Below are 57,671 nucleotides of genomic sequence, written 5' to 3'. Positions count from 1 at the left end.
CTACCCGGGTAATCGCGCGGCGACGCTGCGCGACACGAGTGCGCGCGATGGATCGAGCGCTGACGGAGAGTCAGACCAACGGGAGATTCAGGTGCAAACCAGGCATAGCCGTCGACGGCGTTGACACCGGGTTGGGTAGCTGGTGGGCTTGCCCGCATTGTGGTCCAGGCCTGGCGAGGAGGCCCCTGTGCAAGCCCGTGTGTCCGTGGTGGCCGGGCGGCGGCTGCGTCAGCAGTTGGAGCAGAGTCCGGCGTTGCGCGAGGTACTGCACCATCCGGCGGCGCTGGCCGCGCGGCGGGCGACGGCGCGGACCTGCCGTCAGCTGGTGCCGCGGACGGCGGACCGGCTGATCGCCGACCTCAAGGGGACGGAACCGCTGTTGGCCTCGGTACGGGCGGAGCGCGCGGCCGGACGGCCGGGGCGGCGGACCATGCAGATCGCGGCCGGGGTCGCGACCGCGGCCGTGGTCGGCGGGCTGCTGGCCGGGCCGATGCCCTCGGCGGCGTACGCGGCGACCCCCGGGACGGACGTGGTGAGCACCGCGCCCCAGACGCCGCTGGGCAGCGTGACGAACCCCCAGGTGTTCCCGCACCCGCAGGAGCAGACCGTGGCGGGCCGGGCCGTCACCGTGCCCGCCGCCGTGACGCTGGTCCCCGCGCCCAAGGTGGACCGGGGCGCGGTGGACGCCGTCCGCGAGGTGCTCACCATCGCCGGGGCCACCGCCCTGACCCCGCAGGCCGACGGCGGCACCCCCGCCGCCGGCTCCCTGGTGGTGTACATCGGCGGGCCCGCCGAGGGCGCCGAGGGCGAGGTCGACCGGACGCTGCGCCAGCTGGCCGTCGCGGCCGGCGGCAAGGACGGCTCCGCGCCGTCCACCGCCGGCATGCCGCCCGGCGGCTACGTGCTGTCCGTCGGCCAGCTGCCCGCCCAGGGCGGCGGAACGTACGGCGCGGTGGTGCTCGCGGGCACCGACGCGGCCGGCACCTTCTACGCCGCGCAGAGCCTGCGCCAGCTGCTCGCCGCCGTACCCGCCGGCCAGGGCCAGGGGCCCGGCGCGGCCGGACTCGGCCTGCCCGGCATCACCCTGCGGGACTGGTCCAGCGGCGCGGCGGTGCGCGGCACCGCCGAGGCCTTCTACGGCACCCCGTGGACCGCCCAGCAGCGACTGGACCAGGTGGACTTCCTGGGCCGCTCCAAGCAGAACTTCTACCTCTACGCCCCCGGCGACGACCCGTTCCGGCTCAGCCGCTGGCGCGACGCCTACCCCGCCAACCAGCAGTCCGAGCTGCGCGAACTCGGCGACCGGGCCCGGCAGAACCACGTCACCCTCGGCTACGCGATCGACCCCGGGCAGTCCCTCTGCTTCAGTTCGGGCAAGGACGTCGACGCGCTGGTCGCCAAGCTGGACGGGCTGCGCAAGCTCGGCTTCACCGCGTTCCAGCTCCAGTTCCTGGACGTCAGCTACGACGAGTGGCACTGCGACGACGACCGGGACGAGTACGGCACCGGCCCGGCCGCCGCCGCCAAGGCGCAGGCCGCGCTGGTCAAGAAGGTCCAGGACCGGCTGATCGCCAAGAACCCGGGGCTGGCGCCGCTGTCGATCGTCCCGACCGAGTACCACAAGCAGGGCTCCACCCCGTACCGCAAGGCGCTGGCCGACGCGCTGCCCGGCGGCGTGCAGGTCGCCTGGAGCGGCGGCGGGGCGATCCCGGAGAAGATCACCGGCGCCCAGGCCTCGGACACCGGCAGCCTGTACGGGCACCCGCTGGTCACCATGGACAACTACCCGGTCAACGACGCCAGCCCGGACCGGCTCTTCCTCGGCGCCTACACCGGCCGCGAGCCGGAGGTGGCGACCCGCTCGGCGGTGCTGCTGACCGGCGCCATGCAGCAGCCGGTGGCCTCCCGGATAGCCCTCGCCACCGCCGGCGACTTCGCCTGGAACCCGGCCGGCTACAAGCCCGAGGACTCCTGGCAGGCCGCCGTACGCTCGCTCGCCGGGCCGACCGGCGCCGGCGCCACCCCCGCCGGATCGGCGCTGTCCGCCGTCAAGGCGCTGGCCGGCAACAGCACCTCCTCCCCGCTGGCCAAGCAGGAGTCCGGCTACCTCCAGCCGCTGCTCGACCAGTTCTGGGCCAACGCCGAGCCCACCTCCGGCGCCACCCCGGACCTCGCCAAGCTGATCGCGGCGGCGGGCCCGCTGCGGGACGCCTTCACCGCCATGGCCGGCGCCCAGCAGACCCTGGCCGGCACCGACGCCACCGCCCAGCTCGCCACCGAGGCCGGCCCCTGGCTCGGCCCGCTGCGCGACTACGGGCTGGCCGGGCAGGCCGCCCTCGACATGCTGCTGGCCCAGCACGGCGGCGACGGCGCGGCGGCCTGGAAGGCCCGGGTCCAGCTCAACCGGCTGCGCGCCCAGCTCGCCCAGGCCCCGGCGACCATCGGCGCGGGCGTGCTCGCGCCCTTCCTGGACCGGGCCGTACGCGCCGCCGACAACTGGTCCGGCGTGGTCAGCGGCGGGGTCGCTCCGACCACCAGCATGGGCACCGCGCAGGACCACCTGCCCGCGCTGATGACCGACGGCCAGGCCGGCACCTTCTACTGGAGCTCCGCTCCCCCGCAGCCCGGCGACTCCGTCGGCGTCGACCTCGGCGCCGGGCGGCCGATCAGCGGCGTCACCGTACTGATGGGCGGCTGGGGCAACGGCCCCGACGCGCAGACCGCCGTGGACGACTACATCCGCGACGGCGTGCTGGAGTACAGCACCGGCGCGGGCGGCTGGCAGCAGCTCGCCGTGGTGAAGAACCAGAAGACGGTCAGCGCCCAGTTGCCGCCCGGCACCGTGGTGCGCGCGGTGCGGCTGCGGGCCACCGCCGCCCAGAAGACCGCCGTCGCGGTGCGCGAGTTCACCGTCACCGCCCCGGACGAGTCCCCGGCCAGCGTCAGCGGCGGCCCCGCCGCGCTGCCCGGCTCCTCGGCCGCCGCCGTGCTGGACGGCAACCCGGACACCGCGTACCGCGCGGCCAAGCCTCCGACCGCGCAGGACGAACCGCTCACCGTCGAGCTCGGCGCCGCCCGCCCGCTGGACCGGCTGACCGTCCTCACCGACCCCAACGTGCACGCCACCGCCACCGTCGCGGTGCGGCGTGCCGACGGCAGCTGGACGGACATCGGCGTCATCCAGCCCGGCTACAACGAGCTGCCGGCCGGCGGGCAGCTCGCCGACGCGTTCCGGATCACCTGGAAGCCCGGCGGCGACCCGCCGGTGGTCAACCAGGTCATCCCCTGGTACGCGGACGCCCCGGCCGCCCGGCTGAGCCTCGCCGACCCGGCCCTGGACGTGGTCACCGGCGCCGCCGCGCCCGCGAAGACCCAGGCCACCGTGGAGGCCGGCCGCCCCGAGGGCACCACCGGCGACCTGCGGGTCGAGGTGCCGGCCGCCGCCAAGGGCCTCGCCGTCACCCCGGCCGGCCCGGTCACCGTGCCGCGCGGCGGCCGGGTGGGCGTGCCGCTGCTGGTCACCGCCGTACCGGGCACGCCGTCCGGGACGTACCAGGTGCCGGTGTCCTACGTGGCCGGCGGCACCACCGTGAAGCAGGTGCTGCAGGTCCACGTGGTGCCGCCGACCGGCGGGCCGGACCTGGCGCTCGGCGCCCAGGCGACCTCCTCGGGCGACGAGACGCCGAACTTCCCGGCCTCGGCGGTCACCGACGGCGACCCGAAGACCCGCTGGTCCTCGCCGTCCAAGGACGACGCCTGGGTGCAGCTGGCGCTGCCGCAGGCCGTCCACCTGGGCGCGGCGGTGCTGCACTGGCAGTCCGCGTACGCCTCGTCGTACAAGATCCAGGTCTCCTCGGACGGCAGCAGCTGGACGGACGCCGCGACGGTGGACAACGGCAAGGGCGGGGACGAGACGGTGCGCTTCGACGCCTCGAACGTCCGGTACGTCCGGATGCAGGGGGTGGCGCGGGCCACCAAGTTCGGCTACTCGCTGTACGGGATCGAGCTGTACGCCGTCACGGCGCCGGCCGCGCCGCCGCAGCAGCCGGGTACGACGGGCCAGCCGGGCACGCCGGTGGCGCCGGCCGCTCCGGGCGCGCCGGGCGGGCCCGCCGCTCCGCCGGCGACGAAGCCGTAGGGCGGGCCGGGGTCCGAGTCGGGCCCCGAGTCGGGTTCCGAGTCGGGCGCCGAGTCGGGCGCCGAAGGAAAAAGCGGCGGGCCGCCGGGCTCCCCTTACTGGGGGGCGCGGCGGCCCATGAGGCGCGTACCGACGGTGTGACGGGCCGGCCCTGTGTCGCTTCGGTCAGGCGGAGAGCGGTTCGGGCTGCTCGCCGCGGCGGACGGGGGTGGGATGGGCGACGTGCGCCCGGCCGATCGGGACGGAGTGGGTCGACTCCGTATGGTCGTGGTGCTCGTACTCGCCCCACTGCGGGGCACGCAGTTGGTCACCGCCGCCGTACGGCTCCAGGTAGGGCCGCCAGCGCGGGTCCTTGATCCCGGTGCCGATGATCCGCCAGGCGAGGCCGCTGGGCGGTGCGGGCGGGCGTTTCATCCGCCAGCCGAGTTCGGTCAGGTGGCGGTCGGCCTTGGTGTGGTTGCAGCGGCGGCAGGCCGCCACCACGTTGTCCCACCGGTGCTGGCCGCCCCGGCTGCGCGGGATGACGTGGTCGACGCTGGTTGCGGCGGCCCCGCAGTAGACGCAGCGGCCGTGGTCCCGGGCGAACAGCGCCCGGCGGGTGAGCGGGACGGGCCCGCAGAAAGGGACCCGCACGAAACGGGTCAGACGGACGACGGACGGCGCCGGAAGGGCGCTGGTGGCGCTGTGCAGAGTGACTCCCGAGTCCTCCAGGCTGACCGCCTTGTGGTTGAGGACCAGGATGAGTGCGCGGCGCATCGATACGACGCCGAGTGGCTCGTAGGACGCGTTGAGGACCAGGACATGCGGCACGGATGCCTCCTTGGACGCCTGCGGCGCGTGGCTCGCGCCGGGACGAGCGGTTGGATCGCGCAACTCGTACGCGATCTCCCCCAGTGTCGCCTTACGCCTTCGTACGGCGCCACCACTCCTGTGTAACGGACCTGACGTGAACTCCGGGTGTGGCCTCCGTCATACCCGGTCGTAGCCGGTATGCCCTGGGGAAGGTCCGGTTGCACCCGGGTACCGCCGGGGCGGCGCGCGGCGGGCCGCCGGGGGGTGCGGCTCGGCCGGTCGGAGCAGCGCCGGGGCCCGTTCGGCGGGCGGTTCGCGGCCCTTCGGGGGAGGTGGGGCCGGTGGTGCGGGGTGGTGCCGGGGTGGTGCCGGGGTGGTGCCGGAGTGCTGTTCGGGGGGAGCGCACCGGGGCGTTGACGGGGCGTCCGGGTGCTGGCGCACGCCCGTCGGCATGTCCGGGCTGGTGTTCGGTGCCGGATAGGCTAGCGCGCACGGTCCGCGGGCCGCTCGCGCGGCGCGGGACCGGTCACACCCCCTGCAAGGAAGGTCCCGCACGTGTTCCGCTCCGGCGCCACCGGTCCGACCGACGCGTCCTCGACGCTCTCCACCCCGACGCCGGCCCCCTCCGCCACCACGCCGCAACTGCCGGACCTGCGCATCCCCACCAGCGCGCAGGAGGTCACCGACACCACCAAGCAGGCGGCCAGCTGGTTCGACACCCACTGGCAGAGCTGGCTGGCGGCCGGTCTCCAGATCGTCCTCATCATCGTGCTGGCGCTGGTGCTGCGGGCCGTGGTGAACAAGCTGGTCACCCAGCTGATAGCGCGCATGGCGCGCAGTCACGACCACCACCGGGAGGAGAGCCTGCTCGGCGGGCTGCTGGCCAACCACGGGGTGGTCAACCCGGAGCGGCGCCAGCAGCGGTCCGAGGCGATCGGCTCGGTGCTGCGCAGCCTGTCCTCCTTCACCATCCTGGGCACCGCCGCGCTGATGGTGCTCTCCGCGCTCGGGATGAACCTGGCGCCGCTGCTGGCGAGCGCCGGTGTGGCCGGTGTGGCGATCGGTTTCGGCGCCCGCAACCTGGTCACGGACTTCCTCTCCGGGGTCTTCATGATCATGGAGGACCAGTACGGCGTCGGCGACGAGATCGACACCGGGGTGGCCACCGGCACCGTGCTGGAGGTCGGCCTGCGGGTGACCAAGCTGCGCGGGGCCAACGGCGAGATCTGGTACATCCGCAACGGCGAGGTCAAGCGGATCGCCAACATGAGCCAGGGCTGGGCGACCGCCTCGGTGGACGTGCAGGTCGGGTACAAGGAGGACCTCCAGCGGGTCGAGGACCTCATCCAGGAGACCGCCGAGGGGCTGTCCAAGGAGGCGCCGTACGACGAGCTGGTCTGGGCGCCGGTGTCCATCCTCGGCGTCGAGTCGGTGGCCGCCGACTCGGTGGTGGTGCGGATCGAGGCCCGGACGGCCCCCGGCAAGGCGCCGCTGATCTCCCGGGCGCTGCGCCAGCGACTCAAGACGGCCTTCGACCTGGCCGGGATCAAGGTCAAGGAGGAGGCCGCGGCGGTCGCGACCGGCGTCTCCATCACCGCCGCGGAACCCTCCCCGCCGTCCGCCCTCTCCGACCCCACCTCCCCCCGCTACCGCGCTGCCGAGCCCATCCCCCAGCCCAAGCCCCCGACGGACGACCTGACGAAGCCGTGACGTCCCGCCCGCTCGCGGCGGGCGAAGGGCCCGCCGCTGGGGGTCTCGGGCGGCGGGGATCGGGGCGTCGAGCTGCTCGGCGACCGGCTCCGGCCCGGGGTGGGCCCGGGCCCCGCGTCCGCGGCGGGGTAGGCCGTCCAGCGGGCTACCAGGCGGCGAGGTTCCAGCCGCCGAGGCCGTTGTCGGGGGCGACGGTCTTCTCCTTGGTGTTCACGACCTTCACGACGTCGCCGATCAGCGAGCTGTTGTAGAACGATCCGGCGACGGAGGTGTCGCTGCCGCCCTCCACGTCCTTGAGCGAGACGCAGCCGTGGCTGGTGTTGGCCTTGCCGAACAGGTCGCGCTTGTACCAGTAGTTGCCGTGGACGTAGGTGCCGGACCTGGTCAGCCGCATCGCGTGCGGGGCAGCCGGAATGTCGTACTCGTTGCCCAGGCCGACGGTCTGGGAGTTCATGTGGGTGACCCTCTCCTTGGACATGATGACCATGACGCCGCCCCAGGAGGGGTACTCGTCGCTGCCGAGGGTGGCGGGCACGGTGGTGGACTTGCCGTCCCGCACGATCGTCATCTGGTGCGAGGCGGCGTCCGCGGTCGATATCTGGGAGCGGCCGATGGTGAAGGGCTCGTCCTTGTCGACGTCGCCCCACACGCCGGGGGCGACTTCGACGTTCTTCAGCCGGTAGTGGATGGTGACCTTGGTGTTCGGCTTCCAGTAGTCGGCCGGGCGGAAGTCGATCCGGTCGTCGCCGAACCAGTGGCCCTTCACCTCGGTGCCGTTGTCCGTCTCGAAGGTGATGGCCTTGGCGACGGCGTCCTTGTTCACGACCTTGGCGCTGAAGTCCACCTTGACGATCATGCCCACGCCGTAGGTCTGACCGTCGGCGATGTTGTCGTTGGTCGACACCTGCTTGCCGGGCAAGCCGGTGGTGAAGGCGCTGGTGGCCGCGGCGACCAGACCGTCGGCGTCCGTCGCCTGGGCGTTCACCGTGTACGCCGTGCCGGGGGCGAGTGCGGCGGCGGGCTTCCAACCGGTGCCGTCCTGGGCGATCGAGCCCTGGACGGGCTTGCCGTTCTTGTCCGTCACGTCGACGGCGGTGAGCTTGCCGTGGGAGACGGACACCCGGAGCGCGGTCGACGCGACCCCTTGGGCCCCGTCCTTCGGCTCCACGTCCAGCACCGCGGTCGACGTCCTCGGCGTCGCCACGGCGGGCGCCCCGCCGGAGGCGGCTCCGGAGGCGGCTGCGGAGGCGGCTGCGGAGGGAGCGCCGGAGGCGGCGGTGCCGGCCGGCGCGGCGTCACCGCCGCCCTCGCCCTTGCCGTCGCCGCAGGCCGCGGTCAGCAGCAGGACCCCGCCCATCGCCAGTGCCACCGCGCCGCGGTGGAGACGGTCGCTGGTGCGTATCGCGGCCCGGGCCGCCCGAACAGTGCTCACAGTTGCTCCCTCTCGGTGTTTCGCCGTCAGCTTGTGCGCCGGTTCGTCCCGGCCGCAACGGTGGGCCGACGATCAGGGACGCGGGGACGCCGCTACCCGGTTTGAGCTGCGAAGACGTAATCTTCCTGGGACGCGTTCGCGGGGCTCGGGGAGGGCGCGGCCGGCTCCGCAGGAGCCCTCGGGGGGAACCGTGGGACGGTCTGCGGCGTACTTGTCTGCCGGGGCTCGTGTCGGCCCGCATCCGGGGGCCCGGCGTCCTGGTGGTCCGGCGGCCGGCGACGGCCGGAGCCGGGGGCGCCGCCGAGGGGGTTCACGAGCCGGGGAGGAACAGTGCCAGAGGGGACCGGGGATTTGCGGGAGGCGGACGAGGTTGCGCGGCTGCTCCAGGAGCTGAAGAGCCGGTCGGGGCTCAGTTACGGCGCGCTGGCAAAACAGCTGCACGTGAGCACGTCGGCCCTGCACCGCTACTGCAACGGTGACGTGATGCCGGTGGAGTTCGCCCCGCTGGAGCGCCTCGCGCGGCTGTGCCGGGCGACTCCGGAGGAGCGCACCGAGCTCTACCGGCTGTGGGGCATCGCCCACGCGGCGCGGGCGAACCGGCAGGCTCCCGCGCCCGCACCGGCGGAGGAGGCTTCGACGGCGGCCCCGGTGGCGCGGACGGTGCCGGACACCCCTGAGGCGCCCGCACCGGCGGAGGAACCGGCCGTGGAAGGCGCCACCGGGACCGGCGCGGCCGCCCCGGAGCGTGCCCCCGCCGTACCGCCGCAGCGGCGTTTGCGCCGGGGCGCACTCGCCGCCGTGACGGCCGCAGCGGTGCTCGCCGCCGTCGGGGCCGTCGCCACCGGCCTGGAGACCCGCGCGGACGGCCCGTCCGCCTCCGTGCCCGCCCGGGCCGTTGGCGCCGGTCCGTCCGCCGAAGCCCCGATGCCGGCCCCTTTCGCCGGGCCCGTCGGTGCCGCGGACCAGGGCGCGAGCGCCCCGGTCACCGTCGCGGTCCACCCCTCGCACGGGGGCGCCGAGTGCGACAGGTACGTGGTCGATCGTCCGCCGTCGGACGTCCCCCGCCCGCCCGCGCCGGTGGACGTCCCGGCCTGGATCTCCCTGGTCGGCGCGGTCCCCGGCAACTACCAGTCGGTCGAGCTCACCGTGCAGGGCACCGGCAGCGAGACCGTGGTGCTGACCGCCCTCAACGTCCGCATCGCCCGGATCGCGGCCCCGCTCGCCTGGAACGCCTACTCCATGGGCGAGGGCTGCGGGGGCGGAGTCGGCGTCAACTCCTTCGACCTCGACCTGGACGCGGCCCTCCCCCGTCCGGTCCTGTTCAACGGCGTCGGCCTGCCGCTCAAGGTGAGCGAGCGGGATCCGGAGGTCATCGAGGTGAGCGCCAGGACCGTCTCCCACGACGTCAGCTGGTACCTGGAACTGGAGTGGACCAGCGGCAACCGCAAGGGCACGCTGACCATCGGCCCCGGCGCGGGCACGCCCTTCCGCACCAGCGCGCTCAAGGGCCGGCCGCTCTACAGCTACCCGATCGACGGGAAGGCCTGGGCACCCAGCCCCTTCCAGCAGTGACGGCCGAGCGGGGCCCGGAGCCGGGGCCCCGCCGTCCGCCCGCTCTCCCGGAGCCGGGCCGTTGTCGGCCGGGCCGCCCACGAATGGCGGTGCGTGCAGGTCTGCCCGGAAGGGGCGGGCGACGTCGGTGGAGCCCCCATGAGCAGAGCCCTGTTTTTTTTGCGGCTGTTCGGTGCGACCCGGGCCGGTAACGAGTCGGCATCCTCCGGCGGCGCGGGCATTGACACTGTGCTGACGGGGACCGTACGGTCCTGTGCCAAGCGACTGGAAAGTTTCCTAACAGTTCACGTCGACCGGTGGGAAGGGGAGGATCCCGGCATGACCAAGAGCACCGCCAAGGCTCCTCTCGCCGGTACGCCGAGCCTGTTGCGCGCCATCAACGACCGGGCCGCCCTCGAACTGCTGCTGGAGAAGGGGCCGTTGTCCCGGACCCAGATCGGGGCGTTGACCGGGCTGTCGAAGCCGACCGCGTCCCAGTTGCTGGCCCGGCTGGAGGCAGCCGGGCTGGTGCTGCCGGTCGGGACCACCGAGGGTGGGCCGGGGCCCAACGCGCAGCTGTACCAGGTGAATCCGTCGGCCGGGTACGTGGCCGGGCTGGACGTCACCAACAGCGGGATCCGGGTCGCCGTCGCCGACATCACCGGCAGCACGCTGGCCGAGCACACCGTGGCCACCCGGGGCGTCCCGGCCGCCGGGACGGTGTCGCACGTGGCCGCGGCCGTCGGCGAGGCGGTGCGCGCCGCCGGGCTGCCGGCGGGGAGCCTGCGCAACGTCGCGATCGGGGTCGGCGGCGCGCCGGACCCGGTCACCGGGAAGCTGCGGTACGCCTCCCACCTGCCCGGGTGGCACTCGCCCCGGCTGGTCGAGGAGCTGACCGCCGCGGTCGGCGCACCGGTGTCGATCGAGAACGACGTGAACCTGGCCGCGGTCGCCGAGCAGGCCTCCGGTGCGGCGGCCGGCTTCGAGGACTTCGTCCTGCTCTGGGCCGAGGCGGGGGTCGGCGCCGCGGTCGTGATCGCCGGGCGGCTGCACCGGGGCTTCACCGGCGGCGCCGGGGAGGTCGGCTACATGCCGGTGCCCGGCTCACCCGTCCAGTGGGACGCCCGCCGCCGCAAGTTCGGCGGCTTCCAGGCCCAGGTCGGCGCACCCGCCGTCCGGGCTCTGGCGCGGGAGCACGGGCTCGGCGCGCCCACCGCGGAGGAGTCGATCGCCAAGGCCCTGGAGACCCCGGGCGCCGGTGACGCCTTCCTCACCGAACTGGCCGGGCGGCTCGCCGTCGGGCTGTCCGTGATCGTCGCCGTGGTCGACCCCCAGCTGGTGGTCCTCTCCGGCGCGGTGCCGAGCGCGGGCGGCGAACAGCTGCGCGCGCTCGTCGAGGACGAACTGGCCCGGATCTGCCTCGCCAGACCGGAGATCCGCAGCAGTGCCCTGCCCGGTTCGCCCGTCCTGATCGGCGCCCTGCAACGCGCCCTCACGGACGCCCGCGAGGCGGTCTTCTCCACCCACTGACGCCACCCACCGACGCCACGCACCGACGCTCCAGCTCCAACTCCAGCTCCAGCTCCAGCTCCAGCTCCCACCGACGCTCCCCCTGCACCCACCTCTCCCCCAACCCCTACGCGGGCCCCGTGGCAATGACGCCTGCCCGCGCACCCCCAGGAGGACCTCGAAGTGCACGCCACCACCTCCCGCAGAGGCCGCCGCACGATCGCCGCCGTCGCCGGCAGCGCCGTCCTGGCCCTGCTCGCCTCCGCCTGCACCGGTTCCAGTGAGTCGGGCGGCACCGACGACTCCGCCAGCGGCAAGGACGTCACCATCACCTTCTGGCACGGCTGGAGCCAGGACAACGAGGTGAAGGCGATCAACGACACCATCGCCGCCTTCGAGAAGGCCCACCCCAACATCCACGTCAAGGCGGTCGGCAACGTCGCGGACGACAAGGTCAACCAGGCCCTGCGGGCCGGCGGCGACGGCGCGCCGGACGTGGTGTCCTCCTTCACCACCAACAACGTCGGCATGTTCTGCTCCACCAAGGCGTTCATCGACCTCAAGCCCCAGCTGGAGAAGAGCGGCATCGACCCGGCCAAGACCTTCCCGGCCGCGATGCTCAACTACACCCGGTTCCAGGGCAACCAGTGCTCGCTGCCGCTGCTCGGCGACGCCTACGGCCTCTACTACAACAAGAAGGCCTTCGCCGCGGCCGGCATCACCGCCCCGCCCAAGACCTTCAGCGAGTTCGCCGCGGACGCCAAGACGCTGACGATCGCCGACGGCGACTCTTACAAGCAGCTCGGCTTCATGCCGCTGTACCACGGCTACGAGTCCACCACCGAGCACTTCCTCGGCCAGTACGGCGCCACCTACTTCGGCGCCGACGGCAAGTCGAACCTCGCCGCCGACCCGAAGGTCGCAGCGATGCTCGACTGGCAGAAGGGCATGGTCGACCAGCTCGGCGGCTACGCCAAGCTGGAGAAGTACCGTGCCACCTTCGGCGAGGAGTTCAGCGCCAAGAACCCCTTCCACACCGGCCAGGTCGCGATGGCCATCGACGGTGAGTGGCGCACCGCCTCGCTCGCCGAGAACAAGCCCGACTTCGACTGGGCCACCGCGCCGTTCCCGGTGCCGGACGACCAGGCCGCCAGCTACGGCCGCGGCTACCAGACCGGCACCATCGTCGGCATCGCGAGCACCAGCAAGAAGCAGACCGCGGCCTGGGAGTTCGTCAAGTTCCTGACCACCGACACCGACGCGGTCGTGAACTTCGCCAACGCGATCCACAACGTGCCCAGCACCTTCGCCGCGCTCGACTCGCCGAAGCTGGTCGGCGACCCCAACTTCAAGACCTTCCTGGACGTCGCCAAGAACCCGAACTCGGGCACCACCCCGGCCAGCGTCAACGGCGGCGGCTACATCGTCTCGCTGCAGAACCTCGGCTACGACTACGAGTCCGGCAAGCAGACCGACCTCAAGGCCGGCCTCGCCGCCACCGCCAAGCAGATCGACACCGACATCGCCCAGGCGAAGTAGCGGGAACGGTCCACGGAGCTCCCCATGTCACTCGCGTTCGGCACCCGCAAGGGCGCCGGGACGACCGATCCGGCGGCGCCCTCCACGCAGCACCTGCTGCGCCGGAAGCGCCGCCGGGAGGCGGCCCGCACCCTCGCCTTCCTCTCCCCCTGGCTGATCGGCTTCAGCCTCTTCTTCGTCTACCCGCTGGTCTCCACCGCCTACTTCTCCTTCACCAAGTACAACGGCATCGGCGCGGCGACCTTCAACGGCCTCAAGAACTGGGACTACGTCCTCAACCAGCTGCCGACCTTCTGGCAGGGCCTGCGCAACACCCTGTGGCTGGTGCTGGTCATGGTGACCCTGCGGGTCGCCTTCGGCCTCGGCATCGGGCTGCTGATCACCAAGGTCAAGAACGGGGCGGGCTTCTTCCGCACCGTCTTCTACCTGCCGTACCTGGCCCCACCGGTGGCCGCCACGGTGGCCTTCGCCTTCCTGCTCAACCCCGGCACCGGCCCGCTCAACCACCTGCTCGGCGAGCTCGGCCTGCCGCAGCCCGGCTGGTTCTCCGACCCGGACTGGTCCAAGCCCGCGCTCACCCTGCTCGCCATGTGGGGCATCGGCGACCTGATGGTCATCTTCATGGCCTCGCTGCTGGACGTCCCCAAGGAGCAGTACGAGGCGGCCGAACTGGACGGCGCCGGACCGTTCCAGAAGTTCCGGTACGTCACGCTGCCGAACATCTCCCCGATCATCATGTTCGCGGTGGTCACCGGGGTCATCCAGACCATGCAGTACTACACCCAGGCGATCGTGGCCGGGAAGGTCGCCAGCGGCATCGCCGGCAACTCCGGCCAGCAGTTCGAGCCCGGCTACCCGCAGGGCTCCACCTGGACCCTGCCGCAGATGGTCTACAACCTCGGCTTCCAGCACTTCAACTACGGCGCGGCCTGCGTCGTCGCCCTGGTGCTGTTCGCCATCTCGATGGCCGTCACCTCGATCCTGCTCCGCCGCAAGTCCGGCTTCATGGCGAGCGACGACTAGACGGCTGGACGACCGGTGGACCAGTGACGACCAGCGGACCCATGAGGAACCGACCATGACACTCAGCTCCACGCTCACCGAGGCCCGCTCCGGTGCCTCCCGCACCGGCACCGCCGCCGCCCGGGCCGCCCGGCGCCGCGCCCTGCTCAACTGGGTGGCCGTGCACTCGCTGGCGATCGCCGCCGCGCTGTTCTTCCTGCTGCCCTTCGTCTTCGTCTTCCTCACCTCGGTGATGAACGACCAGCAGGCGCTCACCACCGACTACTGGCCCACCTCCTGGAACTGGGGCAACTACGCCCAGGTCTGGGACACCCCGGGCTTCCTCACCTGGTGGCGCAACACCCTGGTGTACGCCGGCCTCGGCACCCTGCTGACCGTCGTCTCCAGCCTGCCGGTCGCCTACGCGCTCGCCAAGTTCCGCTTCCGCGGCCGGAACCTGGCGCTGATGGCGGTCATCGCGATGATGATGCTGCCGCCGCAGGTCACCGTCATCCCGATGTACCTGTTCTGGACCAAGCAGATGGGCCTCGGCGGCTCGCTCTGGCCGCTGATCATCCCGATGGCCTTCGGTGACGCGTTCTCGATCTTCCTGCTGCGCCAGTTCCTGCTGACCATCCCCAAGGAGTACATCGAGGCCGCCCGGATCGACGGCTGCGGCGACCTGCGCACCCTGCTGCGGGTCGTCCTGCCGATGGCCAAGCCGGCCATCGCCGCCGTCGCCCTGTTCCAGTTCTTCTACTGCTGGAACGACTACTTCGGCCCGCAGATCTACGCCAGCGACAACCACGATTCCTGGACGCTCAGTTACGGCCTGGAGTCGTTCAAGGCCGCCCACCACACCAACTGGAACCTCACCATGGCCGCCACCCTGCTGGTGATGGCACCGGTGATCGTCCTCTTCTTCTTCGCCCAGAAGGCCTTCATCGAAGGCGTGACACTGACAGGGGTCAAGGGCTGATGTCCTCCGTTACCAGTCTCAAGCTGGCCATCGTCGGCGGCGGGTCGACGTACACCCCGGAGCTGATCGACGGCTTCGCCCGGCTGCGCGACACCCTTCCGATCGGCGAACTGGTGCTGATCGACCCGGCCGCCGAGCGGCTGGAGCTGATCGGCGGCCTGGCCCGCCGGATCTTCGCCAAGCAGGGGCACTCCGCGGCCGTCACCGTGACCACCGACCTGGCCGCGGGCGTCGCCGACGCCGACGCCGTCCTGCTCCAGCTGCGGGTCGGCGGCCAGGCCGCCCGCAACCGGGACGAGACCTGGCCGCTGGAGTGCGGCTGCGTCGGCCAGGAGACCACCGGCGCGGGCGGGCTCGCCAAGGCGCTGCGCACCGTCCCGGTCGTCCTCGACATCGCCGAGCAGGTCCGCCGCACCAACCCGGACGCCTGGATCGTCGACTTCACCAACCCGGTCGGCATCGTCACCCGGGCCCTGCAGAACGCCGGCCACAAGGCCGTCGGGCTGTGCAACGTCGCCATCGGCTTCCAGCGCAAGTTCGCCGCCCACCTGGGAGTGGACCCGGAGCTGGTCCGACTGGACCACGTCGGGCTCAACCACCTCACCTGGGAGCGCGGGGTCACCCTGCTGGACGGGCCCGGCGCCGCCGGCGGCCGCGAGGTGCTCCCCGAACTGCTGCGGGACTTCGGCAAGGAGATCGCCGAGGACCTCCACCTGCCGCAGGCCTTCGTGCAGCGGCTCGGCGTGGTGCCCTCCTACTACCTGCGGTACTTCTACCAGCACGACGCGGTGGTCGAGGAGCTCAGGGCGCAGGGCTCGCGGGCGGCGCAGGTCGCCGAGATCGAACGGCAGCTGCTGGAGCTGTACGCCGACCCCACCCTGGACACCAAGCCGGAACTGCTCGGCAAGCGCGGCGGGGCCTTCTACTCGGAGGCCGCCGTCCAGCTGATCTCCGCGCTGCTCGGCACCGGCGGCGGGACGTCCGTCCAGGTCGTCAACACCCGCAACGACGGGGTGCTGCCGTTCCTGCCGGACGACGCCGTCATCGAGGTGCCCGCCGAGGTGGACGCCCGCGGCGTACGGCCGCTGCCGCAGCGGCCCGTCGAGCCGCTGTTCGCCGGCCTCGTCGCCGCCGTCACCTCGTACGAGCACCTCGCGCTCGACGCCGCCCTGCGCGGCGGGCGCGACCGGGTCTTCGACGCCCTGCTCGCCCACCCGCTGGTCGGCCAGATCGACCTCGCCGACCGGCTCACGGATCGGCTGCTCGCCCACAACCGCGAGCACCTCCCCTGGGCCTGAGCGCCCTCGCCGGGCCCTCTGGGGAGGGCCCGGCGGTGAGGAGAACGATCACCCCCGGCCGGGGCTTGCGGCCGGGCCACGTACGAGCCGCGGGGACCTGATGACCCACCAGCCCGAACCACTCCTTGCCGGCGTCCTCGCCATCGACGCCGGTAACTCCAAGACCGACGTCGCCCTGATCGGCGCCGACGGCACCGTCCGCGGCACCGCCCGCGGCGGCGGCTTCGCCCCGCAGAAGATCGGCGGCGCCGCGGCCGTGGCCGGCCTCGCCCCGCTGGTCGAGGAGGCCGCCGCGGCGGCCGGATTCCCGTCCTTCGGCGGCGTGCTGACCAGCCACGTCAGCGCCTGCCTGGCCAACGCCGACCTGCCGGTGGAGGAGGAGGCGCTGCGCACCGCCCTCGAATCGCACCCGTGGGGCCTCAGCAACACCGTCGTCAACGACACCTTCGGCCTGCTCCGGGCCGGCACCGAGGGGCCGCGCGGGGTCGCGGTGGTCTGCGGCGCCGGGATCAACTGCGTCGGCCTGCTGCCGGACGGACGCACCGCCCGCTTCCCGGCGCTCGGCGAACTCACCGGCGACTGGGGCGGCGGCTCCGGGCTGGCCATCAGCAGCATGTGGCACGCGGTCCGCGCGGAGGACGGGCGTGGCGGGCCCACCGGGCTGGCCCCGGCGATCGCCGAACACTTCGGCCTGCCCAGCGCCGGGGCCGTCGCCGAGGCCGTCCACCTCGGGCACCTGCCGGGCGCCCGGCTGCACGAGATCGTCCGGGTGCTGTTCGCGGTCGCGGGCGACGGGGACGCCGTCGCCCTGGAACTGATCGACCGGCAGGCCGACGAGATCGTCCGGCTGGCCGTCGTCGCCCTCCGCCGACTGGACCTGCTGGACTCCCCCGCCCCGGTGGTGCTCGGCGGCGGGGTGCTCGCCTCCCGGCAGCCGCTGCTGCTCGACAACCTCACCCGGCGGCTGTCCCGGGCCGCGCCGCTGGCCGAGCCGCGGGTGGTCGTCGCGCCGCCGGTGCTGGGCGCGGCGCTGCTCGGGCTCGACCACCTGGGCGTGGGCCCGGCGGCGCAGGCCCGGGTGCGCGGGGCGTACGAGGCGCAGCGGGCGGTGGCGGTCTGACGTCCTGCCTGCCTGGGACGTCCTGCTGAGACGTCCCCTGGAGACCTCCCGTCCCCGCCGGATCCGCACGTCCGGCGGGGGCGGGAACCGTGCGGCGCACGCCGCTCGTGTACCCGGGTACCGACCACCACCGACCCCCGGGGAGACTTGTGCCATGGCCGTGCCCCGCATCCTCCTCGCCGCCGCCGCCCTGACCGGAGCCGCCCTCGCCGGACTCACCGGCTGCACCCCCGCGGACTCCCGCCCGACGGTGGCCGCCGCCTCCTCGGCCGCGGCCCTCGCCGACGAGGGCCTGGACGACCCGCTGCTGGACGACGGTGACGACTTCGCCGACGACGGCGGCTACCCCGCCGCCGGCACCATCGCCGCCCCCGCCCCGGAGTGCACGGCTCCCGTACCGGCCCCCGGCCACCAGGTCCTGATCGTGGTCGCCGCCGGCCCCGCCGAACTCACCGCCCAGCCCGCGCGGTTCGCCTGCACCCCGCCCCGCTACGAAGCCACCGGCTCGCCCGTCCACTACGGCTTCGCCTCGTCCGGCGTCACCGCCACCCTGGTCGACCGCCCGCGCGAGGAGACGGCGAAGCCCGTCCACCTGGACGAACTGGTCACCCACCTCAACGACTGCCTCGCCGAACGCGACCCCGCCGACCCGTACGGCTGCTACGGCAACGCCTACGACGTCGTCCTGGACTCGCACGGCCGGATCATGCGCATCGCCGAGGTCGAGGGCGCGGAGGAGTGAGCCCGGAGTGAGGCGGGCCCGAACGGTGGCGGCGCTGTTCCCGCTGGTGGCGGCGGCGACACCGTAGGGCAGAGGGCGGGGAGGGGGAAGGGGGGGCGGGGTGGGCGGTTCGTGTGGGTCATGGGGAGGGGCAATACGGTGTAAAAGCTCCCCTCAACTGTTGAGATTCGCCTTCGCTACGCGCATCAACGGTCCGTCAGCTGGGGGCTTTTGACGTTCTATACGTTTCTCCGGGCCGCGCTTGGGGTTGGTCTTACTCTTGCCGTCGTTGACCCGGTTTCGGCGGCGGTGCTTTGCTTCGGGCCTCGACGGTGAACCGGTCCCCCATCCCCGTTTCGCTGACTGTTCATGACGAACGGTCGGTGACAGCCGGCTCCCCGTCGTCGCTCCTCCCCGTTTGTCCCCCACGGTGTCGCCGCGCCCTACCGGTGTGCGGTCGGCATGAGAGAGGAACCCTCACGATGGGCATGTCCCCCACCTCCCGCCGGGCGCGAGTCCGGGCCCTGACCGGGCTCAGCGCACTGGCGCTGGCCGCCACCGGTTTCGCCGCCGCCCCGGCCGCCCAGGCGGACCAGCCGGGCAGCGAGTTCGCCGGGCAGTCCCACCCGTACCGGCACGGCGCCGTCCCCACCAAGGAGGCCGCCGCACACGCCAACACCGCCTCCGCGGCCGCGAACCGCACCTCGAACCTGCGCTACGGCGGCGCGGTCGACGGCATCGGCGTCACCACCGGCGCGCCGAAGGTGTACGTCGTCATCTGGGGCTCCCAGTGGGGCACCCAGGGCACCGACGCCAACGGGTACACCACGCTGTCCGGCGACCCGTCCGGCGAGGCCGTCCGCGCGCAGCAGCTGTACAAGGGCCTGGGCGCGAACAACGAACTCTGGTCCGGCGTCCTGACCCAGTACTGCCAGGGCGTCGCCAAGGGCGCCACCACCTGCGGCTCGACCGCCGCGCACGTCGGCTACCCGACCGGCGGCGCGCTGGCCGGCGTCTGGGTCGACGAGTCGGCCGCCGCCCCGGGCCAGGCCACCGGCAACCAGATCGCGGCCGAGGCCGTGAAGGCCGCCGGACACTTCGGCAACACCACCGCTGCCTCCAACCGCAACGCGCAGTACGTGGTGCTCTCGCCGACCGGGACCCACCCGGACGGCTTCAACACCTCGACCGGCAACTTCTGCGCCTGGCACGACTGGAACGGCGACACCACGCTGACCGGCGGCGCGGCCCCCTCGCCGTACGGTGACATCGCGTTCAGCAACGACCCGTACGTGACGGACATGGGCAGCTCCTGCGGCCAGAACTACGTCAACAGCGGCAGCGCCGGCACCCTGGACGGCGTGACCATCGTGTACGGCCACGAGTACGCGGAGACCGTCACCGACCAGAACCCGGCCGGTGGCTGGACCGACTCCACCGGCGCCGAGAACGGCGACAAGTGCGCCTGGAAGGGCACCGGCGGCACCGGCGGGGCGCAGAACGTGTCCTTCTCGACCGGCTCGCTGCCCATGCAGGCGACCTGGTCGAACCTGAACAGCTCCTGCCAGATCTCGCACGCGATCGTTCACTGAGCGCGCGCGATCGCCCACCGAGCTCCGTCTCCTGAGCGGCGTGGGGCAGCTCAGGAACTGACGGGACCGACGGATCGGACGGACCGGAGGGGTCTTGTGTCCTGACGATCCGGCACGGGGGAAGGCGCCGGAGCGGGCTGTGTGGGCCCGCTCCGGCGCTTCGCGCCGTCCCGGCCTAGGAGGGCGCGACCAGGCCGAACTCGTAGGCGTGGATCACCAGGTGGACCCGGTCGCGGGCGTCCAGCTTGGTGAACAGCCGGGCGACGTGCGCCTTGGCGGTCGCCACGCTGATGGTGAGCTCCTCGGCGATCTCCGTGTTGGACAGGCCGCGGCCGACCAGGGTGAGCACCTCGCGCTCGCGCCCGGTGATGCCCTCGGCGGACTTCCGGGGCCGGGCGGCGGCGTCCGGGCGGGCGGCGAACTCGCCGATCAGGCGGCGGGTGATGCCCGGGGCGAGCAGGGCGTCCCCGGCGGCGACGACCCGGACGCCGTCCAGGATGGTCTCCAGGGCGAGGTCCTTGACCAGGAAGCCGCTCGCCCCTGCGCGCAGCGCGCCGTACACGTAGTCGTCGTCGTCGAAGGTGGTGAGGACGAGCACGTGGGTGGGCAGGTCCGGATCGGCGAGGATCCGGCGGGTGGCCTCGATGCCGTCCATGCCGGGCATGCGGATGTCCATCACGGCGACGTCCGGGCGCAGCCGGGCGACCAGTTCGACGGCCTCCGCGCCGTTGCCGGCCTCGCCGACCACCTCCAGGTCGGGGGCGTCGGCGATGAGCACGCGCAGGCCGGTGCGGATGAGCGGCTGGTCGTCGACCAGAACGACGCGGATCACGGTCCCACCTCCAGGGGGGTCGGTTCGGGGTGCTCCGCGAGTGCCGCAGGTGCTGCGGGTGCTGCGGGTGCTGCGGGTGCTGCGGGTGTCTCAGGTGCTGTGGGTGCCGCGGGGATGGGCAGCAGGGCGGCGACGCGGAAGCCGCCCTCCCGGCGCGGGCCGGCGCTGAACTCGCCGTCCAGCAGGGCGACCCGCTCGCGCATGCCGGCCAGGCCGTAGCCGGTGCCGGGGGTCGCGGTCAGCGTACCGGCGCCCAGGTCGACGACGGTGACGGCGAGCGTCTCGGGCGCGTACTCGACGGTGACGTGGCAGTCCCGGGTGCCGGAGTGCTTCACCACGTTGGTGACGGACTCCTGGACGATCCGGAAAGCCGCGAGGTCCACCTCGGGCGGCAGCGCCCGGGCTTCGCCGCTGCGGGTGAGCTCGACCCGCACCCCGGCGCCCGCCGCCTTCTCCACCAGCCGGTCCAGCTCGCCCAGCCCGGGCGCCACTTCCATCGGCGCCGACTCCCCCTCGCCCTGCCGCAGCGCGCCCAGCATCCGGCGCAGCCCGGCCAGCGTCTCCCGGCTGGTCTCCTCGATGGCGTTCAGCGCGTTGCGGGTCTCGGCGGGCTGGGTGTCCATGACCCGGCTGCCCATGCCCGCCTGGATCGCGATGATGCCGATGTTGTGGGCCACCATGTCGTGCAACTCGCGGGCGATCCGCAGCCGTTCGGCGGTGACGGCCTGCTCGGAGGCGCGGCCGCGCAGCGCCTCGGTGTGGGCGCGGCTCTGCCGGACGGTGTTGCCGATCAGCCAGGCGATCAGGACGGTCGAGGCGAGGCCCAGGTAGGCGTACGGGTTCACGGCGTACCCGTTGACGGCACCCCAGACGAACAGCGTGGCGAGCACGGCCAGCGGCATCGACACCGCGATCGTCGAGACCAGGCGGGAGCGGGTGACCACGCAGTAGCCGACCACCGCCTCGGCGATCAGGAACTGCACCGGCGCCGCCGCCGGAACCGTCCACATCCCGAGCGAGAAGACGCCGCCCAGCAGCGCCGCCGCGATGGCCGCCAGCGGCAGCCGGACCAGCAGGAACGCGACCAGGGTGGTGACCGCGGCGGTGACCACCAGGGGCATGTCCTCGGTGTTGCCGTTGTAGCTGAGGAGGTGGCTCAACTCGTTGTCCCGGGTGAAGAACCGGAACGCCACGATGGCCGTCCACAACGCCGCCACCCACACGCCCGCGGGCAGGCGCCTGAGCAGGGGCGGGCGGGGTTCGGTGATCATGACGCGATGGTAGCGGCGGGCGCCGGGGCGGCACATTGGCCCGCGGGCGTAGTCCCGGGGGCGGGGGCGGCCGCCCCCGGTTGTGTCCCGCCGCCCGATGCCCGCCCACGGCCCCGACCGGCAAAGTCGTCCCCGTGATCGAGATCGAGCGACTGACCAAGCGGTACGGCGCCACCACGGCCGTCGACCAGTTGACCTTCACCGTCAAGCCGGGCACCGTCACCGGCTTCCTCGGCCCCAACGGCGCGGGCAAGTCCACCACGCTGCGGATGATCCTGGGCCTCAACACCCCCACCTCCGGCACCGTCACCGTCGACGGGGTGCCCTTCGCCGGCCGGCCGCGCGGCCTGCGGCACGTCGGCGCCCTGCTGGACGCGAGCGACGTACACGGCGGGCGCAGCGCCCGGGCCCACCTGTCGGCGCTCGCCCGCAGCAACCGGATCCCGCTCGGGCGGGTCGACGAGGTGCTCACCGAGGTCGGCCTCGGCAAGGCCGCCGGGCGCCGGATCGGCGGCTACTCGCTGGGCATGAAGCAGCGCCTGGGCATCGCCGGCGCGCTGCTCGGCGACCCGCCCGTACTGCTCTTCGACGAGCCGCTGAACGGGCTGGACCCGGAGGGCGTGCTCTGGGTGCGCGGGCTGTTCCGCCGGCTCGCGGCCGAGGGCCGGACGGTCTTCGTCTCCAGCCACATGATGACCGAGATGGAGCACACCGCCGACCGGCTGGTGGTGATCGGCCGCGGCCGGCTGATCGCCGACGAGAGCCTGGCCGAGTTCTCGGCCCGCCACGCGGAGTCCAGCGTGGCCGTACGGGCGCCCGAACTCCCGAAGCTGGCCGACGCCTTGCGCGCCGAGGGTGCCGAAGTCACGGTGGTCGAGCCGCAGTCGGGCGTCGTCACCGGGATGACCGCGGAGCGGATCGGTGAACTCGCGGTGCGCCACGGCGTGGTGGTGCACGAGCTGGCCGCCCGGACGTCGTCCCTGGAGTCGGCGTTCATGTCCCTGACCGCCGACAGCGTCGAGTACCTGGCAGGAGAGACCCGATGAGCACCATGACCCTGACCCGCGCCGAGAGCGCCCGCCTGGCGGAACCCGCACTCCGGTTCACCGACCTGCTCGCCGCCGAGTGGATCAAACTGCGCTCGCTGCGGTCGACGTACTGGGTGCTGGCACTGGCCTCGCTGGTGGCGATCGGGGTCAACCTGAACGCCGTCCACTCCGACCTGACGTACATCGACCACCCGCCGCGGCCGATCCCCGGCCTCCCGCCGTTCCGGTACGACGCGCTGTACCACAGCCTCAGCGACATCGCCTGCTACCTGATGGCGATCGCGGCCGGCAGTCTCGGCGCGATCACCGTCTTCGGCGAGTACACCACCGGCATGATCCGCACCACCTTCGCCGCCGTGCCCGACCGGCGCGGGGTGATCGCCGCCAAGGTGCTGCTGATCGGCGGGATCACCGCGCTGGCCGGGGCGGTGGTGTCCGCGGCGTCCTTCTTCGGCGGCAACGCCATGCTGGCCTCCCGGCACGTCGGACTCTCCATCACCCAAGGGGTCAGCCTCCGGGCCGTCATCGCCTACGCGGCGATCGTGCCGGTCTGCGCACTGGTCGGGATGGCCCTGGGTGCGCTGCTGCGGCACGCGACCGCGTCGATCGTCTCGCTGGTGCTGCTGTTCTTCATCCTGCCGCTGATGTTCGGCGGGGACCGCTACCGGTGGCTGTACGAGATCGGCGCCCACCTGCCGATGCAGACCGTCAACCGGCTCACCTACAACCCCGACTCCAACAGCACGATCAGCAAGTGGGCGCCGAGCGTGCTGGACTCGTGGATCACCATGGGCGTGTGGGCGGTCGCCTCGGTGGCGGTGACGATGGTCGTGGTGCGGCGGCGGGACGTGTGACGTCCCGGCCGGTCAAGGGAGGCCGCCGCCAGGGCGGGCGGGGTGCCGCGACGGGGCTACGGGATGAGCTGGGCGCCGATGATGCCGTGGCCGGCCGCCGCGGTGGCACGCCAGACCGGGACGACGGCGTCGAACAGTCCGGAGACGTCGTCGGTGCCCCGCAGGACTTCCAGGGCCCGTGCCCGCGCCGCCGCGCGTTCGGCGTCGTCCAGGACGAACACCGCCTCCACGGCGGGCAGCGCCGCCCGCACCTCGGCGGGGGTGAGGACCATGTCCCCGAACCAGCCGGGCAGCCCGGCGAGCCGCTCGGGGCCGAGCGCGTGGGCCAGGCCGAGCACCGGATAGCGGTTGCGGGCGGAGACGCAGACGTACGGGCCGATGTCCGTACCGCAGTCGTTCCAAGCGTCGTACAGCCCGTTGACGTCCTCTCCCAACGGGCCGGACACCAGGGCCTCCAGGTCGTCCACGCCCAGTTCCTCGCCCCGCTCCCAGCGGCGGCGCAGGTCGACGGCGCCCGGACCGGCGGCGTGCTCGCCGAGCAGCGCCCGCAGCCTGGGGCCGTGCCGCTCGACGGCACCGGCGGGCGCGGGGACGAGGAACCACATGCCGTAGTAGCTCATGGCGCCTCAGGCTAGGGCCGGGCACCGACAGCGGAGGTCAGGGCGTGACCTGGGTGGCGAACCTCATGGCCCGGCACGGAATCCGTCGCCACCGACAGCACCGGTCGCGTCAGGCCGTGGTCACCGCTGCCGCCTTGGCGCGGAAGGCGCCGAGGGTCGCGGCCGGGACGCCGCAGGCGGGGAGGAAGGCCTCGGCGCCGCCGAGGCGGGTGCGGACGTGGCCGAGGAAGACGGACATCGCCTCGGCCGGGGCCTGGAGCAGCGGGGCGGGGATGGTGAGGGCGCGGCCCTCGGAGTCGGTGACACGGGTGGCGCCCTGGTCGTTGAGGGCGGTGCGGTGGCGCTCGGCGAGGTTGGCGAAGATCTGCGGGAGGGCGTCGGCGGTGCGGGCGTAGTCCTCGACGATCCGGTCGGCGGGGACGCCGAGGAGGTCGAGCAGCAGGGCGGTGAGCAGGCCGGTGCGGTCCTTGCCGGCGGCACAGTGCAGCAGGACGGCGCCGGGGCGGGCGGCGGCCTCGACGGCGGCGGCGACGGCCTCGGGGGCGGATTCGGCGAGCAGCAGGTAGAACTCGCCGAGGTCGGCGGCGGTGGTCATGGTCGCCATGTGGGCGGTGAGGGCGTCGGTGGCGGGGTTCACCGGGGCGGCGACCACCGTGATCCCGGCGGCCTCGGCGGCGGCCCAGTCGGCGGGCCGGGTCTCGCGCGGGTCGCGCAGGTCGACGACGGTGCGGATGTCGCAGGCGCGCAGCTGGGCGACGACGGCCTCGTCGGCTGCCGGGAAGGGCTGGGCGGAGCGGTACAGCACGCCGGGGCGGATCCGCAGGCCCTCGGGGTCGCTGAGGACGGCGGGGTCGCGGAAGTTGACCAGGGACATGCGGGAAACCTTTCGGGTGAAGCCGCACACGGAGGGGCTGAACGTCCAGTAGGACATCTAGACGTCTAGATGTCCAATCCCTCAGCTGTCCTATTCCCTCACCGGCTGCGGAGCACCTCTCCATCCCACCGCCGACGGCCCGCCACGGCGACCCGGGGCGGCGGCGCCGGCTTCGTAGGATCGGGTCCGTGGCGACGAACCCCCCGAGCACTCCCCCGGGCACTCCCCCAGGCACCCCCTCGAACACCCCGAGCACCCCGAACACCCCGAGCACCCCGAACACCCCGAACACGCCGGTGTACCGCCGGCTGGCCCGCCGGCTCCAGGAGCGGATCGACGCCGGCGGCTACCCGGCGGGCGTCCGGCTGCCGAGCGAGCCGGAGCTGAGCGCCGAGTTCGGCGTGAACCGGCTGACCGTGCGGCAGGCGGTCGCGGAGCTGGAGCGGGCGGCCGTGGTGGAGATCCGCCGCGGCGTGGGAACCTTCGTCCGCCCGCCCGCCGTCCGGGTCTCGATCGCGGTGGACCCGCGCAGCCAGCGCTTCGACCTGGGCAGCGTGCACGAGGCCGTGCCGGAGGGGGACCACGGCGACGGCGAGTTCGTCGTCGCCGCCCCGCCGGTGGCCGGCACGGCCGAGGACGAGGAGGCGGCCCGCCAGCTGGGCCGGGCACCGGGCGAGCTGCACCGGCTGGACTCGGTGATCCGCCTCGGCGGCCGGGCCCGGGCGGCGTGCAGCTACTGGGTGCCGTTCGGGCCGCTGCCCGCCGAGCTGGTGCGGCCGGGCCACGCCGGGAACCTGGTGCTGGAACTGGCCCGCGCGGCCGGCGTGGAGCTGGAGTACGACTGGCGGGCCTTCGGCGCGATCGGCGCGGACCTCGCGGACGCCGAGTTGCTCGGTGTCCCGGCGGGCACCCCGCTGCTGGTCCGCGAGGGAGTCAGCTGCACCCCGGACGGCGCCCCGACGCTGTACGTCCGGCGCCGGATCGACGGCAGCAGCGCGCGCTTCGTGCTGCACTTCCGCGACCGGTAGCGCAAGGGCTCCGGGGCGTCTGGATCCTGATAACGTTCAGCGCCGAAAACGCAGGCCACACGGGGGTTGGCGGTACACGGTGAACGAGACGGACGAGTGCGACATACCCACCGAGCTGGCCGAGGTGTGCCTCGCCCTGCTCGCCGAGACCTCCCGCACCGGGCGCCTGCTGCGCCGGGACGAGCTGGAGGGGCTGCGCCGGCTCGGCGAGCAGTGCGCCGAGGCCGGGTACGGGCTGCGCGAGGTGGTCTCGCACTGCCTGGCGGCGGCCCGGCGGGCCTGGCGGACACTGCCGGGGACGACGGGCGCCACCAGCGTCGGCGAGCTGCGCCGGATCGGTGACGCGGTGCTGGCCGCCACCGACGCCGCGCTGGCCGCGCTGGGCGAGGGGCACGAGCGGTCCCAGCGGCTGGCGGTCCGCCAGGAGGAGGCAGCCAGGCGGGAGTTCATCGACGACCTGCTGCACGGCCGCAGCGACCTCGGGCTGCTCGCCGAGCGCGCGGAGCGGTTCGGGCTGCGGCTGGCGGGCGCGTACACGGTGGCGGTGGCGGTGGGCGACGAGCGCTTCGTGGACGTCCACCCGATGCTGCACCGGGTGGAGCGGGAGCTGGCCGGGCGGTTCGGCGAGCGGGACGTCCTGCTGGCCAGCAAGGACGGCCGGCTGGTGTGCATCGCCCCGGACTCCGAACGGGCCGTGCTGGAGGCCTTCGCGGAGCTGACGCTGCGCCCCGGGCCCGGCTACCGGCCGGTGCTGCGGGTGGCGACCGGCCGTCGGCACTCGGGGGCGAGCGGGGTGCTGCGCAGTTACGACGAGGCCCTGGACGCGCTGGACTACGCGCAGCGACTGGGCCTGCCGGCCTGCCAGTTGAAGGCCGAGGAGCTGCTGGTCTTCCCGGTGCTGATGCGTGACCGGGCGGCGATGGCCGATCTGGTGCGCAGCGTGCTCGGGCCGCTGACCGAGGCGCGCGGGGGCGCCCGCCCGCTGCTGGACACCATCGCGGTGCAGGCGGAGGCGGCGTACGTGAACGCGGAGGCGGCGCGCCGGCTGGGTCTGAGCGTGCGCACCCTCGGCTACCGGCTGGAGCGGATCAAGGCGCTGACGGGGTACGACCCGGCGGACGCGCTGCAGCGCTTCACCCTGGAGACGGCGGCCATGGGCGCGCGGCTGCTGAACTGGCCGGAGCAGCCACTCTAGGACGGCTCCGCACGGCACCCTCGGAAGGCCGCAAACCCCGGGCGACCTGCCCGGAGCCGTTCTGTTGCCCGATCGTCGAAGTGTCACCGGGAACGCGCGTACCAGGGTGTCAAAGGGCCGTAAAGATTGCCGGATCCTGGCAATGTGCGGGCGCCTCCCCCGCTGCCATGATCTCCCCGGCGCCGATGCCCGGTGCCGTGGGAAGGGCGGGGGGAATGGCCGGGACGGGGGACTTCTTCGCGGCCGCGCTGGCCTTTCCGACGGCGCTGTTCAGCTTCGCGCTGGTGGTGGTCGTCGGGTACTGGCTGCTGATGCTGATCGGCGGCCTGGGGTTCGACGCCTTGCACGGGGGGCATGGCGTCGGGCACCACCTGGGTGCCGGGCACGCCGGGCAGGTGGGCCCGGTGGGTCACGTCGGGCACGGTGCCGGGGGGCACGGTGCCGGGGGGAGCGTGGCCCACGGGGCGTCCGGCGGACACGGTGTCGGCGGGGGGACCGCCCACGGCGCGGACGGTGCCCACGGGGGGCACCGCACCGGCCACCACGGGGGCGTGCTGGACGCGCTGGGGCTGGGCGGGGTGCCCGCGACGGTGGCGGTGTCGCTGCTGGTCGCGCTCGCCTGGTTCGTCAGCCTGGCCGGCACCGTCCTCACGACGGGGGCACCGGCGCGCGGCGGCGTGTTCGCCGTCGCGCTGGTCGCCTCCTGGGCGGGCACCCGGGTGCTCGTCCGGCCGCTGCGGCGGCTGTTCCCGGAGGACCGTCCGGTCACCCGGGGGGACTTCGTCGGCCGGGTCTGCGTGATCCGCACCGGCCGGGTGACGGCCGACTTCGGGCAGGCCGAGGTGACCGCCGGGGACGGCTCCACCGCGACCGTGCAGGTCCGCGCCCCGGAGGCCGATCCGGACCTCACCGCCGGACGCACGGCGCTCATCTACGACTACGACGCGGACGGCGAGCACTTCCTCGTCGCGCCGTTCGACCCACCCCCATCGAGTCTCTGACGTCCCGTCAGTTCCATTCGCCGGTCAACCTCTTCGCTCCACCCTTCTCGTCAAAGGACTCCGTGATGGACACCATCGCCGTGGGTTTCGGCGTACTCATCGCCGTCGTACTGCTCATCCTGCTCGCCGCGCTGCTCTTCGTGGGCCGCCTGTTCCAGAAGGTCGAGCAGGGCAAGGCGCTGATCGTCTCCCGGACCAAGAGCGTGGACGTCACGTTCACCGGGGCGATCGTCCTGCCCGTCCTGCACAAGGCCGAGCTGATGGACATCACGGCGAAGACGGTGGAGATCCACCGGGCCGGCCGGGACGGCCTGATCTGCCGGGACAACATCCGGGCGGACATCCGGATCTCCTTCTTCGTCCGGGTGAACAAGACCGTCGAGGACGTCGTCAAGGTGGCACAGTCCATCGGCACCGCCCGGGCCAGCGACCCGCAGGCGATCCAGGACTTCTTCGCCGCGAAGTTCGCCGAGGCGCTCAAGACCGTCGGCAAGCAGCTGGACTTCACCGACCTGTACACCCACCGGCACGAGTTCCGGGACCAGATCATCGCGGTCATCGGCACCGACCTCAACGGCTACACCCTCGAGGACGCGGCCATCGACCACCTCGAGCAGACCCCGATGAGCCAGCTGGACGGCGACAACATCCTGGACGCCCAGGGCATCCGCAAGATCACCGAGCTGACCGCGATCGAGCACGTGCGCACCAACGAGTACCAGCGCAACGAGGAGAAGGAGATCACCCGGCAGAACGTGGACGCCCGGGAGACCGTCCTGGAGCTGGAGCGCCGCCAGGCCGACGCCGAGATCCGCCAGCGCCGCGAGATCGAGACCCTGCGGGCCAAGGAGGACGCGGTGATCGCCCGGGTGCAGGAGGAGGAGCGGCTCAACGCCCAGACCGCCTTCCTGCGCACCGAGGAGGTGCTCGGGGTGCAGCGGGAGAACCAGGCCCGCGAGGTCGCGGTGGCGCAGAAGAACCGCGAGCGGGTCATCGCGGTGGAGAACGAGCGGATCGAGAAGGACCGCCTGCTGGAGGTCGTCGGCCGCGAGCGGGAGACCGAACTCGCCGTGATGGCCAAGCAGAAGGAGGTCGAGTCCCGCCGCCGGGAGGTCGCCGACGTGGTCCGCGAGCGGGTCGCGGTCGAGCGCACCGTCGCCGAGCAGGAGGAGGCCGTCAAGACCCTGCGAGCCGTCGAGGAGGCCGAGCGGGTGCGCAAGGCCGTGGTCATCCAGGCCGAGGCGGAGGCGCAGGAGAAGCTCGTCAAGGACATCAAGGCCGCCGAGGCCGCCGAGCAGGCCGCCTCGCACAAGGCCCGCGAGTCGCTGGTGCTGGCCGAGGCCCGGCAGCAGGCCGCCGAGCTGGACGCGGCCGCCAAGGTCAAGCTGGCCGAGGGCGTCCGGGCGGAGGCCGCCGCCGAGGGGCTGGCCCGGGTGCAGGTGCGCGAGCAGGAGGCCGCGGCGGTGGAGAAGGTCGGCCGCGCCGAGGCCGCGGTGCAGACCGAGAAGGCCAGGGCGACCGCGCTGGAGGTCGGCTCCAGGCTCAAGGCGGAGGCCGAGGGCCTGACTGAGAAGGCCGCGGCGATGGCCAAGCTGGACGAGGCCTCGCGCGGGCACGAGGAGTACCGGCTGCGGCTGGCCGCCGAGAAGGACGTCCGGCTGGCCGGGCTGGAGACCCAGCGGCAGATCGCCGAGGCGCAGGCCGCGCTGGTCGCGGCCGGGCTGGAGAAGGCCAAGATCGACATCGTCGGCGGGGACTCGGTGTTCTTCGACCGGCTGGTGCAGTCGGTGACGGCCGGCAAGAGCGTGGACGCCTTCGTCGGCCACTCGCAGACCGCCCAGGCCCTGGCCGGCCCCTGGCTGGACGGGCGGGCCGACTTCACCCAGGACCTCACCCGGGCGCTGTCCTCGGTGTCCACCGCGGACGTGCAGAACCTGACGGTGTCCGCGCTGCTGCTCAAGCTGATCGGCGGCGGCGGCGAGCAGGCCGGGCAGCTGCGCCAACTGCTCGACTCGGCCAGGAAGCTGGGGATCGCGGAGACCCCGATCGGGGCGCTGACCGGCGTCAACGGCAGCAAGTAGTCGCCCCTCGAACACCCCGCCGCACACCCCGCCGAACACCTGCCGAACACCAGGGGAATGACCGTGGAAGCCCTCGACGACGCCCGGCCCGACGCCGGCACCTACGAGGTCCTGCGCGACCGGCTCGCCCGGGCCGCCACCGAACTCGCCGACCGCGCACGGGCGTTGAACACCCGCCGGGTCGAGGAGTTCGGCGGCGGGGAACTGCGGCTCACCGGCACCGGGCGGCTCACCACCACCCGGACCTGCCTGCCGCAGGACCTCACCGCCGTCGGCGGGCTGCTGCTGCTCGGCACCCGCCCGGTCGAACTGGTCGACGGCGCCGATGACTTCACCGACCTCCTCGCCCTCTACCGGCCCGACGACCTCTCCCCCACCGCAGGCGCGCTGCTGGCCGACCCGCGGCTGCGCCAGGACCTCACCGACCTGCGCCGCTACTTCCGCGACGCCCGGCTGGAACGGCTGCGCCCGGTCGGCAGCCGACTGCTCGCCGTCTTCCGCACCGGCCCGGCCGCCACCGACGTCCGGGTGCTGCGCTGGCGCCTCGACGACGACCGGGTGAGCTACCAGGACGGCCGCGGCGAACGCGACCACACCCCCGCCGACGGCCAGCAGCTCGACTGGACGCCGCTCACCCGCGACGACCAGCTGCCCGCCGCCCCCGGCACCGCGCCGCGCGCCGACCTCGCCGGGGAACTCCACCTCGGCGTGGACGGCGGCCGGCTCACCCTCACCACCCCCGACGGCCGCGACCTGCACCACGAGCCGCTCGCCGAGGCCCTGCAGACCCTCGCCGACGCCCAGATCGCCCACGCCCGGCTCGCCACCCTGCTGCTGGTGCGGGTGCGCCCGTACCAGGAGGAGACCGTCCGGCACCTGGTGGTCCACCTGCCCACCGGCAAGGTCACCCGGATCGACGCGCTCGGCCAGGCCTGCCTGCGGCTGCCCGCCGACCAGGGCGTGGCCTTCCCCGGCGGCTGCCACCTCGCCGACGGCACCGTGCGCGTCTTCGACCAGCCGGTCGACGGCCTGGCGTACGAGCGCACCGTCCTCTCCCCCAACGGCGAGGACGTGCTGTACGAGTTCCGCTCCGCCGCCGACGGCCGGGCGCTGCTCCAGCCGTACAACTCCGTCCGCCAGGAGGCCGCCGCCCCGCTCGCCTGCCAGGGCTACGCGCTGCTCGACGACGGCACCCTGATCGCGCTGCGCCCGGCCGAGGACGGCCCCACCCGGCTGCACCCCGTCCAGCTCTGGCAGAGCCCGTTCACCAGTGAGCGGCACGCCGCCGAACAGCCGCCCGGCACCGGCCCGTTGGCCCGGGTCGGCAACGCCGACCTGGTCCGCGGCCTGGCCGACTGCCTCGCCCTCGCCCGGCTGGCCGCGGCCGGCGCCGACACCCCGGCCGGGCACCATGCCGTGCTCGCCGCCTGCACCCGCACCGCCGACCGGCACCACTGGCTCGGCCAGAGCGGCCTCGGCGACCTCGCCGCACCGCTCGCCGAGATCCGCGACACCGCCCGGCAGGTGATCGCCGAGTACGAGGCGGTCGCCCAGCTCACCGCGCACGCCGCGGCCCGCACCGAGGAGACCGCCGAACACGTCGAGGGCCTGCTGCGCACCGCGCGCGGCGAGACCCTCGCCGACGCCGCCGAGTGGGTCGACCGGCTGGCCGCGCTGCGCCGCGCCCAGGGCCGGGTCGAGGCGCTGCGCGATCTGCCGCGCGCCCGCCCGGCGCGGATCGACGCGCTCGCCGAGCACCTCGCCGAAGGGCTGGCCGAGGCCGCCGACCGGGCCGTGGTCCAGCTCGCCGAACCCACCGCCTTCGAGCCGCACCGTCGCCGGGCGGGCGAACTGGCCGAGCGCTGCGCCGCGCTGGCGACGGCCGCCGAGGCCGAACCGCTGGGCCTCGAACTCACCGCGCAGAGCGAGGCGTTGCAGACCGTCTCGGAGCTGGTCGGCACCCTCGACCTGGCCGACGCCACCACCCGCACCGCGATCCTGGACCGACTCGCCGACGTGCTCGGGCTGCTCAACCGGGCCCGCAGCACGCTGACCGTCCGCCGCCGGGAGCTGCGCACCCGCGAGGCCGCCGCCGAGTTCGCCGCCGAGACGGCGCTGCTCGCCCAGGCCGTCAGCGCGGCGCTGGCCGCCGCCGACACCCCGGAGGCCTGCGACGACCGGCTCGGCCGGCTGCTGCTGCGGATCGAGCAGCTGGAGACCCGCTTCGCCGACGCCGACCCGGCGCTGGGCGAACAGCTCGCCGACCGGCGTACCGAGATCCACGACGCGCTCACCGCCCGCCGCCAGCACCTGCTGGAGGAACGGGCCGGCCGGGCCGACCGGCTGGCCGCCTCCGCCGAGCGGATCCTCGACACCCTGCACCGGCGGCTGGCCGCCCTGGGCACCGCCGCCGAGATCGACGCCGCCCTGGCCGCCGACCCGACGGCCGTCAAACTCCGCGACCTCGCCGCGCAGTTGACCGGCCTCGGCGACCGGGTGCGGGCCGAGGAGCTGACCGGACGGCTGCGCGCTGCCCGCAGCCGCGCCCACCGGGCGCTGCGCGACCGCGCCGAGCTCGCCGGGGACGGCCCCGGCACCCTGCGGCTGGGCCGGCACCTGTTCGCGGTCACCACCCAGCGCCCCGAACTCACCCTGCTGCCCTGGCGGGGCCGCCCCGCCTTCACCCTCACCGGCACCGACTACCGCGCCCCGGTCACCGACCCGGCCTTCGCCGCCACCGAGCGGTACTGGTCCCGGCCGCTGCCCTCCGAGACGCCCGCGCTGTACCGCGCCGAGTACCTGGCCGCGAGCCTGCTGCTGGCCGCCGAGCCGGGGGAACCCGAGGGCGACCTGCTGGCCTACGTCCGGCGGGCCGCCGAGGGGCGCCCGGACGAGGGCTACCAGCGCGGGGTGCACGACCACGACGCCGCCCTGGTGCTCCGCTCCCTGCTCGACCTCCGTTCCGAGGCAGGCCTGTTGCGGCACCCGGCGGCGGCCCGGGCGGCCGCCCAGCTGTACTGGGCGCACGGCACGGACGAGCGGCAGCGGCTGGTCTGGCACACCCGGGCCCGCTCGCTCGGGCTCGCCCGGCAGGTGTACGGGCCGGCACCGGAGTCGACCGCTTCGGCCGCGCTCACCGACCTGGCCGCCGAACTGTCGGCCGCCGTGACCGGGTTCATCCCCGGCGCAACCGGCGCCGGGGACTACCTGGTGGCCGAACTCGCCGCCGCCGCACCGACCTTCGCCCACTCGGCCGGAGCCCACGCACTGCTGGAGAAGTTCCGCGCCGCCCCCGAGTCGGCCGGGCTGACCGAGGCCCTGGCCGCGCTGCCCGAGGACCCCTCGCTGCTGCCCGCCCGGCGCCAACTGGCCGCCGCCTGGCTGGAGTCGGCCGCCGCCGACGCCGACCCGGGCGACCGCACCGAGGCCGCCGCCGTGCTGCTCTGCCCGACCCTTCCCCGCCGCCCCGCCGAGGGCGCCGTCGCCACCCGGCTGACCGGACTGCTCGGCGACCACCCCCGCCTGAAGGGCGGCGCACTGGACCTTCGACTGGACGAACTGCTTGCCCGCGTAAAGGAATTCGAGGCGGTCGACGCCCCCGGCCAGCGTGCCTACCAGCGGCTGCGCGGCGAGCTGCTGGCCGCCGAGCACGCCCGGCTGCGGCTCGACCAGTACCGGCCCGCGCCGCTCAACGGCTTCGTCCGCAACCGGCTGATCGACCAGGTGTACCTGCCGCTGATCGGCGACAACCTCGCCAAGCAGCTCGGCACCGCGGGCCCCGGCGGGCCGGTGGACCGCAGCGGCCTGCTGCTGCTCGTCTCCCCGCCCGGCTACGGCAAGACCACCCTGGTCGAGTACCTGGCCGAGCGGCTCGGCCTGCTGCTGGTCTCGGTCAGCGGCCCGGCGCTCGGCCACAAGGTCACCTCGCTGGACCCGGCCGAGGCCCCCGACGCCACCGCCCGACGCGAGCTGGAGAAGCTCAACTTCGCACTGCACGCCGGCGACAACGTGCTGCTCCACCTCGACGACGTCCAGCACACCTCGCCCGAGTTCCTGCAGCGCTTCATCCCGCTGTGCGACGCCCAGCGCCGGATCGACGGCGTCGCGGACGGCGAGGCCCGCGAGTGGGACCTGCGCGGCAAGCGCTTCGCCGTGGTGATGGCCGCCAACCCGTACACCGAGTCCGGGCGGCTGTTCCGGCTGCCCGACATGCTCGCCAACCGGGCCGACGTCTGGAACCTCGGCGACACCGTGGCCGGCCGCGAGGACCTCTTCGCGCTCAGCTTCGTCGAGAACGCCCTGCCCGCCAGCCCCCACCTGGCCCCGCTGGCCACCGCCGAACGGGCCGACCTGGACATCCTGCTCGCCCGCGCCGCCGGCACCCCGGGCGGCACCCTGGCCGGCGCCTGGCCGGCCGCCGAGGTCGAGCGGATGACCGCCGTCCTGGCCGGGCTGCTCCACCTGCGGGGCACCGTGCTGGCCGTCAACCGCGCCTACCTCGCCTCCGCCGCCCAGGACGACCGCACCCGCACCGAGCCGCCGTTCCTGCTCCAGGGCTCCTACCGCAACATGGCCAAGCTCGCCCAGCGCCTCGACCCGGCCCTCACCCGCCCCGAACTCGACGCCCTGCTCACCGACCACTACCGCGCCGAGGCCCAGCCGCTGGGCGCCGACGCCGAGGCCCAGCTGCTGAAGCTCGCCGAACTCCGCGGCACCCTGACCCCGGAGCAGGCCGGGCGCTGGGAGCAGCTGAAGCGCCGGTGGTGCGAGGGGGTGCAGCCAGGCGGGTACGGGCGGGAGGTGTAGCTGGCTACACCTCCGGGAGTGAACCCCCGACCATTGAGCCGCCCCCGCCCCGGGCGGTGAGATGTGATCATGAACGCCACCGACCTCGCGGTCGAACTCCGCTCCGTGCGCCGGACCTACCGGCGCGGGCCCGAGCCGGTCGTCGGGCTCGACGACGTGACCGTCGGGTTCCCCTTCGGCACCTTCACCGCCGTCATGGGGCCCTCCGGGTCCGGCAAGTCGACGCTGCTGCGCGCCGCCGCCGGGCTGGAGGCCGTCGACCGGGGCGAGGTGCGGGTGGACGGCACCGTCCTGGGCGGGCTGCGCGACAAGGAGTTGACGATCCTGCGCCGGGAGCGGATCGGCTTCGTCTTCCAGTCCTTCAACCTGCTGCCCGCCCTCACCGCGGCGCAGAACACGGCGCTCCCGGCCAAGCTGTCCGGCCGCCGCCCCGCGCCGGCCGAGGTGGCCGCCGCGCTGGCCGCCGTCGGCCTGGCCGACCGGGCCGGGCACCGGCCGGGCGAGCTGTCCGGCGGCCAGCAGCAGCGGGTCGCCATCGCCCGGGCGCTGATCACCCGCCCGGCGGTGCTGCTCGCCGACGAGCCGACCGGCGCCCTGGACACCCGCAACGGCCGCGAGGTGCTCACCCTGCTGCGCGGGATGGCCGACGACCCCGGCCGGGCCGTGGTCATGGTCACCCACGACCCGGTCGCCGCCGCGTACGCGGACCGGGTGCTCTTCCTCCGGGACGGCCGGCCGGCCGGCTCGCTGGAGCGGCCCACGGCCGAGCAGGTCGCCGCCCGGATGGCCGCGCTGGAGGCCGACTCGGCCGAGGCCCGTAGCCCGGAGGCCGTCGCGTGCTGACCCTCGCCCTCGCCTCCGTCCGGCTCCGCTGGGCCTCCTTCGTCGGCAGCTTCGTCGCGCTGACCTGCGGCGTCGCCCTGCTGGCCACCTCGATCCTGGTCATCGCCGCCACCGCCGACGTCCCCGACCAGGGGCGCCAGCGCTTCTCCGAGGCCCCGGTGCTGCTGGTCGCCGACCGGAACGTGGACTTCACGCCCGCGGGCGGCGGCGACGTCCAGCCGACCCAGGTCCCCGCCCAACCCGGCCTGCCCGCCGGACTGCTGGCCGCCGTCGCCGCGACCGGCCGCACGGTCGAGGACCACACCTTCTACGCCCAGCTGGCGGACGGCCCGCGCGGTCAGGTCGGCCGCGCCTGGTCGAGCGCCGCGCTGGGCGGCTACCGGCTCACCGCCGGGACCGCCCCCGCCGCCGACGACCAGGTCGTCATCGGCGGCGGCCGCCCGGAGCAGGTCGGCCGGCCGGTCCGGTTCGTCACCGCCGACGGCCCGCACACCGCGACGGTCTCCGGCGTCACCGAGGCGGAGGCCTTCGAACACGCCGTCTTCTTCACCGACGCCCGGGCCGCCCGGTTCAGCCCCGCCGTCGGCGCGCTGGCCGCCTTCGGCCCCGCCGACGCGGTGCGCCGCGCCGTGGACGCCAACGGCGGGGCGGGCGTGGCCCGGGTGCTGACCGGCGCCGAGCGCAGCCAGGCCGACCCGCATCACGCCGAGGTCGCCGCCCGGCTGGACGGCGTGCAGACCCCGCTCGGCCTGTCCGCCGCGGTCTCCGGCGGCACCGCGGTGTTCGTGGTGGGCGGCACCTTCGCGCTGTCGATCGCCCAGCGCCGCCGCGAACTCGCCCTGCTGCGGCTGATCGGTGCCACCCGCCGCCAGCTGCGCGCCCTGGTCAACCGGGAGGCACTGGTGGTCGGCGTGTCGGCCTCCGCCGCCGGGTGCGCGCTGGGCGCGGCCGGGGCGGCGCCGGCCGCCCGCTGGCTGGTGGACCGCGACCTGGTGCCGGCCGAGTTCACCGTCCCGGTCACCTGGTGGGGGCTGCTGGTCGCGGGCGCGATCGGGCTGCTGACCGCGATCATCGGCGTGGTGTTCTCCTCCGTGAAGGCCGGGCTGATCAGCCCCGGCGAGGCGCTCGCCGAGGCGGACGCCGAGCGGACCTCGCGCGCCGCGCCGGCGTTCCGCTGGGTCAGCGGCCTGCTGGTGCTCGGCGGCTCCGTCGCGGCCCTCGCCCTGACGGCCCGCAGCTGGCCGGACGCGGCGGCGAGCGTCGCCGACTCGCTCGCCCTGCTGCTGCCGGTCGTGGCCGGCTGCGTGCTGCTGGCGGCCGTGCTGGCCGGTCCGGCGATCCGACTGCTGACGGCGCTGCCCGCGCTGGTGGCCCGGCTGCGCGGCCGGGCCGCCGAGGACGGCGGCGGCATCGTCTGGGCGACGGCCCGGCAGAGCGCGCTGACCGCCTTCCGGCGCACCGCCGCGACCACCACCCCGGTGGTGCTGATCATCGCCTTCGCCGGGTGCCTGGTCGGCAGCATCGACACCATCGACCGCGCCCAGGTCACCGAGGCCCGCGCCCAGCTGTCCGCCGCCGACCTGGTGGTCAGCCCGGCCGGCACCCCCGGGCTGAGCCGGGCCGTGGCGGACCGCGTCCGGGCCGTGCCCGGGATTCAGGCCGCGGTGATCACCCCGACCTCCCTGATGGCCCCGGTGTCCGACGGCCAGGCCCTGGTGCCCTTCCGGGCCGCGGTCGCGGATCCCGCCGCGCTGGCCGCGGTCGACCGGCTCCCGGTGGTCGCGGGCTCGCTCGCCGACCTGGGCCCCGGCTCCGTCGCGCTCAGCCGCACCTGGCCGGGCTCGCCCGCGGTCGGCAGTCGGGTGTCCGTCCGGCTCGCCGACGGCACTCCGCGCGAGCTGCGGGTCGCCGCCCTGCTGGGCACCGGCGCCGAGGCCGTCCAGGCCTGGGTGACCGGCCCCGACGCCGTCACCGACGGGGTCGGCGGCCCGGCCCTGGCCGACCGGATCGACGTACGGCTGCTGCCCGGCACCGACCGCGCCCAGGCCACCGCCGCGTTGCGGACGGCCGTGGACGGGCTGGGCGCCCGGCTCGCCACGCCGGAGCAGGTCTGGTCGGCCGCCACCGACAGCACCGCGGAGCAGTCGTGGAACGCCCTGCTGATGATCCTCGGCCTGGCCATCGGCTACGCGGCGATCACGCTGGCCAACTCGCTGGTGATGACGGTCAGCGACCGCCGTCGGGAGCTGTCCCTGCTGCGGCTGGCCGGCGCCACCCGGGGCCAGGTGCTGCGCACCGTCGCCGTCGAGACGCTGCTGTGCGTGGCGGCCGGCACCCTGCTGGGCGGGCTCGGCACGGCGATCAGCCTCGGCGGCTCCTGGGCGGCGCTCACCGCCCTGGTCGGCCCGACGCCCGTACTGGTGCCCTGGACGATCCTGGGCGTGCTCGCGGCCTGCTGCGCGGCCATCGCCCTGACCGCGGCGGTCCTCCCGGCGGCCCTGGCGCTGCGCGGCCGGGACGGCCGAACCGTCCTCCGCGGCGCGGCGGCCTGAGCCCGGCCGCAGAAGTCGGGAAGGGCCGGTGACTCCTGGCTCGGGGCGTCACCGGCCCTCTGCGTTGCACGCGGGTTCCGGGCGCACCGCCCGTCCAGGACGCGGTCGGCGAGGCGATGGCGCTGATCGCGCCCTGGCTGCGGGGGGCCCTGGCTGCGGGGGGCCCTGGCTGATCGTGCCCTGGCTGCGCGGGGTGCCGGTCGGCTGATCACCCCGTCCGACGAGCGTACGAACCCTCCCGGCGGCGCAACCGCCCGTGGCGCCGCCGGGAGGGGCCGCCGGGCCGCCGCTAGCGTGGCGGCATGGTCGCCCAGGAGCTGGATCTCGCCGCGCTGCGCCGGGTGTACGGACGCCCCGGGAGCCGGTGGTTCTACACCCGGGTGGCGCGCAACGCCCGGCACTGGGGGTGGACCGAGCCCGGGCAGTCGAAGTGGCGGCTGTGGCGGGCGCAGCGGCAGTTGCAGGACGTGCTCGGGCGCAAGCTGGCCCTGCCCGCCGGGTCGAGGGTGCTGGACGCGGGCTGCGGGGCCGGGGTGGTGGCCCGGGCGATGGCGACCCGGTTCGGGTTGCTGGTCACCGGGGTCGACGTACTGGACTTCCACCTCGCCGAGGCCCGTCGGCTGAGCGCCCGCGCCGCGCTCGCCGACCGGACCGACTTCCACTGGGGCGACTTCCACGAACTCCCTTTCCCGGAGGAGGAGTTCGACGGCGCCTACTCGATGGAGACGCTCGTCCACTCCTACCACCCGGCCCGCGCCCTGGCCGAGTTCCACCGGGTGCTGCGCCCGGGCGGGCGGCTGGTGCTGCTCGGCCCGATGAGCACCCGACCGGTGGACGAACTCCCGCCGCCCGCCCGGGCGTTGCTCGAACCGTTCCTGGACGCGATGGCGATGGCCGGCGCCCGGCTCTACCACGCCGGCAACCTGCCGGAGCTGCTCGCCGGGGCCGGCTTCGAGGTCGAGGAGTCCCTGGACGCGACGCCGCACTACCTGCCGACCACCGAGGCGGTGCACGCGTACTTCCGGCTGCCGTGGGCGCTGGCGCGCCGCCTCGGCGACCCGGCGCGCTGGCTCAATCTCCGCTCCACGGTGGAGATGTACGCGGTGCGCGAGCACGTCGCCTGGTACGTTCACACCGCCGTCAAGCCACCGAGGTGACCGCCATGGACGAGCACTCCGCCCCGCTGCCGTACCCGAGCGGCTGGTTCTGCGTGGGCCGCGCGCGTGACCTGCCGCCCGGCCGGGTGCGTACGGCCCGGCTGATGGGCGAGGACGTGGTGCTGTACCGGACGGCCCGGGGCGCGGTGCGCGCGATCGGGCCGCACTGTCCGCACCTGGGCGCCCACTTCGGCGCGGGCGGGCGGGTGCGGGGCGAGGAGCTGGTCTGCCCGTTCCACGGCTTCGCCTTCGGCCCGGACGGCACGTGCACGGGCTCTCCGGACGGCACCCGGTTCCGCGGCGAGCTGGCGAGGCGCCGACTGGTCGAGCGGGACGGCGCGCTGTTCGTCTGGCGGGGCGGGCCGGCGGGCGCCGCGCCCGCCTGGGAGCTGCCGCCGGCGGTCGGGGTGCGGCCGCTGGCCTGGTGGAGCGGGGAGGTGGCGTCCCATCCGCAGGAGGTGCTGGAGAACAGCGTGGACTTCCGGCACGCGGCCGTGCTGCACGGCCTGGACATGCGGGAGACCGCCCCGCCGGAAGTGGACGGCCCGCTGTTCACCGTCCACCAGCGGACCGTCACCCGGTTCCCGGGCCTGGGCGCGGTGCAGCTGGAGCAACCGGTCACGCTGGCCGGCCTGGGGATGATCCGGATGGTCGCCGAACTGCCGGAGCTGGGCGCCGCGTTGCGGGTGTGGGTGCTGCCGACTCCGCTGGCGCCCTGGCGCACCCTGGTGCGCTTCGCGGTGACCGCCACCGTGCCGGTGCCGGGGGTCGGGGCGGCGCGGGCGGTGGACAAGGCGGCGTCCTGGCTGGCCTTGCAGGCCTCGGTGCGGATCATCAAGCAGGACCGGCCGGTGCTGGCCCACAAGCGGTACCTGGCGCAGCCGCGGCTGGTGCCCGGGGAGCGTTCGATCGGGCTGTTCCGGCGCTGGGCCCGGCAGTTCTACCCGGAGGGCGCCGAGGTTCCGAAGGGCCGCAGAGTACCGGAGGACTCCACAGGCCTGGAGGGCTCCACGCCGCTGGAGGGCTCCACGCCGCTGGAGGGCTCCACGGCGCTGGAGGGCTCCGACGCCTGCGACACCGTGGAGCCGGTCAGCGACTCCCAGAGCGGGTCGGGCAGTCCGGGCACCGACCGCCCTTCGGACTGCCACAACCGGGCCAGCTCGGCGTAGATGGGCGTCTCCGGGTCGGGTTCCGGAGGCTGCCGCGTGCCTTGCAGGATCGTTTCTGCGACCGGCGAGCACCATCCCGCCGATGTCACCCCAGAAGCACTCACATCCACCCAACTCGCCCCACGCGCACCGGGTCACGGCCACGTCAACCGGGCGGCCCGCGCATCCACCCCGCGCGGGCCGCACCGGCCGCGGCTCAACGCCGCCGCCCCGCCGCCAGCAGCTCCGCCACCGTCGCCAGCTTCACCCGCGGCCGCCCCTGCGCCGCCCCCCGCTCGCGCTCCGCCCGGTCCACCGCGCGCAGCTCCCGCAGCCCCACGGCGTCCGGCCGGCGCCGCCGCACCAGCCGTTCGAACTCCGCCCGCCCCGCCGAGGGCTCCGGCAGCACCCGGGCCACCGCGTCGTCCAGCAGCGCGTCCACGGTCTCCCGCGCGCAGGCCCGGTTGGCGCCGATCCCGCCGGACGGCCCGCGCTTGGCCCAGCCGACCACGTACGCGCCCGGCAGCGCCCGCCCGGTGGCCGGGTCGACGACCCGGCCACCCAGCCGGGCGACCGTCCCGGCCCGCTCGTCGAAGGGCAGCCCCGGCACCGGCACGCCGCGGTGCCCGATCGAGCGCACCACCAGCCCGGCCCGCAGGGTCGCGCGTTCGCCCGTCGGGCCGCCGGGCTCGCCGTCCGCGGTCAGCGCCGTCCGTTCGACGGTCAGCCCGGAGACCCGGCCGTCCTCCCCGGTCAGCTCCACCGGTGCGGACAGGAAGCGCAGCACGATCCGCCGGCCCGGCCCCGACCCCGGCCCCGACCCCGGCCCCGACCCCGGCCCGGGCTCCGCGCCCTCGGCGGTGCGCACCAGCGGCAGGCCGGCCAGCAGCGCGGCCCGCGAGTCCGGCGCGGCCGACTCGATCGCCGCCCGCACCTGCGGGTGGTCCTCGACCACCAGCTCGACGCCGGGCAGCCGGCGCAGCGCCAGGAACTCCGGGGTGGTCCAAGCGGCCTGCTCGGGCCCGCGCCGGGCCAGCAGCACGACCTCCCGGACCCGGCTGCGGCGCAGCGCGGCCAGGGCGTGGTCGGCGATGTCGGTGACGGCGAGCCGGTCGGGGTCGGTGAGCAGGATCCGGGCGATGTCCACCGCGACGTTCCCGTTGCCGACCACCACGACCCGCTCGGCGGACAGCTCGACCGCGTCGGCCGGCACCGTCGGGTCGGCGTTGTACCAGCCGACGAAGGAGGTCGCGGGCAGGCTGCCCGGCAGGTCCTCGCCGGGCACGCCGAGCCGCCGGTCGGCGGCCGCGCCGACCGCGTACACCACCGCGTGGTGGTGCGCGGCCAGTTCCTCGTGGGTGACGTCGGTGCCGACCTCCAGGTTGAGGTGCATCCGCAGCCGGGGGTCGTGGAAGACGCTCGCGAAGCTCTCCGCGATCCGCTTGGTGGACTGGTGGTCGGGGGCGACGCCGTGCCGCAGCAGGCCGCCGGTGACCGGCAGCCGGTCGATCATGGTGAGCTCGGCGCTGGTGCAGCGCAGCAGTTCCTGGGCGGTGTACCCGGCGGAGGGCCCGGTGCCGACCACGGCGATCCGCAGGGTGCCGAGTTCGCCCGGCAGGCTGCGCGGGAAGCTGGGCGCGCCCCAGGCGTGGTCGTTGGGGTGGTCGCGGTACCAGTCGCGGTTGAGGTCGCCGTAGACGACGTCCGGCCCGCGCAGCCGGTCGACCGGGAAGACCGCGTCGACCGGGCAGGCGTCGGCGCAGGCGCCGCAGTCGATGCACGCCTGCGGGTCGATGTACAGCAGGTCGGTGGTGCCGAACTCCGGTTCGTCCGGGGTCGGGTGGATGCAGTTGACCGGGCAGACGGACACGCACGAGGCGTCGTTGCAGCAGGTCCGGGTGATCGCGTAGGCCATGGCCGGGGTGGGTCCTCGCTGTGGGTGACGGATCGTCAGAGCATGTGCACGCGGCGGTAGACGGCCGCCGAGCGGCTGGTGATCAGCCCGGTCTCGGCGAGGAAGGCCATCAGGTGCCGGGAGCTGTTGCGCATCATCGCCTTGCGGTGCTCGTTGCCCTTCACCTCGTCGAGGGCCCGCCCGACGTCCAGCCCGACGGCCTTGTACACGCCCGGGTGGACCATGCTGCTGACGATGACGTACGCGCCGATCGCGATGCCGGTGGCGGAGGCCCGGCGGCGGGCCGGGCCGGCGTGGCGCACCCGCTCGCGGATCTCCTGCCGGGCGAACTTCATGTGCCGCGACTCCTCGACCACGTGGATCCGGGAGGTGCCGCGGACGATCTCCAGGACGTTCTCGCCGCGCATCCAGTCGCGCTGCATGACGTCGAGCACCTCCTCGGCCACCAGGATGCCGCCGTAGGCGAGTTCGCCCTTGGCGAGCGCCTTGAAGGCGCGTCCGGCCTGGGCGATCACCTTGTTGGGCCGGTAGGCGGGGACGCCCATCTTCTGGCAGGCGCGGGCGAACATGATCGAGTGCCGACACTCGTCGGCGATCTCGGTGAGCGCGAACTGGAACTCGGCGTTGGCGGGGTTCTTGAGGTACTGGTCGCGCAGCACCATCTGCTGGAGGATCATCTCGAACCAGATGCCGGTGTTCATGATCGAGCAGACCTCGTGCCGGGTGAGCGCGACCCGCTGCGGCTCGGTCATCTCGTCCCACAGCCGGGTGCCGTAGAGGGTGCTCCACTCGGGGTTGAGGCCGTAGTGCCCCTCGGGGAGGGGGGCGTCCCAGTCGATCTCGGTCATGGGGTCGTAGGAGAGGGTCGCGGCCGACTCCAGCAGTCGCTTCGAGACGTCGTCGTCGGCGGCGCTGTGGCCGTGGTCCGCCGCCCCGCGGCCGTGCCGGTCCGCCGCCTGCCCGGTGAGAGCCATGGCTGCCTCCAAGGTGCCTGCCCCTGCGGGTTCCCGCTCACCCGCCTTATTAGACGGACAGTACAATAAGAGCCGGTCCCCGAGAACCCCCTGCGCAGCGGCGAACCCGCACACGGCGCGAAGGGCGGGACCCCGGGGATGGGGTCCCGCCCTTCGCAGGTGCCGTGCGTGCCTCGTGCGTGCCTCGCGCGTGCCACGCGCGCCGACCGCCCGTCGTCGCTCAGGCGCCGACCGCCTTCCGCAGCGCCTCCGCCGCCTCCGCCGTCGCCTCCTCGAAGCGGTGGCCGACACCGATGTAGTTGGCGTAGCCGTGGATGAGGTCCGACTGCCGGCTGAGGTACACATCCACCCCGGCCTCCCGCAGCGCCTGCGCGTACGCCTCGCCCTCGTCCCGCAGCGGGTCGAAGCCCGCGGTGCTGAGGTAGGTGGGCGGCAGCCCGGCCAGGTCCTCGGCGAGCAGCGGGGAGATCCGCGGGTCGGTGCGGTCGACCGGCTCGGGGGCGTACCGGTCGGCGAACCAGTCCATGTTGTCGCTGGTCAGGAAGTAGGTCTCGGCGAAGTGCCGGTGCGAGTCGCGCTTGGTCGACAGATCGGTCACCGGGTACAGCAGCAGCTGGAACACCGGCACCGGGCCACCCCGCCGCACCGCCTGCTGGACCGTGACGGCCGCCAGGTTGCCGCCCGCGCTGTCCCCGCCGATCGCGATCCGCTCCGGGTCGGCGCCCAGGTCGACCGCCTTGGCGAAGGCGTAGTCCAGCGCGGCCTGGACGTCCTCCAGCCCCGCCGGGAACACGTGCTCGGGCGCCAGCCGGTACCCGACCGACAGCACCCGCACCCGGCCCCGCTCCGCCAGGAACCGCGCGACGTGGTCGTGGCTCTCCAGGCTGCCGACCACCCAGCCGCCGCCGTGCACGTACACCAGCAGCCCGGAGCCCTTCCCCACCCCGCCCGGCGTGTACAGCCTGGCCGCCAACTCGCCCTGCTCCTGCGGGATCCCGACGTCCCGCACGGCCACCGAGGCGATCGTCCGCCCGCCCACCAGGTACCGCGCGTACTCCATCTCGTCCCGTGACGGGCCCACCCCGCCCGGCATCACCATGGTCGCCTTGGACATCCGCTGGAACTTGAGGATCACCTGCGCGTCCAGCGCGAGCGTCTGCCCGTCCCGCACCTCGGCCTTCCCGGCGAAGGCCCGCCGCAGGCCCTGGGGCAGGGCGTACGCGGCCCGGACGACGGCGGCCTGGATCCGGACGGGGAATGGAATCGACATCTTCTGCCTCCTGGGGCCTCTGTCTGAGCCCCTCGGCTGGGGCCCCGGACCGGGAGCCCATGATGGGCTCCCCCCAAGGGAGTTGGAAGCTTCCTCGATGCCTTCTGGAGCCGCCCTCGACCCGTTCCGTCCGGTGCGTGCACCGACACGTTCGCGGGTCGGTGCACGGATCGGTGCACGGATCGGTGCACGGGTCGGTGCACGGATCAGCGCGCGTCGGTGCACGGCTCAGCGCGCCGACCAGACCACCTCGGGCCGCACCTCCGGTCCGACCATCGGGTCGGTCACCTCCCGGTTGCCCTGGAAGCCGAGGAACACGGGCTGCACACCGTCGGGCAGCAGGTAGATCTCACAGGTGGAGACGGACTTGCCGGGCTCCAGGCGCATGTCCTCGTCCGAGGCCTCCTGGCAGGGGCTGAACGGCACGCCCCAGCTCGCGGCGCCGATGTACGCGCGCTTGGTGTCGGCGCCGAACAGCAGCAGCTTGTGGACGAAGCCGCCGAAGTCCGACCCGCCGCCGTCGTGGTCGTACACGGCGGTGACGTACCAGGGCGTCCGCCCGTCCATCAGCCCGACGCCGAGCTTCCCCACCGCGTCCCGGTCGCCCTTGACGACGGAGACGGGCGTGACCCGCAGCCGGGTCTGCTCGTGGTCCGGGTAGTGCGTCTCGGTGACGCCCTCGGCGGCCTTGAGGGCGTACGGCTGCTCGAAGGTGCCCTTGCCGCCGCCGCCGGCCGGCGGGGTGGTCGCGGTGGCCCCGGGCCTGGCGGTGCTCGGCCCGGTGGCCCCGGGCCCGGTGGCAGTGGCGCTCGGCCCGGCGTTCAGCGGCGGGTCCACGTTGTCGGGCCCGCACGCGGCGAGCGCGAGCGCGGCCAGCCCGAGCGGCAGGACGGTTCGGAGCAGACGGTCGGTCAGCACGGTGCGGTTCCCCCGGAGTGTCTCGTGACCCAAGCCCGGGCGACGCCCCCTGCGCCCCCGGCAGAGCGACCCTACCCCGCCCCACCGGCACCGCCCGTCACTCCCGTACACACCCCCTCACCTGCCCTTCACCCCTCGGCCGCCGACCGGGCGCCCCGCCCCGCCCCCGGCCAGGACCTGCGCCGGTCCCGGGCGTCGAAGAGCACCAGGGCGTGGGCGGCGGGCTGGAGGGCGTGGCGCAGGGCCGTGAGCGTCGGCTGCTCCAAGCCGCCGAGGGCTTCGGCGAGTTCCTCGGACACGTCCTGGGCGATCTCGGCCGCGACGGCCTCCGGGGGCGTGCGCGGGCCGAGTTTGCTGACGGCCGCGGCCGCGCGGGTGGGGGTGAGAAGGGCCGAGGCCTGGACGAGGAGCCAGGCGGGGGCGCCGGCGGCACCCTCGGGCGGGGGGAGGTACGGGCGGGCGCCGTCGTAGCGTTCGTCCTCGGCGAAGGCCTTCTGCTTGACCTTGAGCACGGGGCGGCCCGCCTCGGACTCGCGCCACTCCCCCGCGGGCTTGAGGACGTAGCCCTCGGCGAGGTTGTCGGCGAGTTCGGGCAGCCCGAACAGGGCGGGCACCCGGCTGGGGAACGCGGCCGGCAGGTCCTGGAGGGTGTTCAGCGGGCCGCGGGCGAGCAGTGGCGCGCAGCTGAGACCGGCGGCGCCGGCGGCGGCCCGGAGGTCCCGGTCGGCGAGCCAGACCCGGCCGTCGGCGGTCTCCACCGTGGCGTCGAAGGGCAGCCAGCGCAGCCCGGGGGCGTACCAGACGCCGGTCTGCACGGGGTCGACGCCGGGGGCGGCGGGGACGTCGGGGTGGGGGTAGCGGCCGCCGGCCAGTTCCCCGTACAGCGTGACGACGGCTCCGGCTCCCCGGCCCGCCCGGACCGCCGCCGCGAACCGGCCTGCGGCGACGAGCAGTTGGGGCCAGATCCGGCTGACACCGAAGAACGCGTCGAGGTCCTCGTCCCCGAGCAGGTCGCGCCGCTTGGCGGCCCGCACGGTGTCGCCCTCGCAGACCACGGCGAAGTGCGCGCCGTGGACCTTCTCCGCGGCGGTCCACTCACGGCTGCCAGGCGCGCCGGGGCGTCCCTTCGCGGGGATCTTCGGATAGGGCTTCAGTTCGGACCCGGATTCGGACACGAACAGGATCCTCGCCGCAAAGCCCTTCCCTGGCAACGGAGATGTCTAGGACATCCCCCACAACCCGGCGAGGTGGGCGTGCAGCAGGTCGGCGGCCTCCGCCGCCGTCCGGTGGCCGATCAGGACGTGCCCGGTGAGCCCGTCGGCGAGGGCGAGCAGCGTCCGGGCCTCGCGCCGGGCGTCGAGGGCGGGCGAGGCTTCCGCGACGAGCCGGGCGAGCAGCCCCTCCAGGTCGGCGTAGCTGGTGCGCAGCCCGGCGGCCAGGGACGGGTCGACGGCGGCCGCGGCGAGGAAGGCGAGCCAGATCCGGGCCTCGGCGCGGTGTTCGTCGCCCAACAGCGCCACTTCGCCGACGACGTGACCGACCGTGCTGGCCGCCGATTGGGCGGGGCTGGCCACGACCCGCCCGTGGGCCCGCGCGGTGACGCGTCGGCCGATATGGCCGAGGGCGAACCGGAGCATCTCCTCCTTGGTGCGGAAGCAGCGCTGGACGGCCCCCATCGACACCTCGGCGCGGACGGCGACGTCCCGCAGGTTCACGCCCTCCAGCCCCTGCTCGTCGATCAGCGCGCACACCGCCTCGACGATCCGCCGCCGGCGCTCCTCGTGATCCACCTGCCTGGGCATCCGCCACCCGCCTTCCAGCCCGGGGCCACCCCGTTCCGATACAACCGTATCGCCCCGGCCCCCGACAGTGCAGCATCCCGGTCCGCGCACGCGAGGGCAGGGCGGCTACTCTTCGCGCCGGATCGCATGCTCTGCGTGAGAGGATCACGCGACGGCACCGCGCCCCGACCCGAGGAGTAGGCATGGCCGAGCGCCAGAACGGCACCGTGAAGTGGTTCAACGACGAGAAGGGCTACGGGTTCATCAGCCCGGAGTCCGGCGCCGACCTGTTCGTGCATTTCCGGTCGATCGAGTCGACCGGCTTCAAGTCCCTGGTGGAGGGCCAGAAGGTGTCCTTCGAGGCCGTCCAGGGGCAGAAGGGCATGCAGGCCGACAAGGTCCGGGTCGAGGAGTAGCGGCCGGCCCCGGTGGATCCGTTCGCGCGCCCGGTCGACAGCGGCCGACCGGGCGCGCGTTCGGCTTTCCGGGGCCGATGGCACGTCGCTCTGCGGGCGCAGCCGGGCCACCACGCGCTCGGCCTCGGCGTCGGGTACGGCGCACATCCGGTCCCAGCACCAGGCCCCGTGGACCAGCAGGAAGGTCGGCCGTGCGGCGTCAACGTCCATGTGCGGTAACCCCGTTGCCGGTGATCGTGCCCAGGAGGTCCGACGATACCTCGTGGCCGTGCCGAGACGACAAAACGGCCGGTTGATCCGAAGATCAACCGGCCGTTCGCTGTGCGCGAGGGGGGAGTTGAACCCCCACGCCCTTTCGGGCACTGGAACCTGAATCCAGCGCGTCTGCCTATTCCGCCACCCGCGCATCTGGGTGATGGGTTAACTATAGACCATCTGGAGGGGTGCCTCTGACCACCTCAGACCAACGAGGGGAAGTCCCCGGATCGGACGGCCGAGAGGAAGGAGTCCCAGGCCGGGGCGGGGAAGACCAGGACCGGGCCGTGCGGGTCCTTGGAGTCACGCACGGGGACGGCGCCGGGGAGGGATCCGAGGGCCACCTCGATGCAGTCGCCCCCGTTGCTGCCGCTGTAGCTGCTCTTGCGCCAGACCGTCGAATCGAGCTCGTTCCTCGTCATTTCTAAACCCCTCCAGCGCATCGGCGATCAGCGCGAGCGAGTCGGCCACTGACAGTGCCGCCTCGTGGAGCAGATCATAGCTCCAGCGATGCCGCGCAACGATCGCCGGATCGTCGCTGGAGTGCCCGCGATCGAGACTCTCGGAGTAGACGCAGGTGCGGCCATCTGGCATCTCCAGCATCACCATGGACTTGTCGGCATTGGCCGGTCGACGCGTGAACGGCACAACCCGAATGATCACGTTCGGCAGTCTCGAAACGGTCAGCAGGTGCTGCATCTGGCGCCTCATCACCCTGGGGCCGCCAACGACAGTTCGGATGGCGCTCTCGTCCAGAATCACTAGCAGAGTCGGCCCGTCCAATTCCAGGAAGCGCCGCTGCCTAGCCAATCGCGCAGCCGCTCGCTCTTCGATCACTTTGGGCTTTCCAGCCGCATCACTGACTGCCAGGACAGACTCGGCGTATTCGCGACACTGCAAGAGGCCATGCACGACAGCCAGCTGGAAGATCCTCGCAGCCACCGCCTCGGCTTCCATGTCGGCATGGGTTCGAAACCAGTCCGGATGCTCAACCTCCGCGTTCCAGTCCACCCTCCCCCAGATCCGCTTGAGCGCACCGCCCGTGTTGAGTAGCTCATCGGCCTTCTCCACCAGTTCCGGCGGCATACGGCGCTGACCGGTCTCATACCGAGTGATATTCGTCCGGCTGCAGTGCAGCAGCTTCCCCAGCTCCTCCTGCGTGAAGCCCGCCAACTCCCGGTAGAACCGCAGCTCCTCACCGAACAGCTCCGCCGAACTGGCCGTCAACTCTCGCTTGAACCGCCGATGTGCCACAGCCGGCCCCCTCACACACCACGTGCCCCTGGCACCTGATTTCGGCCATCACCGTACCTCTGCAGCCTCGATGATTGACACCAGAACGCAATCATTTGCATGCATAGCGTGATTGCGCACTACTCCTGCGCTCCCCCATCCGCCCCCCGAGGAACTCCGCCATGCCCATCTCCCGCCGCCCCCGCGCGTTCGCCGCCCGCCTCGACTCCCGCATCGAATCCACCCCCCTGGCCCGGCACTTGCTCCGCGCCTACCTCGCCGCCCTCCCCACCGGCGACCGCTACCGCGACATCGCCGAGCTCCTCCTCGGCGAACTCTTCGCCAACGCCGTCCAGCACTCCGACGCCCCCACCGACCGCCTCATCGAGATCCGCTTCGCCCTCACCGACGACCGCCTCCGACTCGAAGTCCACGACGCCGGCACCGGCCGCCCCGACCTCCGCACCCCCACCCCCACCGACGAGCACGGACGCGGCCTCTTCCTCGTCGACGAACTCGCCGAACGCTGGGGCTGCTGCCCCCGCGCCGGCGGCATCGGCAAGTTCGTCTGGGCCCTCATCGCCCCCTCCCCCGTCCCCGCTCTCCTCGCCGTCTGAAAGCGCGCCCCCGATGCTGCCCCCGCTCCCCACCCTCGCCCGGCACGCCCTCGACCGCGGCCACACCCCCGCCGAGGCCTACACGATCCTGGCCCGCCACTGCGGCGAACCGCTCCCCGCCGCCCGCGCCGTCTGCCTCGCCCTCTCCATCCCCCTCGCCGAGGTCACCATCCGCCTCAACGACTGCTACGACGCCCTCCTCGCCAACCCCCGCCCCAACTCCGAAGCCGATACCGGCGAACTCCTCGAAGCCCTCGGCGTCTTCGACGTCCCCAGGACCCTCACCCCCACCGAACTCGCCGTCGTCGACCACTTCCTCACCGCCATCGACGCCATGGGCGGCATCCGCGCCGGCCACCAGCACGGCCTGGCCCGCTGGTTCACCACCGGCAACCTCACCGCCGCCTACCTCTCCCTCACCGCCGCCCACCCCCTCCCCACCACCGGCAACCCCACCCGGTACTGGACCACCCTGGTCGAGGCGGGCGAACTCCTCACCACCACCCCCACCCCCGACCCCCGCATCAAACCCGCCCTCGCTCAGTGCCGCAGCCGTGCGGCCCGAGCCGGTTCGGCGTCGTACTGATCTGCGTCGAGCCGCGCCTGCGCGTGGAAAACCTGCCGACCTCACGCAGCGAGGGCCGTGCTGGTCGCACGGCCCTCGCTGTGATGGGTGTGGGGCGCCCCGTTCCCGCCCTCGTCGTCCCGGATCTGCACATGGTGGTGAGCTGTGTGCTGTGCCCTGTCACTTGTACGCGGTGCTGAGCTGCACTGTCGGTGAGGAATTGAACCCCTGCGTTGCTCTTCACGCGCCAAGGGCCGGATAAACCGCCGACCCGCGGTGTGTGCACGCCTCCGTGGCGACTACCTGCTTCTCCCACACCCCGCTCGTGGGGGTCAGTCCTCGATCAGGTCGATCTCCCAGTTGGTGCGCTGGATCCGGGAGTCCACCTCGCGGATCTCCTTGGCCAGGGCGTCCGCCTGGGCACGGAGCTCCGCGACCGGCAGCGCGGACAGGATCCGGAGTTCGGACCGCAACTGCCGTACGGCTCCGCGCTGGTCGCGTCCGGAGGCGGCGTCGGCGGCCGCGGTGAGCACCGAGTGGCGCAGCCGCAGGACGTCCCGGCGGGCGAGGGCGTCGGTGAGGCTACCGCCACCCTCGACGAGCGCGGCGGAGTTGGTCCGGTTGATCTGACGGATCAGCCGCTCCAGCTCGTCCAACACCTGCCCGGCCTGGGCCAGGACCTCCGCCGCGTTCTCGGCCGGCTCCTCGCCCTCCTGGTAGCGGGCACTGCCGACGACGCGCGTCCGCAACTGCTCCACCTGCCGCACCGCAGCCGCGCGCTGCGCGAGCGCTTCAGCCAGTTTCACCGCGTCACCACCCCTACGTCCCGCTGATCGTCCGGCGAGTCTATGCATCTCCGTGCACGAGGATGATCAATAAGCCCGCCGTCGATCGCCCCGCCGAGCCCCGGGCCCTCCATCCCCCGTGCGGGGGAACCGAGTCGGGCCTCGCGCACGATTCGGGCGGAGCGGGCCGCACGCCAGCATGGGGGCCATGGCCACCTATCGGAACCCCGCAGTCGCCGCCGTCCCCGAGAGCCGGGCCCCGGCCCGTTGGGTGGTGCGGGTCGCGCACCTCGCGGCACTCACGGCCGTGCCGTCCGGCCTCTGGCGGATCGCGATGGGGGTGGGCATTCCGGTGGGGTTCGACACCGCCGGACACGACATCCCCGGCTGGTTCAGCGCCATGTGCGTCGCGATGAGCCTGGGCACCGAAGGGCTCACCCTGCTCACCCTCGGGCTGGTGAAGCCCTGGGGCGAGGTGGTGCCGGGCTGGATCCCGCTGATCGGGGGGAGGCGGGTCGCGCCGCTGGCGGCAGTGGTTCCGGCGCTGCTCGGCGCGGCCGTCGTGATGCTGCTGACGATTCCCCGGGCGGGCGGCTTCGGCGGGATGCAGGGCGCCCCGACCGGACCGGCCCTGCTTCTGATGGACGCCTGCTACGCGCCACTGCTGCTCTGGGGTCCCCTGCTCGTGGTCGTCACCGTCGCCTACTACCGGCGGCGCCGGACCTGAACAGGAAGTCGGCCCGACCGACTTCCTGTTCAGGCCCCGCCCTGCGGGGTCACCGGGCATCACCCCGGCAGGAGCCGCACCACATACTCCCGGCGGCTTACGCCGGTACCTCGCGGGGGCTACGAACGGCACCGGAATGCTTACATCCACGAGCCGATTCGATACGGAGCCGCGGAATCTAGCGTCGATCCCATGACACGCAACCGCCGTATCAGCGCCGTCGCGGCGCTGGCGCTCGCCGCCCTCGTCACCGGAACCGGCGCCGGGTTCGCCGCCACGACCACAGCGTCGGCCACACCGGTGGGCACGCACGCGTTCCCCATCGCACCGGCCGCAGCAACGGGCACGGCCACCGCGCCCACGCGGTCCTTCCACGGCGCGCTCCCCGCGCCGACCGGCCCCTACGCCGCCGGCGAGGACGTCATCCACCTCACCGACACGAGCCGTCCCGACCCGTGGGTGCCGTCATCGGGCCCCCGCCGACTGACCGTCACTATGGTCTACCCGGCCGTCCCCGGGACCGGGACTCCGGCCCCTTACATGACCCTCGCCGAGGCAGCCGGAGTCCTCCAGCGCCAGAAGGTGCCGGCGAGCTCCGGCGTCACCCCGCAAAGCCTTTCCAGCGTCACCACTCACGCCTTCGACGGCGCGCGGCCGCAGCATGGCAAGCATCCGCTGGTGGTCCTCTCACCCGCGTACGAGAACCCGCGCATGACACTCACCTCGCTCGCGACCGACCTGGCCAGTCACGGCTACGTCGTCGCGCTCGTCGGCGACACCAACGGGGACAGCGGCGAGACGCTGGCGGACGGCCGGACGCCGCCGTGCGCGATCTGCGATGACCCGGCCCTCGACTTCGACTCCGTCGCCACCAGCCGCGCGCGGGACGTGTCCTTCACAATCGACCAGTTGACGCACGGCACTACCGCTTGGCGCCTGGCACACCTCATCGACAAGCGCAGGATCGGCATGGCCGGACACTCCCTCGGCGGAGCGGCGGCCGCCGCCACGATGATCGCCGACCCGCGGGTACTTGCCGGAGTGAACATGGACGGCACCTTCCACCCGGACCCGATGCCCGGCCAGATCAACCGGCCGTTCCTCATGCTGGGTACGGCCGCCAACACCGATTGGGAGCGCCCCTGGGCCGCCCTCGGCGGCTACAAGAAGTGGCTGACGGTCGCCGGGGCCGACCACTTCAGCTTCTCCGACCTGGATCTGCTTCATGAGGAGGCCGGGTACCCGACGCCGCCCCTCGCCCCCGAACGCGCAATCGTGATCACCCGCGAGTACGTGACGGCGTTCTTCGACCAGACGCTGAAGGGGATCGACCGTCCGCTGCTGGACGGCCCCTCGCCGAACAATCCTGAAGTACTCTTCCAGCCCTAGTGCAGCGTCGATGGCCGGGGCGGGGGTCCGTACCGCCGCTCGGTGCAGCGCGCCCGGTCAGCCCGCGATCCGGGCCGTGGCGAGGTCCGCGAGGATCCGGTCGACGGTCTGCTCGGGCGCCTCGTCCGAACTGTCCAACCAGAGCCCGCGCCGTGCGGTCCCCTGCCGGAGCGCCTCGTCGAGGAGGCCGACCGTCCAGCCGCCGCCGTACCCGCGCTTGCGGCGCCCGGCCTCCCTCCGTGCCACCGCCTCCGGGGCGGGGGCCAGCACGACCAGGTACCGGGGCCTGGCCGTGACGGCGTCCAGGTAGGCGTCGAGGTGCTCGCCCAGCACGACGTCCTGGACCACCACCGTCCACCCCTCCTGCGCGTACAGGTCCGCGACGGCGGCGGAGGCGCGGTACCGCAGGCGGAGCTGCGCCGTCGCCTCGGCCGTCGGCCGGGGCGCGTAGTCCTCGCGGCCGGACACGATCATCCGGCGGAAGCCGTCACCGCGCAGGTGCACCGAGCGGGGCAGCCGCTCGGCCAGCAGCTGGGCGACGGTGGACTTCCCGGACGCCATCACGCCGGTGATCAGCACCACCGCGGACTCCAACTCCGCTACCGCCACACCCATCCCCGCCTTCGCCCGCCGTGCCGGCCCCCGCGCCGTCGGCCCGGCCGGGGTGTCCACCTCAAGGCGAATCCCGTCCGCCACGGCGGTATTCCGGGCCGCCGGAAGTCCGTAGGCCCACGCGGGCGCGCCCGCGCAGGAAGTCGGCCCCGCCGACTCCCTGCGCGGGCCGATGGGATCGCGGGCCCACGGTGTCGGGAACGTTCGGCCCGAGGTCGGCCCCGGCCTGCGACGATGGGTCCTGTCGACCGATCCACCAGGGGGACCGCATGGAGCTACGGCAGCTGCGCTGCTTCGTCGCCGTCGCCGAGGAGCTGCACTTCGGCCGGGCGGCCGAGCGGCTGCTGCTCGGGCAGCCGGCGGTGAGTCAGCAGGTCCGGCGGCTGGAGCGGGAGTTGAAGGTCGAGCTGTTCGACCGCTCGCCCCGGTACGTGCGGCTGACCCCGGCCGGGGAGCGGTTCCTGCCCGCCGCCCGGAACGTCCTCGCGGCCGAGGACGCCGCCCGGGCGCTCGCCGCCGACCTGGCCGCGCCCGCCGTGCTGCGGCTCGGCACCGTCACCGGGCTCGCCGAGCGGCTGGACCTGATCCTGGACACCTACCAGCAACGGGCCCCGGGGGTGCGCGTCGAACTGCACTCCGCCCCGGTGCGGGAGCGGCTGGCCCGGGTGTCGGACGGCCGGCTGGACGCCGCCTTCGTCCGCGGTGCGATCGCCGAGACCAACCCCGATCTCCGCTTCCTGCCGGTCTGGGAGGACGAGTTGGTGCTCGCGCTGCCCGCCCGGCACCCGCTCGCCGACCGGCCCGAGGTGGATCTCGCGGACCTCGCCGACCTGCCGCTGCGGCTGACCGAGCGCGCCAACCACCCGGCGCTGGTGGACCTGGTGACGGAGGCCTGCACCCGGGCGGGCTTTCGGCCCGTCCTCGGCCCGGCGCACGGCGCCCTCCAGGACACCCTGGCCTCGATCGGCACCGGCGCCCCGATGTGGACGGTGGTGTACGCCGCCAACGCCCGGATGGTGAACACCCACCGGGTCGCCTTCCGCCGCTGCCGCACCCCGCTGGCCCTGCCGACCTCGATCGCCGTACGACGCTCCGCCCCGCTGCCCCGACTGCTCCTGGAGACCTGCCGCACAACACCCCCGACCTGGGACGATCAGGATTCGTGATCGCTGCGAGAGCGATTCGGGTCTGGGTGCGGACGGCCCGGTCCGGTGGACTGTTCCCAGCCGGAGAACCCGGCGGAAGAGCCCGGCGGAAGAGCCGGGCAGCAACCCGGTCAGGAGCCGAAGATGCCGATCGTCACCATCCAGCAGGGCCCGCGCACCGTCGAGCAGAAGCGTGAGCTGGTCGAGAAGGTCACCAAGGCGTTCGTGGAGGCCCTGGAGGTCCCCGCCGAGAGCGTGTACGTCTTCGTCCAGGAGTTCCAGCCGGAGAGCTGGGGCGTCGCGGGCAAGCTCACCGCGGACCGGTGACGTCCCGGATCCGCCCGACGCAGTACCGCAGGCCCGCCGGAGCAACACCCGGCGGGCCCGCCGGCGTCCGGTGTCCGACAGGAGCCCCGACTACTGGCCGCCCTGGCCGGCGCTGCCCATCGGGCCGATCTTCACCGGGGAGCCGGAGCCGTCCGTGACGGGCAGCGAACCGGCGGCGCCCGGCCAGGGCAGGGTGACGGACTTGGTCTCGTCCGGCGGGGTCACCACCAGCCCGGTGATGCGGACGCCGGAGCCGCCCGTGGTGTTGTTCGGGTAGCTGATGCCGAAGAACGTCGACTTCCCGTTCTTGACCACGCCCGGGACGGCCGGCTCGCCGGAGCGCTGGGCGGACAGCGAGCCCGCGTTGGTCTTCAGGTCGACGCCCGCGTAACCGGAGAGCGAGCAGTCGTGGCCGCTGTGGTTCTTCAGCTCGACCACGACGGTACGGGTCGGGTCGCCGTCGATGGTGCGTTCCTCGGCCGTGATCGTCAGGTCGTCCGTGCGGCACTTGCCACCCGCCTTGCCGCCACCGGTGGCGCTCGCACCCCCGGCCGTGGGCTTCCCGCTCGGGGTCGTCCCACCGGTTCCGGCGGAGCCGCCCGAGGTCGTGCCGGCCGTGGCGGCCTTGGTGGGCGCGGCGGTGACGGTCGCCGCGGCCGTCGGCTTGGCCTGGTCGGTGCCGGTGTCGTCGTTGGGGCCGCAGGCCGTGAGCGACAGGCCGGCGGCGACGACCAGGGCGGCGGCGAAGGTGGCCTTGTGAACGCGCATCGTGACTTCCTCGGTATCGGGTGGCGGTGGCGGCTGCTCGGCACGGTAGGTACGAGCGGCGGTTCTGTTGAGCAGGACCACCCGGCCCGATGAACCGTTCCGTCCGACCATCCGTCAGGACAGTGCTGTTACACGACCGGCCGACCACGAAGCGCCGGAGCGGGCCCCGCGCCCAGCCGGGACAGCGGTTCCCCCCGCCACCACGCCGCCGCACCCGTCCGCCACCCGCCGGGACAGACCCGTGACCCGACGGAGCTTGACCCCGACCGCCGACCCCGATCACCGCGGAGCCGCACACGGCGCCCCCGCGATGCCCTTCACCGGCGGACCGGCAGTTGGCGCCGCGACATCGGGCCTTCGTCCGCGCACCCCGCCATACTGACTCAATGGGCTTTTCCGCCAATCGAGTTGAGGGACCGATGTTCCGCAGCAACCGCCCGCGCCAGTTCCACCTCCCCACCCCCCGCGAGACCGCCGAGGAGTGGGGCGAGCGGATCGCCGCCGTCCGCGACGCCCCGCCCGACTGGTTCTTCCTGGTGGGCCGGCAGTCCACCGACCACTACCTCTGCCACATCGACATCAACTACCACCAGGACCGCGAGTTCCTCGCCATAGTCCAGACCTCGCGCCCGCTCCCGCCCGAGCACCGGATCGGCTTCTTCACCACCCCGGAGTCCCAACTCGCCAATTTCCTGGCCAACTCCGACCGCTTCGACTTCGACCCGCGCACCGGGCGGCTCCCGGCCGTCGAGCGGACCAGCGCGGGCGAGCTGCGCCTCGACGGCACGCCCGTCCCGGTGGAGATCCACCACAGCCTGGGCTGCCGCAGCGCACTGGTCCCCGAACTGCCCGGCCAGCCGGGATACCTCATCGTCACCGCACCCGACGAGCACTGGGAGGCGTTCACCGACCTGGTCCTTCGTCCACCGACAACATTCTGACCGGACATGGCCAAATCTCGCCGGTGCGGGGCGGGGGGCGGGGTTAGCCTGACGACATGGTTGCAAACTACAAGGAAGAAGTGGCCATGAGTGACCCGGAGTTCGTCAGCGGACCCGCTCTCATCCTCCGGGCACTCACCTCGAACCCCGACCGGCCGGCCATCATCACCGCCGACGGAGCCGAGATCACCGCCGGCGACTTCGCCGCCACCGCCTACCGCCTCGCCCACGAGCTGCTGGCCCGCGGCGTCACCCGGGGCTCCACCGTCACCCTGCTCACCGGCAACACCGCGGAGGCGCTCGCCGCCCGCTACGCCGCCGGCCTGGCCGGCGCGCGGG

General features: G+C 73.8%; 48 protein-coding genes and 1 tRNA gene (1 of these 49 cut by a window edge). 31 read left to right on the top strand and 18 right to left on the bottom strand.

Annotated features, from left to right (window positions below; genetic code table 11):
- Window positions 1–187 precede the first annotated feature (187 nt).
- The gene (locus ABTY61_RS26250) at window positions 188–4,138 is read left to right on the top strand and encodes a beta-N-acetylglucosaminidase domain-containing protein (protein ID WP_350507531.1); all 3,951 of its coding nucleotides are present in this window, start codon (window positions 188–190) and stop codon (window positions 4,136–4,138) included.
- A 165-nt stretch (window positions 4,139–4,303) separates the two neighbouring features.
- Here the strand turns inward: ABTY61_RS26250 and ABTY61_RS26245 are convergent, their stop codons facing one another.
- On the bottom strand, window positions 4,304–4,948 hold the full coding sequence (locus ABTY61_RS26245; RefSeq protein ID WP_350507530.1) for an HNH endonuclease: 645 nt from the start codon (window positions 4,946–4,948) through the stop codon (window positions 4,304–4,306).
- A gap of 537 nt (window positions 4,949–5,485) precedes the next feature.
- On the opposite strand from ABTY61_RS26245, the gene ABTY61_RS26240 reads away from it, so the two are divergent.
- Entirely contained in the window at window positions 5,486–6,640 is a 1,155-nt protein-coding gene (locus ABTY61_RS26240; protein WP_502895436.1) for a mechanosensitive ion channel family protein, read from the top strand.
- A 145-nt stretch (window positions 6,641–6,785) separates the two neighbouring features.
- Here ABTY61_RS26240 and ABTY61_RS26235 read toward each other — a convergent pair whose 3' ends face one another.
- On the bottom strand, window positions 6,786–8,072 hold the full coding sequence (locus tag ABTY61_RS26235; protein WP_350507529.1) for a L,D-transpeptidase: 1,287 nt from the start codon (window positions 8,070–8,072) through the stop codon (window positions 6,786–6,788).
- A 330-nt stretch (window positions 8,073–8,402) separates the two neighbouring features.
- Between ABTY61_RS26235 and ABTY61_RS26230 the strand changes: the two genes are divergently transcribed.
- The 9 genes from ABTY61_RS26230 to ABTY61_RS26190 all read left to right on the top strand — a co-directional run bounded on the left by ABTY61_RS26230 (window position 8,403) and on the right by ABTY61_RS26190 (window position 19,383).
- Window positions 8,403–9,644, top strand: coding sequence for a helix-turn-helix domain-containing protein (locus tag ABTY61_RS26230; RefSeq protein WP_350507528.1), 1,242 nt, complete (start codon window positions 8,403–8,405; stop codon window positions 9,642–9,644).
- Window positions 9,645–9,962: 318 nt separating this feature from the next.
- Entirely contained in the window at window positions 9,963–11,153 is a 1,191-nt protein-coding gene (locus tag ABTY61_RS26225; RefSeq protein ID WP_350507527.1) for an ROK family transcriptional regulator, read from the top strand.
- A 162-nt stretch (window positions 11,154–11,315) separates the two neighbouring features.
- The gene (locus ABTY61_RS26220) at window positions 11,316–12,671 is read left to right on the top strand and encodes an ABC transporter substrate-binding protein (RefSeq protein WP_350507526.1); all 1,356 of its coding nucleotides are present in this window, start codon (window positions 11,316–11,318) and stop codon (window positions 12,669–12,671) included.
- 24 nt (window positions 12,672–12,695) lie between these two features.
- The gene (locus ABTY61_RS26215; protein ID WP_350507525.1) at window positions 12,696–13,694 is read left to right on the top strand and encodes a carbohydrate ABC transporter permease; all 999 of its coding nucleotides are present in this window, start codon (window positions 12,696–12,698) and stop codon (window positions 13,692–13,694) included.
- 55 nt (window positions 13,695–13,749) lie between these two features.
- A complete protein-coding gene (locus ABTY61_RS26210; protein WP_350507524.1) occupies window positions 13,750–14,652 on the top strand; it encodes a carbohydrate ABC transporter permease in 903 nt (300 codons plus the stop codon).
- The gene (locus tag ABTY61_RS26205; protein WP_350507523.1) at window positions 14,652–15,950 is read left to right on the top strand and encodes a 6-phospho-beta-glucosidase; all 1,299 of its coding nucleotides are present in this window, start codon (window positions 14,652–14,654) and stop codon (window positions 15,948–15,950) included. The genes ABTY61_RS26210 and ABTY61_RS26205 overlap by 1 nt, the downstream gene beginning before the upstream one ends.
- A 100-nt stretch (window positions 15,951–16,050) precedes the next feature.
- A complete protein-coding gene (locus ABTY61_RS26200; protein WP_350507522.1) occupies window positions 16,051–17,070 on the top strand; it encodes an N-acetylglucosamine kinase in 1,020 nt (339 codons plus the stop codon).
- A gap of 154 nt (window positions 17,071–17,224) precedes the next feature.
- Window positions 17,225–17,812, top strand: a complete 588-nt coding sequence (locus ABTY61_RS26195) for a hypothetical protein (protein WP_350507521.1) — start codon at window positions 17,225–17,227, stop codon at window positions 17,810–17,812.
- Window positions 17,813–18,273: 461 nt separating this feature from the next.
- Window positions 18,274–19,383, top strand: a complete 1,110-nt coding sequence (locus tag ABTY61_RS26190) for a hypothetical protein (RefSeq protein WP_350507520.1) — start codon at window positions 18,274–18,276, stop codon at window positions 19,381–19,383.
- Window positions 19,384–19,558: 175 nt separating this feature from the next.
- On the opposite strand, the gene ABTY61_RS26185 is transcribed toward ABTY61_RS26190, so the two are convergent.
- Together ABTY61_RS26185 and ABTY61_RS26180 are read right to left on the bottom strand one after the other, a co-directional pair.
- Window positions 19,559–20,215: a response regulator gene (locus ABTY61_RS26185; RefSeq protein WP_350507519.1), complete on the bottom strand. Its 657-nt coding sequence runs from the start codon at window positions 20,213–20,215 to the stop codon at window positions 19,559–19,561.
- Entirely contained in the window at window positions 20,212–21,486 is a 1,275-nt protein-coding gene (locus ABTY61_RS26180; RefSeq protein WP_350507518.1) for a sensor histidine kinase, read from the bottom strand. Before ABTY61_RS26180 ends, ABTY61_RS26185 begins: the two co-directional genes overlap by 4 nt.
- Before the next feature lie 134 nt (window positions 21,487–21,620).
- On the opposite strand from ABTY61_RS26180, the gene ABTY61_RS26175 reads away from it, so the two are divergent.
- Both ABTY61_RS26175 and ABTY61_RS26170 read left to right on the top strand, forming a co-directional pair.
- On the top strand, window positions 21,621–22,532 hold the full coding sequence (locus tag ABTY61_RS26175) for an ABC transporter ATP-binding protein (RefSeq protein WP_350507517.1): 912 nt from the start codon (window positions 21,621–21,623) through the stop codon (window positions 22,530–22,532).
- Entirely contained in the window at window positions 22,529–23,389 is an 861-nt protein-coding gene (locus ABTY61_RS26170) for an ABC-2 transporter permease family protein (RefSeq protein ID WP_350507516.1), read from the top strand. The genes ABTY61_RS26175 and ABTY61_RS26170 overlap by 4 nt, the downstream gene beginning before the upstream one ends.
- A gap of 56 nt (window positions 23,390–23,445) precedes the next feature.
- On the opposite strand, the gene ABTY61_RS26165 is transcribed toward ABTY61_RS26170, so the two are convergent.
- Window positions 23,446–24,009 (bottom strand): hypothetical protein, encoded by a 564-nt coding sequence (locus tag ABTY61_RS26165; RefSeq protein ID WP_350507515.1) that lies wholly within the window; start codon window positions 24,007–24,009, stop codon window positions 23,446–23,448.
- Window positions 24,010–24,118: 109 nt separating this feature from the next.
- Window positions 24,119–24,883: a tyrosine-protein phosphatase gene (locus tag ABTY61_RS26160; RefSeq protein WP_350507514.1), complete on the bottom strand. Its 765-nt coding sequence runs from the start codon at window positions 24,881–24,883 to the stop codon at window positions 24,119–24,121.
- 188 nt (window positions 24,884–25,071) lie between these two features.
- On the opposite strand from ABTY61_RS26160, the gene ABTY61_RS26155 reads away from it, so the two are divergent.
- The 9 genes from ABTY61_RS26155 to ABTY61_RS26115 all read left to right on the top strand — a co-directional run bounded on the left by ABTY61_RS26155 (window position 25,072) and on the right by ABTY61_RS26115 (window position 40,715).
- On the top strand, window positions 25,072–25,911 hold the full coding sequence (locus tag ABTY61_RS26155; RefSeq protein WP_350507513.1) for a GntR family transcriptional regulator: 840 nt from the start codon (window positions 25,072–25,074) through the stop codon (window positions 25,909–25,911).
- Window positions 25,912–25,990: 79 nt separating this feature from the next.
- Window positions 25,991–27,106, top strand: coding sequence for a PucR family transcriptional regulator (locus ABTY61_RS26150; RefSeq protein ID WP_350507512.1), 1,116 nt, complete (start codon window positions 25,991–25,993; stop codon window positions 27,104–27,106).
- Window positions 27,107–27,321: 215 nt separating this feature from the next.
- Entirely contained in the window at window positions 27,322–28,107 is a 786-nt protein-coding gene (locus tag ABTY61_RS26145) for a hypothetical protein (protein ID WP_350507511.1), read from the top strand.
- Between the two features lie 65 nt (window positions 28,108–28,172).
- Complete coding sequence (locus ABTY61_RS26140) at window positions 28,173–30,188, top strand: flotillin family protein (protein ID WP_350507510.1); 2,016 nt, start codon at window positions 28,173–28,175, stop codon at window positions 30,186–30,188.
- Between the two features lie 57 nt (window positions 30,189–30,245).
- The gene (locus tag ABTY61_RS26135) at window positions 30,246–34,994 is read left to right on the top strand and encodes a DNA repair ATPase (RefSeq protein ID WP_350507509.1); all 4,749 of its coding nucleotides are present in this window, start codon (window positions 30,246–30,248) and stop codon (window positions 34,992–34,994) included.
- A gap of 69 nt (window positions 34,995–35,063) precedes the next feature.
- On the top strand, window positions 35,064–35,837 hold the full coding sequence (locus tag ABTY61_RS26130) for an ABC transporter ATP-binding protein (protein WP_350507508.1): 774 nt from the start codon (window positions 35,064–35,066) through the stop codon (window positions 35,835–35,837).
- Window positions 35,831–38,389 carry an FtsX-like permease family protein gene (locus ABTY61_RS26125; protein ID WP_350507507.1) on the top strand — a complete coding sequence of 853 codons (2,559 nt, stop codon included), beginning with the start codon at window positions 35,831–35,833 and terminating at the stop codon, window positions 38,387–38,389. The genes ABTY61_RS26130 and ABTY61_RS26125 overlap by 7 nt, the downstream gene beginning before the upstream one ends.
- A gap of 302 nt (window positions 38,390–38,691) precedes the next feature.
- Window positions 38,692–39,546, top strand: coding sequence for an SAM-dependent methyltransferase (locus ABTY61_RS26120; RefSeq protein ID WP_350507506.1), 855 nt, complete (start codon window positions 38,692–38,694; stop codon window positions 39,544–39,546).
- 5 nt (window positions 39,547–39,551) lie between these two features.
- Window positions 39,552–40,715 (top strand): aromatic ring-hydroxylating oxygenase subunit alpha, encoded by a 1,164-nt coding sequence (locus ABTY61_RS26115; protein ID WP_350507505.1) that lies wholly within the window; start codon window positions 39,552–39,554, stop codon window positions 40,713–40,715.
- Window positions 40,716–40,911: 196 nt separating this feature from the next.
- On the opposite strand, the gene ABTY61_RS26110 is transcribed toward ABTY61_RS26115, so the two are convergent.
- The 6 genes from ABTY61_RS26110 to ABTY61_RS26085 form a co-directional block, all read right to left on the bottom strand.
- Window positions 40,912–42,609: a 4Fe-4S binding protein gene (locus tag ABTY61_RS26110; protein ID WP_350507504.1), complete on the bottom strand. Its 1,698-nt coding sequence runs from the start codon at window positions 42,607–42,609 to the stop codon at window positions 40,912–40,914.
- A 35-nt stretch (window positions 42,610–42,644) separates the two neighbouring features.
- Window positions 42,645–43,583 carry an AurF N-oxygenase family protein gene (locus ABTY61_RS26105; protein ID WP_350507503.1) on the bottom strand — a complete coding sequence of 313 codons (939 nt, stop codon included), beginning with the start codon at window positions 43,581–43,583 and terminating at the stop codon, window positions 42,645–42,647.
- 220 nt (window positions 43,584–43,803) lie between these two features.
- Window positions 43,804–44,853, bottom strand: coding sequence for an alpha/beta hydrolase (locus ABTY61_RS26100; RefSeq protein WP_350507502.1), 1,050 nt, complete (start codon window positions 44,851–44,853; stop codon window positions 43,804–43,806).
- A 228-nt stretch (window positions 44,854–45,081) separates the two neighbouring features.
- Window positions 45,082–45,771 (bottom strand): hypothetical protein, encoded by a 690-nt coding sequence (locus ABTY61_RS26095; RefSeq protein ID WP_350507501.1) that lies wholly within the window; start codon window positions 45,769–45,771, stop codon window positions 45,082–45,084.
- Between the two features lie 128 nt (window positions 45,772–45,899).
- Window positions 45,900–46,946: an RNA ligase family protein gene (locus tag ABTY61_RS26090; RefSeq protein ID WP_350507500.1), complete on the bottom strand. Its 1,047-nt coding sequence runs from the start codon at window positions 46,944–46,946 to the stop codon at window positions 45,900–45,902.
- A gap of 45 nt (window positions 46,947–46,991) precedes the next feature.
- The gene (locus tag ABTY61_RS26085; protein ID WP_350507499.1) at window positions 46,992–47,573 is read right to left on the bottom strand and encodes a TetR/AcrR family transcriptional regulator; all 582 of its coding nucleotides are present in this window, start codon (window positions 47,571–47,573) and stop codon (window positions 46,992–46,994) included.
- A 182-nt stretch (window positions 47,574–47,755) separates the two neighbouring features.
- On the opposite strand from ABTY61_RS26085, the gene ABTY61_RS26080 reads away from it, so the two are divergent.
- The gene (locus ABTY61_RS26080) at window positions 47,756–47,968 is read left to right on the top strand and encodes a cold-shock protein (RefSeq protein WP_350507498.1); all 213 of its coding nucleotides are present in this window, start codon (window positions 47,756–47,758) and stop codon (window positions 47,966–47,968) included.
- Window positions 47,969–48,290: 322 nt separating this feature from the next.
- Here ABTY61_RS26080 and ABTY61_RS26075 read toward each other — a convergent pair.
- From ABTY61_RS26075 to ABTY61_RS26065, 3 genes are all read right to left on the bottom strand, one after another.
- Window positions 48,291–48,374, bottom strand: a tRNA-Leu gene (locus ABTY61_RS26075).
- Window positions 48,375–48,426: 52 nt separating this feature from the next.
- Entirely contained in the window at window positions 48,427–48,567 is a 141-nt protein-coding gene (locus ABTY61_RS26070; RefSeq protein WP_350507497.1) for a DUF397 domain-containing protein, read from the bottom strand.
- Complete coding sequence (locus tag ABTY61_RS26065; protein ID WP_350507496.1) at window positions 48,527–49,450, bottom strand: helix-turn-helix domain-containing protein; 924 nt, start codon at window positions 49,448–49,450, stop codon at window positions 48,527–48,529. The genes ABTY61_RS26070 and ABTY61_RS26065 overlap by 41 nt, the downstream gene beginning before the upstream one ends.
- Window positions 49,451–49,638: 188 nt before the next feature.
- Between ABTY61_RS26065 and ABTY61_RS26060 the strand changes: the two genes are divergently transcribed.
- Both ABTY61_RS26060 and ABTY61_RS26055 read left to right on the top strand, forming a co-directional pair.
- The gene (locus ABTY61_RS26060) at window positions 49,639–50,073 is read left to right on the top strand and encodes an ATP-binding protein (protein ID WP_350507495.1); all 435 of its coding nucleotides are present in this window, start codon (window positions 49,639–49,641) and stop codon (window positions 50,071–50,073) included.
- Between the two features lie 13 nt (window positions 50,074–50,086).
- Entirely contained in the window at window positions 50,087–50,659 is a 573-nt protein-coding gene (locus tag ABTY61_RS26055) for a hypothetical protein (RefSeq protein WP_350507494.1), read from the top strand.
- A 311-nt stretch (window positions 50,660–50,970) separates the two neighbouring features.
- Here the strand turns inward: ABTY61_RS26055 and ABTY61_RS26050 are convergent, their stop codons facing one another.
- Window positions 50,971–51,444 (bottom strand): DIP1984 family protein, encoded by a 474-nt coding sequence (locus tag ABTY61_RS26050; RefSeq protein WP_350507493.1) that lies wholly within the window; start codon window positions 51,442–51,444, stop codon window positions 50,971–50,973.
- Window positions 51,445–51,631: 187 nt separating this feature from the next.
- On the opposite strand from ABTY61_RS26050, the gene ABTY61_RS26045 reads away from it, so the two are divergent.
- Window positions 51,632–52,150, top strand: a complete 519-nt coding sequence (locus ABTY61_RS26045; RefSeq protein WP_350507492.1) for a hypothetical protein — start codon at window positions 51,632–51,634, stop codon at window positions 52,148–52,150.
- Window positions 52,151–52,342: 192 nt separating this feature from the next.
- Complete coding sequence (locus ABTY61_RS26040) at window positions 52,343–53,539, top strand: alpha/beta hydrolase family protein (protein WP_350507491.1); 1,197 nt, start codon at window positions 52,343–52,345, stop codon at window positions 53,537–53,539.
- Window positions 53,540–53,596: 57 nt separating this feature from the next.
- Here the strand turns inward: ABTY61_RS26040 and ABTY61_RS26035 are convergent, their stop codons facing one another.
- A complete protein-coding gene (locus ABTY61_RS26035) occupies window positions 53,597–54,154 on the bottom strand; it encodes an AAA family ATPase (RefSeq protein ID WP_350507490.1) in 558 nt (185 codons plus the stop codon).
- Window positions 54,155–54,420: 266 nt separating this feature from the next.
- On the opposite strand from ABTY61_RS26035, the gene ABTY61_RS26030 reads away from it, so the two are divergent.
- Both ABTY61_RS26030 and dmpI read left to right on the top strand, forming a co-directional pair.
- Window positions 54,421–55,317, top strand: a complete 897-nt coding sequence (locus ABTY61_RS26030) for a LysR family transcriptional regulator (RefSeq protein WP_350507489.1) — start codon at window positions 54,421–54,423, stop codon at window positions 55,315–55,317.
- Window positions 55,318–55,440: 123 nt separating this feature from the next.
- The gene (gene dmpI, locus ABTY61_RS26025; protein ID WP_350507488.1) at window positions 55,441–55,623 is read left to right on the top strand and encodes a 4-oxalocrotonate tautomerase DmpI; all 183 of its coding nucleotides are present in this window, start codon (window positions 55,441–55,443) and stop codon (window positions 55,621–55,623) included.
- Window positions 55,624–55,713: 90 nt separating this feature from the next.
- Here the strand turns inward: dmpI and ABTY61_RS26020 are convergent, their stop codons facing one another.
- Window positions 55,714–56,391 carry a DUF4232 domain-containing protein gene (locus ABTY61_RS26020; protein ID WP_350507487.1) on the bottom strand — a complete coding sequence of 226 codons (678 nt, stop codon included), beginning with the start codon at window positions 56,389–56,391 and terminating at the stop codon, window positions 55,714–55,716.
- A gap of 419 nt (window positions 56,392–56,810) precedes the next feature.
- Between ABTY61_RS26020 and ABTY61_RS26015 the strand changes: the two genes are divergently transcribed.
- Window positions 56,811–57,332, top strand: a complete 522-nt coding sequence (locus tag ABTY61_RS26015) for a hypothetical protein (protein ID WP_350507486.1) — start codon at window positions 56,811–56,813, stop codon at window positions 57,330–57,332.
- 86 nt (window positions 57,333–57,418) lie between these two features.
- Window positions 57,419–57,671: the 5' portion of an AMP-binding protein gene (locus ABTY61_RS26010; protein ID WP_350507485.1), read on the top strand. 1,289 nt of this gene lie beyond the right edge of the window; the window shows 253 of its 1,542 coding nt (coding positions 1–253); the start codon lies at window positions 57,419–57,421; its stop codon lies off the right edge, out of view.

It is taken from the genome of Kitasatospora sp. NPDC096128 (assembly GCF_040303105.1).
Classification (GTDB): domain Bacteria; phylum Actinomycetota; class Actinomycetes; order Streptomycetales; family Streptomycetaceae; genus Kitasatospora.
Note: the sequence above shows the minus strand (reverse complement) of the source record. Positions and strands in the feature narration are given on the sequence as shown.

Coding starts and splice junctions, on each gene's coding strand:
- ABTY61_RS26225 (WP_350507527.1), top strand. CDS start 9,963: ATGACCAAGAGCACCGCCAAGGCTCCTCTCGCCGGTACGCCGAGCCTG.
- ABTY61_RS26215 (WP_350507525.1), top strand. CDS start 12,696: ATGTCACTCGCGTTCGGCACCCGCAAGGGCGCCGGGACGACCGATCCG.
- ABTY61_RS26210 (WP_350507524.1), top strand. CDS start 13,750: ATGACACTCAGCTCCACGCTCACCGAGGCCCGCTCCGGTGCCTCCCGC.
- ABTY61_RS26205 (WP_350507523.1), top strand. CDS start 14,652: ATGTCCTCCGTTACCAGTCTCAAGCTGGCCATCGTCGGCGGCGGGTCG.
- ABTY61_RS26200 (WP_350507522.1), top strand. CDS start 16,051: ATGACCCACCAGCCCGAACCACTCCTTGCCGGCGTCCTCGCCATCGAC.
- ABTY61_RS26195 (WP_350507521.1), top strand. CDS start 17,225: ATGGCCGTGCCCCGCATCCTCCTCGCCGCCGCCGCCCTGACCGGAGCC.
- ABTY61_RS26190 (WP_350507520.1), top strand. CDS start 18,274: ATGGGCATGTCCCCCACCTCCCGCCGGGCGCGAGTCCGGGCCCTGACC.
- ABTY61_RS26180 (WP_350507518.1), bottom strand. CDS start 21,486: ATGATCACCGAACCCCGCCCGCCCCTGCTCAGGCGCCTGCCCGCGGGC.
- ABTY61_RS26170 (WP_350507516.1), top strand. CDS start 22,529: ATGAGCACCATGACCCTGACCCGCGCCGAGAGCGCCCGCCTGGCGGAA.
- ABTY61_RS26165 (WP_350507515.1), bottom strand. CDS start 24,009: ATGAGCTACTACGGCATGTGGTTCCTCGTCCCCGCGCCCGCCGGTGCC.
- ABTY61_RS26160 (WP_350507514.1), bottom strand. CDS start 24,883: ATGTCCCTGGTCAACTTCCGCGACCCCGCCGTCCTCAGCGACCCCGAG.
- ABTY61_RS26145 (WP_350507511.1), top strand. CDS start 27,322: ATGGCCGGGACGGGGGACTTCTTCGCGGCCGCGCTGGCCTTTCCGACG.
- ABTY61_RS26140 (WP_350507510.1), top strand. CDS start 28,173: ATGGACACCATCGCCGTGGGTTTCGGCGTACTCATCGCCGTCGTACTG.
- ABTY61_RS26135 (WP_350507509.1), top strand. CDS start 30,246: ATGACCGTGGAAGCCCTCGACGACGCCCGGCCCGACGCCGGCACCTAC.
- ABTY61_RS26130 (WP_350507508.1), top strand. CDS start 35,064: ATGAACGCCACCGACCTCGCGGTCGAACTCCGCTCCGTGCGCCGGACC.
- ABTY61_RS26120 (WP_350507506.1), top strand. CDS start 38,692: ATGGTCGCCCAGGAGCTGGATCTCGCCGCGCTGCGCCGGGTGTACGGA.
- ABTY61_RS26115 (WP_350507505.1), top strand. CDS start 39,552: ATGGACGAGCACTCCGCCCCGCTGCCGTACCCGAGCGGCTGGTTCTGC.
- ABTY61_RS26110 (WP_350507504.1), bottom strand. CDS start 42,609: ATGGCCTACGCGATCACCCGGACCTGCTGCAACGACGCCTCGTGCGTG.
- ABTY61_RS26105 (WP_350507503.1), bottom strand. CDS start 43,583: ATGGCTCTCACCGGGCAGGCGGCGGACCGGCACGGCCGCGGGGCGGCG.
- ABTY61_RS26100 (WP_350507502.1), bottom strand. CDS start 44,853: ATGTCGATTCCATTCCCCGTCCGGATCCAGGCCGCCGTCGTCCGGGCC.
- ABTY61_RS26085 (WP_350507499.1), bottom strand. CDS start 47,573: ATGCCCAGGCAGGTGGATCACGAGGAGCGCCGGCGGCGGATCGTCGAG.
- ABTY61_RS26080 (WP_350507498.1), top strand. CDS start 47,756: ATGGCCGAGCGCCAGAACGGCACCGTGAAGTGGTTCAACGACGAGAAG.
- ABTY61_RS26060 (WP_350507495.1), top strand. CDS start 49,639: ATGCCCATCTCCCGCCGCCCCCGCGCGTTCGCCGCCCGCCTCGACTCC.
- ABTY61_RS26055 (WP_350507494.1), top strand. CDS start 50,087: ATGCTGCCCCCGCTCCCCACCCTCGCCCGGCACGCCCTCGACCGCGGC.
- ABTY61_RS26045 (WP_350507492.1), top strand. CDS start 51,632: ATGGCCACCTATCGGAACCCCGCAGTCGCCGCCGTCCCCGAGAGCCGG.
- ABTY61_RS26040 (WP_350507491.1), top strand. CDS start 52,343: ATGACACGCAACCGCCGTATCAGCGCCGTCGCGGCGCTGGCGCTCGCC.
- ABTY61_RS26035 (WP_350507490.1), bottom strand. CDS start 54,154: ATGGGTGTGGCGGTAGCGGAGTTGGAGTCCGCGGTGGTGCTGATCACC.
- ABTY61_RS26030 (WP_350507489.1), top strand. CDS start 54,421: ATGGAGCTACGGCAGCTGCGCTGCTTCGTCGCCGTCGCCGAGGAGCTG.
- dmpI (WP_350507488.1), top strand. CDS start 55,441: ATGCCGATCGTCACCATCCAGCAGGGCCCGCGCACCGTCGAGCAGAAG.
- ABTY61_RS26020 (WP_350507487.1), bottom strand. CDS start 56,391: ATGCGCGTTCACAAGGCCACCTTCGCCGCCGCCCTGGTCGTCGCCGCC.
- ABTY61_RS26015 (WP_350507486.1), top strand. CDS start 56,811: ATGTTCCGCAGCAACCGCCCGCGCCAGTTCCACCTCCCCACCCCCCGC.